55 protein-coding genes and 3 pseudogenes (2 of these 58 only partly in view) are annotated in these 55,013 nt (G+C 70.9%); 25 read left to right on the forward strand and 33 right to left on the reverse strand.

Going from position 1 to position 55,013, the window contains the following annotated elements; translation table 11 throughout:
• The 3 genes from IE145_RS20765 to IE145_RS20775 form a co-directional block, all read right to left on the reverse strand.
• Nucleotides 1–460: the 5' portion of a spermidine synthase gene (locus IE145_RS20765; RefSeq protein ID WP_189526962.1), read on the reverse strand. 386 nt of this gene lie to the left of the window's left edge; only the first 460 of its 846 coding nucleotides appear in the window; it begins with the start codon at nucleotides 458–460; its stop codon lies beyond the left edge, outside the window.
• A gap of 63 nt (nucleotides 461–523) precedes the next feature.
• On the reverse strand, nucleotides 524–1,699 hold the full coding sequence (gene tuf, locus IE145_RS20770; protein ID WP_189526963.1) for an elongation factor Tu: 1,176 nt from the start codon (nucleotides 1,697–1,699) through the stop codon (nucleotides 524–526).
• Between the two features lie 340 nt (nucleotides 1,700–2,039).
• Nucleotides 2,040–2,780 carry a DNA alkylation repair protein gene (locus tag IE145_RS20775; RefSeq protein WP_189526964.1) on the reverse strand — a complete coding sequence of 247 codons (741 nt, stop codon included), beginning with the start codon at nucleotides 2,778–2,780 and terminating at the stop codon, nucleotides 2,040–2,042.
• A gap of 22 nt (nucleotides 2,781–2,802) precedes the next feature.
• Here IE145_RS20775 and IE145_RS20780 point away from each other — a divergent pair, with 22 nt between their 5' ends.
• The 3 genes from IE145_RS20780 to IE145_RS20790 all read left to right on the forward strand — a co-directional run bounded on the left by IE145_RS20780 (nucleotide 2,803) and on the right by IE145_RS20790 (nucleotide 5,635).
• Entirely contained in the window at nucleotides 2,803–3,525 is a 723-nt protein-coding gene (locus tag IE145_RS20780) for a TVP38/TMEM64 family protein (protein WP_189526965.1), read from the forward strand.
• 167 nt (nucleotides 3,526–3,692) lie between these two features.
• Entirely contained in the window at nucleotides 3,693–4,568 is an 876-nt protein-coding gene (locus IE145_RS20785) for an undecaprenyl-diphosphate phosphatase (protein WP_189526966.1), read from the forward strand.
• Nucleotides 4,569–5,017: 449 nt separating this feature from the next.
• On the forward strand, nucleotides 5,018–5,635 hold the full coding sequence (locus IE145_RS20790; RefSeq protein WP_189526967.1) for a GntR family transcriptional regulator: 618 nt from the start codon (nucleotides 5,018–5,020) through the stop codon (nucleotides 5,633–5,635).
• Between the two features lie 210 nt (nucleotides 5,636–5,845).
• On the opposite strand, the gene IE145_RS20795 is transcribed toward IE145_RS20790, so the two are convergent.
• Both IE145_RS20795 and IE145_RS20800 read right to left on the reverse strand, forming a co-directional pair.
• Complete coding sequence (locus IE145_RS20795) at nucleotides 5,846–6,043, reverse strand: hypothetical protein (RefSeq protein WP_189526968.1); 198 nt, start codon at nucleotides 6,041–6,043, stop codon at nucleotides 5,846–5,848.
• A complete protein-coding gene (locus IE145_RS20800; RefSeq protein ID WP_229825707.1) occupies nucleotides 6,040–6,420 on the reverse strand; it encodes a hypothetical protein in 381 nt (126 codons plus the stop codon). Before IE145_RS20800 ends, IE145_RS20795 begins: the two co-directional genes overlap by 4 nt.
• A 186-nt stretch (nucleotides 6,421–6,606) precedes the next feature.
• On the opposite strand from IE145_RS20800, the gene IE145_RS20805 reads away from it, so the two are divergent.
• Complete coding sequence (locus IE145_RS20805) at nucleotides 6,607–7,830, forward strand: helix-turn-helix domain-containing protein (protein WP_189526969.1); 1,224 nt, start codon at nucleotides 6,607–6,609, stop codon at nucleotides 7,828–7,830.
• On the opposite strand, the pseudogene IE145_RS20810 reads toward IE145_RS20805, so the two are convergent.
• Nucleotides 7,811–8,448, reverse strand: a pseudogene (locus IE145_RS20810) (HAD family hydrolase). The gene IE145_RS20805 and the pseudogene IE145_RS20810 overlap by 20 nt on opposite strands.
• Nucleotides 8,449–9,060: 612 nt before the next feature.
• On the opposite strand from IE145_RS20810, the gene IE145_RS20815 reads away from it, so the two are divergent.
• Nucleotides 9,061–9,246: a hypothetical protein gene (locus IE145_RS20815; RefSeq protein ID WP_189527046.1), complete on the forward strand. Its 186-nt coding sequence runs from the start codon at nucleotides 9,061–9,063 to the stop codon at nucleotides 9,244–9,246.
• A gap of 301 nt (nucleotides 9,247–9,547) precedes the next feature.
• On the opposite strand, the gene IE145_RS20820 is transcribed toward IE145_RS20815, so the two are convergent.
• From IE145_RS20820 to IE145_RS20830, 3 genes are read right to left on the reverse strand one after another with little or no spacing between them, the layout of a single operon-like run.
• A complete protein-coding gene (locus IE145_RS20820; RefSeq protein WP_189526970.1) occupies nucleotides 9,548–9,889 on the reverse strand; it encodes a hypothetical protein in 342 nt (113 codons plus the stop codon).
• Entirely contained in the window at nucleotides 9,886–10,113 is a 228-nt protein-coding gene (locus tag IE145_RS20825) for a hypothetical protein (RefSeq protein ID WP_189526971.1), read from the reverse strand. The genes IE145_RS20820 and IE145_RS20825 overlap by 4 nt, the downstream gene beginning before the upstream one ends.
• Before the next feature lie 2 nt (nucleotides 10,114–10,115).
• Nucleotides 10,116–10,472 carry a type II toxin-antitoxin system Phd/YefM family antitoxin gene (locus IE145_RS20830; RefSeq protein WP_189526972.1) on the reverse strand — a complete coding sequence of 119 codons (357 nt, stop codon included), beginning with the start codon at nucleotides 10,470–10,472 and terminating at the stop codon, nucleotides 10,116–10,118.
• 99 nt (nucleotides 10,473–10,571) lie between these two features.
• Between IE145_RS20830 and IE145_RS33445 the strand changes: the two are divergent.
• Together IE145_RS33445 and IE145_RS20840 are read left to right on the forward strand one after the other, a co-directional pair.
• Nucleotides 10,572–11,441: pseudogene (locus IE145_RS33445) on the forward strand (ATP-dependent DNA ligase).
• A gap of 221 nt (nucleotides 11,442–11,662) precedes the next feature.
• Nucleotides 11,663–12,100 (forward strand): hypothetical protein, encoded by a 438-nt coding sequence (locus IE145_RS20840; RefSeq protein WP_189526973.1) that lies wholly within the window; start codon nucleotides 11,663–11,665, stop codon nucleotides 12,098–12,100.
• A 33-nt stretch (nucleotides 12,101–12,133) separates the two neighbouring features.
• Here IE145_RS20840 and IE145_RS20845 read toward each other — a convergent pair whose 3' ends face one another.
• From IE145_RS20845 to IE145_RS20865, 5 genes are all read right to left on the reverse strand, one after another.
• Nucleotides 12,134–12,472: a hypothetical protein gene (locus IE145_RS20845; protein WP_189526974.1), complete on the reverse strand. Its 339-nt coding sequence runs from the start codon at nucleotides 12,470–12,472 to the stop codon at nucleotides 12,134–12,136.
• 107 nt (nucleotides 12,473–12,579) lie between these two features.
• Complete coding sequence (locus IE145_RS20850) at nucleotides 12,580–13,245, reverse strand: hypothetical protein (protein WP_189526975.1); 666 nt, start codon at nucleotides 13,243–13,245, stop codon at nucleotides 12,580–12,582.
• A complete protein-coding gene (locus IE145_RS20855; protein WP_189526976.1) occupies nucleotides 13,242–14,405 on the reverse strand; it encodes a tyrosine-type recombinase/integrase in 1,164 nt (387 codons plus the stop codon). Before IE145_RS20855 ends, IE145_RS20850 begins: the two co-directional genes overlap by 4 nt.
• Nucleotides 14,402–14,953 (reverse strand): hypothetical protein, encoded by a 552-nt coding sequence (locus IE145_RS20860; RefSeq protein ID WP_189526977.1) that lies wholly within the window; start codon nucleotides 14,951–14,953, stop codon nucleotides 14,402–14,404. Before IE145_RS20860 ends, IE145_RS20855 begins: the two co-directional genes overlap by 4 nt.
• A 334-nt stretch (nucleotides 14,954–15,287) precedes the next feature.
• Nucleotides 15,288–16,013, reverse strand: coding sequence for a hypothetical protein (locus tag IE145_RS20865; RefSeq protein WP_189526978.1), 726 nt, complete (start codon nucleotides 16,011–16,013; stop codon nucleotides 15,288–15,290).
• 162 nt (nucleotides 16,014–16,175) lie between these two features.
• Here IE145_RS20865 and IE145_RS20870 point away from each other — a divergent pair, with 162 nt between their 5' ends.
• Both IE145_RS20870 and IE145_RS20875 read left to right on the forward strand, forming a co-directional pair.
• Nucleotides 16,176–16,946: a hypothetical protein gene (locus tag IE145_RS20870; RefSeq protein ID WP_189527047.1), complete on the forward strand. Its 771-nt coding sequence runs from the start codon at nucleotides 16,176–16,178 to the stop codon at nucleotides 16,944–16,946.
• On the forward strand, nucleotides 16,946–17,560 hold the full coding sequence (locus IE145_RS20875) for a hypothetical protein (protein ID WP_189526979.1): 615 nt from the start codon (nucleotides 16,946–16,948) through the stop codon (nucleotides 17,558–17,560). The genes IE145_RS20870 and IE145_RS20875 overlap by 1 nt, the downstream gene beginning before the upstream one ends.
• Before the next feature lie 18 nt (nucleotides 17,561–17,578).
• Here IE145_RS20875 and IE145_RS20880 read toward each other — a convergent pair whose 3' ends face one another.
• The 6 genes from IE145_RS20880 to IE145_RS20905 all read right to left on the reverse strand — a co-directional run bounded on the left by IE145_RS20880 (nucleotide 17,579) and on the right by IE145_RS20905 (nucleotide 21,832).
• Entirely contained in the window at nucleotides 17,579–19,597 is a 2,019-nt protein-coding gene (locus IE145_RS20880; protein ID WP_229825711.1) for a glycerophosphodiester phosphodiesterase, read from the reverse strand.
• Between the two features lie 92 nt (nucleotides 19,598–19,689).
• Nucleotides 19,690–19,989, reverse strand: coding sequence for a putative phage holin (locus IE145_RS20885; protein ID WP_189526981.1), 300 nt, complete (start codon nucleotides 19,987–19,989; stop codon nucleotides 19,690–19,692).
• On the reverse strand, nucleotides 19,989–20,189 hold the full coding sequence (locus IE145_RS20890) for a DUF7620 family protein (protein ID WP_189526982.1): 201 nt from the start codon (nucleotides 20,187–20,189) through the stop codon (nucleotides 19,989–19,991). Before IE145_RS20890 ends, IE145_RS20885 begins: the two co-directional genes overlap by 1 nt.
• Nucleotides 20,164–20,454, reverse strand: coding sequence for a hypothetical protein (locus tag IE145_RS20895; protein WP_189526983.1), 291 nt, complete (start codon nucleotides 20,452–20,454; stop codon nucleotides 20,164–20,166). The genes IE145_RS20890 and IE145_RS20895 overlap by 26 nt, the downstream gene beginning before the upstream one ends.
• Before the next feature lie 36 nt (nucleotides 20,455–20,490).
• Entirely contained in the window at nucleotides 20,491–20,862 is a 372-nt protein-coding gene (locus IE145_RS20900; RefSeq protein WP_189526984.1) for a hypothetical protein, read from the reverse strand.
• 1 nt (nucleotide 20,863) lies between these two features.
• A complete protein-coding gene (locus IE145_RS20905) occupies nucleotides 20,864–21,832 on the reverse strand; it encodes an N-acetylmuramoyl-L-alanine amidase (protein ID WP_189527048.1) in 969 nt (322 codons plus the stop codon).
• A 147-nt stretch (nucleotides 21,833–21,979) separates the two neighbouring features.
• Here IE145_RS20905 and IE145_RS20910 point away from each other — a divergent pair.
• Nucleotides 21,980–22,111: pseudogene (locus IE145_RS20910) on the forward strand (UDP pyrophosphate phosphatase); the annotation flags it as partial.
• 118 nt (nucleotides 22,112–22,229) lie between these two features.
• Here the strand turns inward: IE145_RS20910 and IE145_RS20915 are convergent.
• Nucleotides 22,230–22,796: an AAA family ATPase gene (locus tag IE145_RS20915; RefSeq protein WP_189526986.1), complete on the reverse strand. Its 567-nt coding sequence runs from the start codon at nucleotides 22,794–22,796 to the stop codon at nucleotides 22,230–22,232.
• A 24-nt stretch (nucleotides 22,797–22,820) separates the two neighbouring features.
• Nucleotides 22,821–27,110 carry a bifunctional nitrate reductase/sulfite reductase flavoprotein subunit alpha gene (locus IE145_RS20920; protein WP_189526987.1) on the reverse strand — a complete coding sequence of 1,430 codons (4,290 nt, stop codon included), beginning with the start codon at nucleotides 27,108–27,110 and terminating at the stop codon, nucleotides 22,821–22,823.
• Nucleotides 27,111–27,496: 386 nt separating this feature from the next.
• Here IE145_RS20920 and IE145_RS20925 point away from each other — a divergent pair, with 386 nt between their 5' ends.
• The 4 genes from IE145_RS20925 to IE145_RS20940 are packed head-to-tail and all read left to right on the forward strand — an operon-like array spanning nucleotide 27,497 to nucleotide 31,905.
• Complete coding sequence (locus tag IE145_RS20925) at nucleotides 27,497–28,237, forward strand: class I SAM-dependent methyltransferase (RefSeq protein ID WP_189526988.1); 741 nt, start codon at nucleotides 27,497–27,499, stop codon at nucleotides 28,235–28,237.
• Nucleotides 28,234–29,424 (forward strand): pyridoxal-phosphate dependent enzyme, encoded by a 1,191-nt coding sequence (locus tag IE145_RS20930; protein ID WP_373296614.1) that lies wholly within the window; start codon nucleotides 28,234–28,236, stop codon nucleotides 29,422–29,424. The genes IE145_RS20925 and IE145_RS20930 overlap by 4 nt, the downstream gene beginning before the upstream one ends.
• Complete coding sequence (locus IE145_RS20935) at nucleotides 29,421–30,644, forward strand: ATP-grasp domain-containing protein (RefSeq protein ID WP_189526989.1); 1,224 nt, start codon at nucleotides 29,421–29,423, stop codon at nucleotides 30,642–30,644. The genes IE145_RS20930 and IE145_RS20935 overlap by 4 nt, the downstream gene beginning before the upstream one ends.
• 10 nt (nucleotides 30,645–30,654) lie before the next feature.
• Complete coding sequence (locus IE145_RS20940) at nucleotides 30,655–31,905, forward strand: MFS transporter (protein WP_189526990.1); 1,251 nt, start codon at nucleotides 30,655–30,657, stop codon at nucleotides 31,903–31,905.
• Between the two features lie 175 nt (nucleotides 31,906–32,080).
• On the opposite strand, the gene IE145_RS20945 is transcribed toward IE145_RS20940, so the two are convergent.
• Nucleotides 32,081–32,698, reverse strand: a complete 618-nt coding sequence (locus IE145_RS20945) for a sigma-70 family RNA polymerase sigma factor (RefSeq protein ID WP_189526991.1) — start codon at nucleotides 32,696–32,698, stop codon at nucleotides 32,081–32,083.
• Nucleotides 32,699–33,071: 373 nt separating this feature from the next.
• Nucleotides 33,072–33,746 carry a hypothetical protein gene (locus tag IE145_RS20950; RefSeq protein ID WP_189526992.1) on the reverse strand — a complete coding sequence of 225 codons (675 nt, stop codon included), beginning with the start codon at nucleotides 33,744–33,746 and terminating at the stop codon, nucleotides 33,072–33,074.
• Nucleotides 33,747–33,974: 228 nt separating this feature from the next.
• Between IE145_RS20950 and IE145_RS20955 the strand changes: the two genes are divergently transcribed.
• The 4 genes from IE145_RS20955 (at nucleotide 33,975) to lnt (ending at nucleotide 38,480) form a co-directional block, all read left to right on the forward strand.
• Nucleotides 33,975–34,988, forward strand: a complete 1,014-nt coding sequence (locus IE145_RS20955; protein WP_189526993.1) for a ferric reductase-like transmembrane domain-containing protein — start codon at nucleotides 33,975–33,977, stop codon at nucleotides 34,986–34,988.
• Nucleotides 34,989–35,062: 74 nt separating this feature from the next.
• Nucleotides 35,063–35,932 (forward strand): universal stress protein, encoded by an 870-nt coding sequence (locus IE145_RS20960; protein WP_189526994.1) that lies wholly within the window; start codon nucleotides 35,063–35,065, stop codon nucleotides 35,930–35,932.
• Nucleotides 35,933–36,026: 94 nt separating this feature from the next.
• Nucleotides 36,027–36,524: a nuclear transport factor 2 family protein gene (locus IE145_RS20965; RefSeq protein WP_189526995.1), complete on the forward strand. Its 498-nt coding sequence runs from the start codon at nucleotides 36,027–36,029 to the stop codon at nucleotides 36,522–36,524.
• Between the two features lie 174 nt (nucleotides 36,525–36,698).
• Entirely contained in the window at nucleotides 36,699–38,480 is a 1,782-nt protein-coding gene (lnt, locus tag IE145_RS20970; protein ID WP_189526996.1) for an apolipoprotein N-acyltransferase, read from the forward strand.
• Here lnt and IE145_RS20975 read toward each other — a convergent pair.
• Nucleotides 38,404–39,309 carry a Gfo/Idh/MocA family protein gene (locus tag IE145_RS20975; RefSeq protein WP_189526997.1) on the reverse strand — a complete coding sequence of 302 codons (906 nt, stop codon included), beginning with the start codon at nucleotides 39,307–39,309 and terminating at the stop codon, nucleotides 38,404–38,406. The genes lnt and IE145_RS20975 overlap by 77 nt on opposite strands.
• A gap of 135 nt (nucleotides 39,310–39,444) precedes the next feature.
• On the opposite strand from IE145_RS20975, the gene IE145_RS20980 reads away from it, so the two are divergent.
• Nucleotides 39,445–39,966 carry a DinB family protein gene (locus IE145_RS20980; protein ID WP_189526998.1) on the forward strand — a complete coding sequence of 174 codons (522 nt, stop codon included), beginning with the start codon at nucleotides 39,445–39,447 and terminating at the stop codon, nucleotides 39,964–39,966.
• Nucleotides 39,967–40,130: 164 nt separating this feature from the next.
• On the forward strand, nucleotides 40,131–40,613 hold the full coding sequence (locus tag IE145_RS20985; RefSeq protein ID WP_189526999.1) for a hypothetical protein: 483 nt from the start codon (nucleotides 40,131–40,133) through the stop codon (nucleotides 40,611–40,613).
• Nucleotides 40,614–40,651: 38 nt separating this feature from the next.
• Here the strand turns inward: IE145_RS20985 and IE145_RS20990 are convergent, their stop codons facing one another.
• The 7 genes from IE145_RS20990 to IE145_RS21020 form a co-directional block, all read right to left on the reverse strand.
• The gene (locus IE145_RS20990) at nucleotides 40,652–41,131 is read right to left on the reverse strand and encodes a hypothetical protein (protein ID WP_189527000.1); all 480 of its coding nucleotides are present in this window, start codon (nucleotides 41,129–41,131) and stop codon (nucleotides 40,652–40,654) included.
• 114 nt (nucleotides 41,132–41,245) lie between these two features.
• The gene (locus IE145_RS20995) at nucleotides 41,246–41,929 is read right to left on the reverse strand and encodes a uracil-DNA glycosylase (RefSeq protein WP_189527001.1); all 684 of its coding nucleotides are present in this window, start codon (nucleotides 41,927–41,929) and stop codon (nucleotides 41,246–41,248) included.
• Between the two features lie 104 nt (nucleotides 41,930–42,033).
• Nucleotides 42,034–43,614: an ABC transporter substrate-binding protein gene (locus IE145_RS21000; protein ID WP_189527002.1), complete on the reverse strand. Its 1,581-nt coding sequence runs from the start codon at nucleotides 43,612–43,614 to the stop codon at nucleotides 42,034–42,036.
• Nucleotides 43,615–43,732: 118 nt separating this feature from the next.
• Nucleotides 43,733–44,488, reverse strand: coding sequence for an SDR family oxidoreductase (locus IE145_RS21005; protein WP_065489216.1), 756 nt, complete (start codon nucleotides 44,486–44,488; stop codon nucleotides 43,733–43,735).
• A 20-nt stretch (nucleotides 44,489–44,508) separates the two neighbouring features.
• Nucleotides 44,509–45,270: a 3-oxoacyl-ACP reductase FabG gene (gene fabG / locus IE145_RS21010; RefSeq protein WP_006122981.1), complete on the reverse strand. Its 762-nt coding sequence runs from the start codon at nucleotides 45,268–45,270 to the stop codon at nucleotides 44,509–44,511.
• 239 nt (nucleotides 45,271–45,509) lie between these two features.
• Nucleotides 45,510–45,893: a DUF3037 domain-containing protein gene (locus IE145_RS21015; RefSeq protein ID WP_189527003.1), complete on the reverse strand. Its 384-nt coding sequence runs from the start codon at nucleotides 45,891–45,893 to the stop codon at nucleotides 45,510–45,512.
• Nucleotides 45,890–46,771 carry a HipA family kinase gene (locus IE145_RS21020; RefSeq protein ID WP_189527004.1) on the reverse strand — a complete coding sequence of 294 codons (882 nt, stop codon included), beginning with the start codon at nucleotides 46,769–46,771 and terminating at the stop codon, nucleotides 45,890–45,892. Before IE145_RS21020 ends, IE145_RS21015 begins: the two co-directional genes overlap by 4 nt.
• Before the next feature lie 703 nt (nucleotides 46,772–47,474).
• Here IE145_RS21020 and IE145_RS21025 point away from each other — a divergent pair.
• From IE145_RS21025 to IE145_RS21045, 5 genes are all read left to right on the forward strand, one after another.
• A complete protein-coding gene (locus IE145_RS21025) occupies nucleotides 47,475–49,244 on the forward strand; it encodes an ATP-binding cassette domain-containing protein (RefSeq protein ID WP_229825722.1) in 1,770 nt (589 codons plus the stop codon).
• A gap of 369 nt (nucleotides 49,245–49,613) precedes the next feature.
• Nucleotides 49,614–49,940 carry an NUDIX domain-containing protein gene (locus IE145_RS21030; protein WP_229825723.1) on the forward strand — a complete coding sequence of 109 codons (327 nt, stop codon included), beginning with the start codon at nucleotides 49,614–49,616 and terminating at the stop codon, nucleotides 49,938–49,940.
• 4 nt (nucleotides 49,941–49,944) lie between these two features.
• Nucleotides 49,945–51,429: an NUDIX domain-containing protein gene (locus IE145_RS21035; RefSeq protein WP_189527006.1), complete on the forward strand. Its 1,485-nt coding sequence runs from the start codon at nucleotides 49,945–49,947 to the stop codon at nucleotides 51,427–51,429.
• A 110-nt stretch (nucleotides 51,430–51,539) separates the two neighbouring features.
• The gene (locus IE145_RS21040; RefSeq protein ID WP_229825724.1) at nucleotides 51,540–52,736 is read left to right on the forward strand and encodes a M15 family metallopeptidase; all 1,197 of its coding nucleotides are present in this window, start codon (nucleotides 51,540–51,542) and stop codon (nucleotides 52,734–52,736) included.
• Nucleotides 52,737–52,946: 210 nt separating this feature from the next.
• A complete protein-coding gene (locus tag IE145_RS21045; RefSeq protein ID WP_189527008.1) occupies nucleotides 52,947–54,290 on the forward strand; it encodes a class II 3-deoxy-7-phosphoheptulonate synthase in 1,344 nt (447 codons plus the stop codon).
• Here IE145_RS21045 and IE145_RS33450 read toward each other — a convergent pair.
• Nucleotides 54,236–55,013, reverse strand: partial view of a response regulator transcription factor gene (locus IE145_RS33450; protein WP_229825712.1) — the 3' portion only. Its footprint extends 20 nt past the window's final position; only the last 778 of its 798 coding nucleotides appear in the window; its start codon lies beyond the right edge, outside the window — the gene reads right to left on this strand; the stop codon is at nucleotides 54,236–54,238. The genes IE145_RS21045 and IE145_RS33450 overlap by 55 nt on opposite strands.

Raw genomic sequence — 55,013 nt, forward strand, 5'->3', positions numbered from 1 at the left:
CCGGCACCCGGGAGCCGCCGAAGACGTCCGCGATCAGCAGATCGGCGGAGGCCGGGGCCGCTTCCTCCAGCCGCGCCCGGGCGTCGGCCGCGTGCAGGGTGATGCCGCTCCCGTCGGGCAGCGGCAGATGCTCCCGGACCAGCCCCAGCAGCCCTCGGTCCGCGTCGACCACGTCCTGCCGTGAGCCGGGGCGGGTCGCGGCCACGTAGCGGGGCAGGGTCAGCGCACCACCGCCCAGATGGAGGACGTCCAGGGGCGCACCCGGCTCCGCCGCGCCGTCCACGACGTGGGCGAGCCGCCTGACGTACTCGAACTCCAGGTAGGACGGGTCGTCGAGGTCGACGTAGGACTGGGGTGCGTCGTCGACCGTGAGCAGCCAGGCCCGGTCGCGGTCCACGTCGGGCAGCAGCCGGGCGGTGCCGCAGTCGACCTCGCGGATGACGGGTATCGGCTCGTTCACCTCTCCATTGTCGCCGCCGTCGCCCGCCGCCCCGAACCGAGGGGTGGCGGGCAACGGGCGGTCTCAGAGCAGCTCGGTGACCGTTCCCGCGCCGACCGTGCGGCCGCCCTCGCGGATCGCGAAGCCGAGACCCGGCTCCAGCGGCACGTCACGGCCCAGCTCCACGGTCATGGTGACCGTGTCGCCGGGGCGCGCGACCGCCGCCTCGCCGAGGTCGACGTCGCCGACGACGTCCGCCGTACGGATGTAGAACTGCGGCCGGTAGCCGGTGGCGACCGGGGTGGTCCGGCCGCCCTCCTTCGCCGACAGCACGTACACCTGCGCGGTGAACCGGCGGCTCGGCGTGAGGCTGCCGGGCGCGGCCACGACATGGCCGCGGCGGACCCGGTCGCGCTCCACCCCGCGCAGCAGCAGCGCGACGTTGTCCCCGGCCTCGGCGGACTCCATCGGCTTGCCGAAGGTCTCCAGACCGGTGACGACCGTCTCGACGTCCGCGCCCAGCACCTGGACCCGGTCGCCGACACGGACGGTGCCGCGCTCGACCGCGCCGGTGACGACGGTGCCCCGGCCGGTGATGGTCAGGACGTTCTCGACGGACAGCAGGAACGGCGCGTCGGTGTAGCGCACCGGCATCGGTACGTACGTGTCGACGGCGTCCAGCAGCCCTTCGATCGCCGCCGTCCACCGCGGGTCGCCCTCCAGCGCCCTGAGCCCGGAGACCCGGACCACGGGGACGGTGTCACCGCCGTACCCGTGCGCGGAGAGCAGTTCGCGGACCTCCAGCTCGACCAGGTCGGTCAGCTCGGGGTCGCCCGCGTCGGCCTTGTTGAGGGCGACGACGATGTGGTCGACGCCCACTTGACGGGCCAGCAGGACGTGCTCGGCGGTCTGCGGCATGATCCCGTCGAGCGCCGAGACGACGAGGATCGCCCCGTCGAGCTGCGCCGCGCCCGTGACCATGTTCTTGATGTAGTCGGCGTGTCCGGGCATGTCGACGTGCGCGTAGTGGCGGGTGTCGGTCTCGTACTCGACGTGCGCGATGTTGATGGTGATGCCGCGCTGGGCCTCCTCGGGGGCCCGGTCGATCCGGTCGAAGGACACGTAGGAGGTGGAGCTTCCGCCGCGCTCGCTGAGGACCTTGGTGATGGCGGCGGTGAGGGTGGTCTTGCCGTGGTCGACGTGGCCCATCGTGCCGATGTTGAGGTGCGGCTTGGTGCGCACGTAAGCCGTCTTGGACATGGCTCGTTCCTTCTGAAGCACTCGAAGCTGAGAAAAGATGAAGACCCCAGGGCCCCGCCGACCCTCCCCTTGCGGGGTCCGCCGGACTGTCGGGGGAGGGTCAGCTTCGGGCGCCGCCGATGGGCGCTGCGGCGACGGCGTGAGCCGATGCGACTGCTGCCGCGGCAACGGCTGCCGCGGCCGGGGCGAGTGCCTCGGCGACCGCGTCGTTCACGGCAGCCTTCGGCGCGTCCGCGACTGCGGACGGCGCTGCGGGGAAGGCGTACCGGAACATGCCCCTGATCATGGCCGGGCGCGGCGGCCGCGTCGAATGGTTTTCCCCCGCCCTGTCCGCCGCGGCTCAGAGGTTCTTGAGGGCCTCGCGCACGGAGAGCGGGGACAGCCGGGTCCGCGCGCCGTCGACGAAGTCGCGTACGGCGGCGGGGTCGGTCTTGGCGTACTCGCGCAGGGCCCAGCCGATCGCCTTGCGGATGAAGAAGTCCGGGTGGTCCGCGCGGCGCAGGCAGTAGCCGAACAGCCGGTCGGCGTCGGTGGCTTCCTGGTAGCGCAACTGGTGGAGGAGGGCGGTCCTGGCGGCCCAGAGGCTGGGGTCGTCGATCCACCGGTCCATCTCCCGGGCGAGCGCCGGGTCGGCGGCGACCAGCGGGCCCGCGACATGCGCGGCGAGCAGGTCGACCGTGTCCCACCAGGGGACGGTGGTCACCAGGTGGTGCAGGACGGGCAGGAAGCCGGAGGTGCAGCGGCCCGCGTGGCGGCGCAGATGGTCGACGGCGAAGTAGTGGTACTCGCGCTCGGGCAGCCGCCAGCAGCGCAGCGCGATCGCGGTGCAGTCCCGCTCGTCCGGCCGCCCGGTGCCCGCCAGCACGGTCCGTGACAGGGCCCGGCGCTCGGGGGCGGGGATCCCGAGGAAGGGTGCGACGTGCTTCATGTACGCGGCGGCGGCCTCGGCCCGTACGGGGTCGGCGGCGGGGGCGTAGGCGGCGACGAGCCGCTCCAGGACGGTGTCGGCGAGGGCGCTGACCGGCGGAACGGGGGCGTCGGCGGCGTGGTTCACGCGACGCACATTACGGCGATCACACATCCTTTTCGGTTACTCTCCCCGAATGTTCGACCCCGTCCCCGCCGCCCGGCCCGCCTCCGGTCCGGCCCTGCGCCTCTCCCGGGCGCTGTTGTCGCCGTGGTCCCGTCTCTCGTTGCTTGTCGTCGTCCTGCTCGGGGCCGCGACGACGATGCTGCTGTTCGAACCGCAGCGGCTGCTGGCGTCGGGCTGGCCGCCCGAGCTGACCGGGGGCGCGGCGGCGATGGTCTTCGGCCTGGCGTACGGGGCGCTGACGGTGGCGTTCGTGCCGCGGCCGCTGCTGAACATCGCCGCGGGCGCGCTGTTCGGCGCGCAGACGGGTCTGGCAGCGGCGCTGGCGGGCACGGTGCTGGGTGCGGGCGTGTCGTTCATGCTCGGCCGGGTGCTGGGGCAGGACGCGTTGCGGACCCTGCTGCGCGGGAGGCTGCTCACCGCGGCGGACGGGGTGCTGAGCCGGCACGGCTTCCGGTCGGTGCTGGCGCTGCGGCTCTTCCCCGGGGTGCCGTTCGCCGCCGCCAACTACTGCGCGGCGACCTCCCGGATGGGCGCTCCGCCGTTCCTCCTGGCGACCGGTCTCGGGTCGATCCCGAACACGGCGGCGTACGTGATAGCCGGCAGCGAGGCCGCGTCGCCGACCTCGCCGGTGTTCCTGGCCGCCATGGGCTTCATCGTGCTGTCCGGTCTCGGCGGGGCGCTGGTGGCCTGGCGCAGACGCCACCGGCTGGGCCGCGACACGCCGGAGGGCTGACCCTCCTGCGGCACGTGGATGACCGGCACAGTCGGCCTGACGTTCACTTTCGGGCGATACGCTGCCCGCGACCTCGAAGTCCTTGACCGCACTCCGCACTTTGCACGCTGCCGACGGGCCCAGCCCCGTGGCCGATGCACGATCACCTCCGGGATGGCCTAAGCCCCATGAGCTGGTTCGAATCATTCGTCCTGGGACTTGTTCAGGGACTCACCGAGTTCCTGCCGATCTCCTCCAGCGCGCATCTGCGGCTAACGGCCGCGTTCGCCGGCTGGCACGACCCGGGGGCGGCGTTCACCGCGATCACCCAGATCGGCACCGAGACGGCGGTGCTCATCTACTTCCGCAAGGACATCGCGCGCATCCTGTCGGCCTGGTTCCGCTCCCTGACGGACCGTGCGATGCGCAGCGACCACGACGCCCAGATGGGCTGGCTGGTCATCGTGGGCTCGATCCCCATCGGTGTGCTGGGCCTCACGCTCAAGGACCAGATCGAGGGCCCCTTCCGCGACCTGCGGCTCATCGCGACGACGCTGATCGGCATGGGCATCGTGCTCGGCGTCGCGGACCGGCTGGCCGCGCGCGACGAGACGGGTGGCCGGCACCGGGTGGTCAAGGAGCGCAAGACGCTCAAGGACCTGGGCGTCAAGGACGGCCTGATCTACGGCTTCTGCCAGGCGATGGCACTGATCCCCGGCGTCTCCCGCTCGGGCGCGACGATCAGCGGCGGCCTGCTGATGGGCTACACCCGCGAGTCGGCCGCCCGCTACTCGTTCCTGCTGGCGATCCCCGCGGTGCTGGCCTCCGGCGCGTACGAGCTGAAGGACGTGGGCGAGGGGCATGTCTCGTGGGGCCCGACGATCTTCGCGACCGTGGTGGCGTTCTTCGTCGGATACGCCGTCATCGCCTGGTTCATGCGCTTCATCACCACCAAGAGCTTCATGCCCTTCGTGATCTACCGGATCCTGCTCGGCATCCTCATCTTCGCGCTGGTCAGCGCTGGTGTATTGAGTCCTCATGCCGGTGAATCCGGTAGCCATTAAGGGCCGCGAACGGCGGTTTCTTCTACTCTTGATCTAGAAGATTCGAGAGAAGAATAGAGGCGTTTCGAGGCTGATCGACGGGGTCGTCTCCCAGTCGATCACCTGGGCAGCACAAGGCCGAGGCGAGGTCGCCACCTGGAGGGGTGGAGCGCGGCCTCGCCTCGGCCGCCTTACCCAACGAGCGGAACCGGAAGTTGGATGACCGGGGCTCACTGGAGAGGGAGGGAAGGCCCTCCCTCCCGCCGCTAAAGGGGTGCGCGACAGGAGGGAGACTTCCCTGACGGTGCGCGCCCCATCAGGGTCACGCCCGCCAAGCGATAGATCCAGCGAATGTCCTTGCGGGGCGACAGGTCGAGCAGCGTCGCGCGCAACCTGATATATCAGGTTCACCGACTGCTTCGTAGGTTCGAACTTCACTCGATGATCATTGATCGACGTAAGAGGTTCGGATGGCAGAAGCGGCGTACCGGCGTATCGCCGCCGACATCCGCCGCCGCATCCGGGATGGCGACTGGACTATCGGCCAGCCGCTGCCTTCGCGCCGCGAGATGGCCAACCGGTACCACGTGCACGAGCAGACGATCCGCCTCGCCTACGACCTGCTCCGCAGGAGTGGTGTTCTCGACGGAGAGAAGGGGCGTCACGTCACGGTGGCGCATCCTCCTGCTGTGCGCACTCTCACGAACGCCGACCTGCCGTGGCCGTACAGCGCCGAGACCACCGACACCCGGCCGCGGCCCGCGACCGAAGAGCTCGCCGCCCGCCTCGGCGTTCGACCTGGGGCGATGTTGCAGCACGAGACGGTGGAGTGCCTCGACCCCGGGGGCCATTCGGCGATGATCGTGTCCTCTTGGTGGCGCGGAACGCGCAGCCCTCACGCCAGCCACGTGGTGGAGGTGGGCACAGCACCGCTGACTGTCAACCAGGCGCATTCCCTGGGCTTGCTGGTGGGCATGGTGGCGTTTCGTCTGGTGCGGACTCGCCTCGATGAGGACGGCGCTCCGGTGGAGACTGCTGATCTCGTCCTCCCCATCGATCGGTGGTTGATCCGTCTGCGCGGCCAGTGACAGGCTGCGCCTACTGACTCTGGGGTCAGTCAGTCCATCGAGCCTTGCTCACTTTTGACTGAAAAACTAGTGCCATGCGGCAACTGATGCTCTGACCATGCGTCAGGGTCACCGCGCGTATAACTACAGGCCAGGGAGCAGGCAGCCCTTACTGGAAGACACCCCGGTCGGCGTGTGACCGTCCAGTACCGGTGACCGAAACCGGGCTGTTCATGGCCCGGTGCAGCAGGGGCCGGCCCACACCTCGGTGTCCAGGACGTGCGCCCCGTCCCGTTCCTGGATCACCCCGGCCGACACAGCGCCGTGGTCGAGGAGCTTCTTGCACCACACGCACGCCCGGCCCGCGGCCTGCTCCCACGTCAGCTCGGCCAGGGTCGGCAGCTGGCGTTCGACTGCTGTGCCGTTCACCGTCCGACCGCAGCGGACGCCGCGTCTTCCAGGGCGGCCCGGAGCGCGGCGGTGTCGGTAAGGAACCCGTCGTCGCCGGGGCAGATCCGCCAGTGCGGGCCAGGCCCCTGGGTCCGTCTCGGCGGTGGGAACACCACGTGGGCTCCGGCCCCGAGGATGCGGGCGCCGGGCACCTCCTCGGGTTTCCACTCGGCGGCGGTCCCGGGGGCGATGAAGAAGTACATGCAGCCCTCGTGCGGGTCCTGGAGGGCGGCTCCGGCCCGGCTGCCGAGGATGGCGGCGGCGTCGCTGCCGACACTGCGGGGGACACGGACGGCGTCCCAGGTGTCGCCGGCGGGCTCTAACCGACAGTTCTTGATCTTGGTCGTGGATGGCACTGGGTTCTCCCTGTGGCTGAGGTGATCGTCCACCAAGGTTGGGTCTGTGCCCGCGTGTTTTCGAGGGCTTTCAGAGGACTCTTGGCGTCACAGATGAGGACTTTCATGCGCCCATTGGGAGTACGACTGGCCACCCGTAGGGCCCGGTGTGAAACTGGGCGGCACTTGCCACGATGGAGGACCAGCGTGCCGCCGAAGCCCAGCAACACTCGACTCAAGTCCGCCCGTCTTGCCGCGGGTTACCACTCTCAGCAAGCCCTCGCCGAAGCCCTCGGCGTCGGTGTCCGTCAGGTTCGCCGGTGGGAGTCCGAAGCGCCGCCGTGGCCGCACCCCGACCTTCAGCAGGCTCTCACACGGGTCCTCGGCCAGGACCTCGAAGCCCTGGGTTTCACTCCGCCCGCAGGGCACGACCCGGTGCGGCGCACCCTCATCGCCGGAACCGCCGCCGCGGTAGGCCTGGCCGCTGTGCCGTCGCAGGCGTCCGCGACCATCCAGCCCGCGTCGGTGGCCGCCGACTATGAGGCGGTGACTCGGTCGCACCGGCGCCTGTACTGGTCGGTGGCGCCGGCCACCCTGCACCCTGCTGCGGTTGCGCACGCCACCCTCGGGTGTGCGCTCCTCCCAGAGTCCGCCGGTCGCACCCGCCAAGCAGTGGCCGCTGCCCTTGCGGAGACGTGGCTGCTCGCCGGGCGCATCGAGTTCTTCGACCTCCGCGAAGCCGACCGGGCCGGCACCGCATGGCACCGGGCGCTCCAAGCTGCGGGCGAGGCGGATGATGCACTGCTCGGTGCGGCGATCCTCGCCCACACCGCGTTCATCCCTGCCTGGGCCGGCCGCCGGGACAACGCGGTGGAACGGATGACCGCAGCGCGCACCTACGCCCGCCGCGGCCCCGCCTCAGCCGAGTTGCTCGCATGGTTGGACGCGGTCGAGGCCGAGTGCGAAACCCGGTGCGGGAACACGAAGACGGCCCTGCACCTCATCGGGCACGGCGAGGACGTACTGGCCGCGGGTGGTGAGCATGAGTCGCCGGCGTGGCTGGACTGGTTCAGCCCGGTCCGCCTGGCCGCGTTCAAGGGGAACACTCAGCTGAAGGCCGGGCACCTCCCCCAGGCCCGCGCCACGCTCCAGGGTGTCCTCGACGCTCTGCCCGCGGTGGAGGAAAAGCAGCGGTCCGTGATGCTCGGCGACCTCGCCGCGGTCGAGGTGGCCGCGGGGAACCCGGAGGCGGCCTGCCGGTACGCGTGCGAGGCCCTCGATCAGCTGGAGGTCACCTGGTACGCGACGGGGATGGACCGGGTGCGGGACGTGCGGCGGGCGTTGGCCCCGCACCAGCATCAGCAGTGTGTGCGGGACCTCGATGAGCGTCTGTACGGGTGGTCGACGACCGTCAGTGCTCTCGCTCGTTGAACCTGGCGATGAGCGGGGACAGTTCGAGGAGGCTCTCCACCCGGAAGGTGGGGAGCTTCTCCGCTTCTTCTGTGTGCCACTGGATGGTGGCCCACGGCCCGCGATGGATGAGCGCGGTGTGCATGCCTGCGGCGGCGCCGGGCCGGAGGTCGTTGTCGACGCGGTCGCCGACGTAGAGGATCTCGTCGGGTTCGGCGGGGACGACGGCGGCGACGCGGTGGAAGAACTCGGGGTCTGGCTTGGAGGCGCCCCAATCGTCGGAGGTGCCGATGAGGTCGACGTCGGTGGCGAACAGGTCGCGGAGGATCCCGCCGGCGCGCACCGTCTGGTTGCCTGCGATGCCGAGCCAGAGTCCGTCGGCGCGGAGGGCCTTCAGGGAGTCCCGGACGTCGGGGTAGAGGTCGGTTTCGTCGAAGTGCTCGGGCTGTCCGGCTGCGGCGCGGGCGTCGCGTTCGGCGTAGAGGTCGAAGCCGGGTAGTCCTTGCCCTGCGCGATGGTGGCACCGAACTGGGCGGCGAACGTATGCCTCGGGACGCCGAGCCAGTCGGCCCAGGTGCCGTATTCCCGGGTTTCGTCTACGAGGCATTCTCCGACGTCGAACACGACTGCACGAATCATGTGGGCATCCTACGAGCTGCGGGCAGGGCTGATTGTCCCACCCGAGCCGTAGACTGCGGGCATGCCCACTTCTCCCGCCCAGCCGCCGCATGCCCGGTCGCTGAGTGCTGTGAACGAGGAGATTCGGGGCCTGTTGGAGGCGGGGGGTTTGGTGTCGCCGGAGGGGCGCCGCCGGTATGAGGAGCTTCTGGTGGAGTGGGCTGCGGCGGTGCGCGGCGACGTGACTGAGGCGGCTTGATCGCGTTCGCGGTACTGCGGAAGTGATGCGCTGACCTGCCCGCTTCCCTCGCCTTGCAGATGACCGCAAACCGACAAGCATTTTCACCTTCGAGGGTCCTCGAAAGTGATGCCGGAACGCACGAACGCCCGCCCCCACGTGGAGGGCGGGCGTAAGGCTGGACGTTGCCGGGGCTGGTCCCGTTCGGTGGACGTCCCCCTGTTGGGGCACCTTGCGGGTCCGGCTTCCGGCAGACGCGGCCCGCCCGGCTATGAGCCGACAGGTTCTCGGGTGCCACGGTTTCCCAGAAGCAGACGAGCAGGCCGTGACCAGCATGGCAGACGGCTCATTGTCGGTGCCGCCGTTTAGGCTTCCGGGCGTGGATAGACCGAGTGATGATGATTCAGGCGTACCGCGATGTCGAGGCGGCGAAGGCGGAAGCGCTGAGTAAGCCGTACACCCGTGATGGCTGGGCGCCGCGGTTGGAGGCGGCGGAAACCTTCCAGCGGAAGGCTGGGGGTGGGGCGGTCGAGCAGGCCGTGAAGCGCATCGTGCTTCACCCCGAACTCGATAAGCAGTAGCCCTGGACGCAGCCCCGCCCCCGCCCTGGGAGCAGTCAGGCGGGGGCGGTGAGCAATCCCCTGTTTCGCGGGCCCAAAAGCCCTGAAGGTTGATGTGACAAGCCTACGACCGGGCACTGACAATCCGTGCTCGATCAGCCCCGGCGTGGCGAAGCGACCTTGTTGCGGACTTGCGCAAAATGGTGCCCCCGTCGACGGGGGCAATGCCAGTGTGACAGGGCAGGCGCGGGCAGGGTGGGCGATACGCTGACACGGCGACGCCCCGGCCAGGATCAGTGGCCGGGGCGTCGCGCTGTGCGGACTACCCGCGATCCGAGTCGTACCCCCACCGGGCGCGGCCGTCCTTGCCCATGAAGCACTCCGCAGGGCGGCCACCACCGGCGACACCGAGAGAACCGACCGGCGAGCAGGCGTACCCGAACTGGACACCCTCCTGATTGTTGCCTTCCGCCGGGGATTCCTCGGCGGGAGTCACGGGCTCGCCAGTCGTCTCCAGCGGAGCGGGCCTGGGTGTCGGCTCATCCGAACTCTCGCCGCCGTCATCCATCACGAGGACGACGAAGACCACCACGAGGCCAAGCCCCACGAACAGCCCTACGGCCACCTTGACGAGCCACAGCAGCAGGGCGAGGAGAGTCCTCACTGCTCGGGCGCAAGTCGGTAGGTGGCGCTGTCGGGGTCGACCTTCACGATGAAGCCTGCCTTCGTTAGATCGCGCAGCGCCTGACGGGCCCGCTTCTCCTGCGCCCGCAGGTCTCCGTCACCAAGCCCAGCGTCACGCAGAGCGGTCACGGAACGGCGGGTATCCCACGTGCCACCAAGGGCACGGATGGCCTTCTCCAGGGCTTGGGCTGCCTGTGAGGGCATGGTCAGCTCTCCTTGGCATGCTCGTCGGCGAGTACGTTGACGGCGGGTGCCTCGTCGGGGCGAATGTCCCACTGGACGTTCACAACGTCCCAGAAGTTCTCGTTGCCGTCTGCGGTTTCCACGAGGATGGACTCCCCGACGCGAGGGACGCTGGGGAAGGTGTAGCTGACGGCTTCCTGGTCGCCGAGGTACAGCCAGACCTGGACTCCGGCGAGAGGCTTAATGGCTGCGACGGGGCCGATAGCGGCAACGGAACGTCCGTGTCGGGTGAGTTTGATGACTTGGCCAGTGGAGCGTGCGTGGTCGGCGATGTCGCCCAGCTGGGCTCGCGCGGCTTCGATGCCGTAGGACTTCTCCATGAGCAAACCTTAAGCCTCTTAAGGTTTAAGGGCAAGCGCATGATGCCGCCTGGGCTAGCCCGCCGCGCGGCCACCACCGCCCCGGCGCAGGATCGGACCGTGGAGTACCCCATCCCACCAGCCCTCGCCCAAACCGCCCCCACCATCCCCCACGGGCCGGACTGGTGGTACGAGCCCAAATTCGACGGGCACCGCACCATTCTCCGGCGCACCGACGACACCGTGATCCTCTACGCCCGATCCGGCAGGGTCGTCACCAGCCACTGGATGGACCTCGCCGTCGCCGGGATGGCCCTGCCGCCCGGCACCACGCTCGACGGAGAAGCCGTCATCTGACGCGACGGCAAAGTCGACTTCGCCGCAGCCCAATCACGGGCCGCATCCAACATCACCCGGGCACGAGCACTCGCCGCACAACACCCCGCGTCCTACGCCGTGTGGGACATCCTCGAACACCCCGAACGCGGGCAGGTCACCTCACTCCCCTACACGGAGCGACGACAGCTCCTCGTCGACCTCATCGGCGACCTCGGGCCACCCATCCAAGCCGTGCCCACCACCGACGACCGAGACGTCGCCATCGCCTGGTACGACGGGCTCCAGGAACAAGGGATCGAGGGCATCGTGGCCAAGAAGGGGACGGCCCCGTACCCGCTCGGCCACCGAAACTGGACCAAGGTCCGGCACGGTGACACCGAAGACGCGCTCGTCGTCGGCTACCTCGGACCCCGGCGCCGGCCCCACCGGCTCGCACTCGCCATCGGCGACGAAGGCGGACCCATCCGGCTGTCCGCACGACTCGACCCCGTACTCGCCGGCAGGATCGGCGAAGCGCTCACCGCGGCCGAGACGGTCGGGGAACGGCGGGCCGAAGGGGAGGCATACACCCGGGTCGAGGCCGGCCTCGTCGTCGAAGTCCTCGCCGGCTCCGGCAGGCACGGGACACTCACCGTCACCCGCATGCGGTAGCAGGGCAGCCGCTTGGCCTCCCGTGGGGAGCCGGGAGGAGCGGCAGGCCCCGCCCGCGACGGGGGGACGCGGGCAGAGCCTGAGGATGGAAACCTCGCCCTGGCAGGAGGGGTCTCACACAGGCAACGATGCACCCGTTTCGGCCACAGGGGTAGAGGTGTGACCGGAAACGGTTGATCAGGTCTACGGCCGACTAGGTCCTGCGCGGCTAGCGTCTCCCCATGGAAAACACGTGGGCAAACCGTGACCTTCCCGTTCTGAACGCAATGGTCCAGTACCTCGACGATGCCGCGGGCGCCTCAATGCCTGAGCTCCGGGACATCGCGCAGATCACCGAGCTGGAAGTCATCGAAGTCGGCAAGGCTGCGCTGGCACTGGAGAGCGACGGCCTGATCGAGCTCGGCAAGACGGGAGGCGGCCAGGGAGGCTGGTACGTACAGCGGGTGGCTGGCAAAGCGCGCCGCCTAGTCGGCCAGTGGCCCAACGCTGAGCAGTTCGTCGACGAGGTGGCCCAGCGCCTCCAGGCCGCAGCCGATGAGGAACCCGACGCCGAGCGCCGTGGCCGGCTCCGTGAGCTTGCAAGCTCGGCGGGAGACGTGGCCAGGGGCGTCTTCGTTGATGTCACCGCGTCAGTGATCTCACGGCAAATGGGGGCCTAGTGGGTGCTCGCCCTTGCCGGGCGAGCACCAGCGCTAACGAAGGCCTCGACGGTGCGCTTCTCGACGTACCCAGGCAGCATGACTTCCTGCTGCGGCCGCTCGTTCCCGCCCCTCCCCGACCAAGTGGCCCGGGATCGGGCGCGGATCGCCGTTCGGTTCCAGCAGGAGGTCCGCCTTCCAGGTGAGCGGCAGGATGTCGGCGCCGAAGTAGCAGTCATTCCAGCCGATGCTGTGCCCGGACGGCGGGCAGGATCGGTCGGCGTGCGCTGTGGCGATGAGGTGGTGGGCTTCCTCGCCGCCGAGGTCCGTTTCATGCGGCTCGTCGAGATAGCGCGAGATGAACTTGGCGGCGTTGACGCGGCCTATGGGCATGAGTCCTCCAAGACTCACTGCGGTCATGCCTCGACCGCTGTAGGCCCCGCGCCCGCTTCGACGGTAGCGGATGGATTGCGGCTTGTCCGGGCTGCCCTCCCCCGGCCTCACAGCCCGAGGGAGAAAGGTTCGATCCCTGCTGGCAGTGGCCGAGTTCCCGCGGCTTTCCCGATGCGGGCCAAATCGAGCAGCAGACAGATTTCGTCGTCCTCGTAGGCCCACCGCGCGACTGCACCTTCCACTGCTAGGTGCATGAGTGTCCGGCTTGGCAGCGTGTAGCCGACTTCTAGCGGTACGCGCCACGGTCGGACCTCGAAGGGTGCATGCAAGGAACCGTGGATGCCCTGCTGGTGGAGCGTGCGGACGCCGAGCGCACGCCAAAAGTTGACGGGCTGATCCCACCAAAGTGTGCCGTCGCTGTCTGCCCCGTTCTGCGACATGTCCAGGTTGACGTGGAATGGGGCGTCGAGGTTCCGTAGCCGTGCCGCGTTTCCGTGTCGATCTGCGTCCGGGCCGGGCGTATCCCCAATCGGGATACGCCGGCGGACGAGGCGGCCGTAAGTCAGGCCGTCGAGAACGTCCATGAGGGCGGCGATCTGGTGCGCCGGCCAGTAGGCGGGGTCTCGCTGCGTCTGTCCTACCCATCCGATGAGCTGGCGGTTGTATACGCCTTCGTGTATTGAGGCGGACATCTTGGCCAGCATCGATGCGCTCTCGGGGTCTGCTCGGCGCTCTTCAAGCAGTACCTGCGCAGCATCCTCGTGAACGGTCACTTCTCCTCCAGGCGGAAGCGGTCGGTGATGCCCGCGAAGAGCGCCTCGGCTGCGTCGACGTGCTTGGCGTTGCGCTGGCCCTTGTTGCGGCGTTTCCAGTAGCCGACGGTGGTGGCGGGGTTGTCATGGTCGGCGAAGGCTTGGACTTCGGCGAGGTCGACATGGTCGTCGAGCATGTGGGTGATGCGGCTGGCACGGAGTACGTGCGGGGTGAGCTTCCGGCAGACCTTGCAGCGCGAGAAGGCGTGGCCCGGCTGGTCGACGGTCGGGCAGGTGAGGACGCGAGCCTTGCGACCGAGGCGGGTGAGGAGTCGGGCAATGTCGTGCCGGTCGAGGCGCTGGCCGGCCGCGTCGAGTAGGAGGGCATTCTCTGTGCCGTCTGCGGTTTCCGTGCGGCCTGCGGTGTGGGCGTCGAGGAGTTCGGCGACGGTGACAGGAAGCGGGAGGATGCGTTCCTTGTGTTCCTTGCGGGTGACGTCGAGATAAGAGCGACGTCCTCGTTCAATCCGGTCGGTGACGTCGGCGGCGCACATCTCGGAGACGCGGCCGGCGAGGGTGTAGAGGAGGAGAACGATGAGCGCGTCGAACTCGCTCTCTGCCGCCCGGACGACTGCCTGCACCTCGTCGACTTCCAGCACGGGGGTGCTGCGGGAAGTGTTGCCCTTGTCGACCTTGGGGCGGTCGTCTTGGGTGACGGGGTTCTTGGGGAGGTCGATCTTCTCGGCAGCGTAGGTGTGTAGTGAGGAGAGCGCGTTGAGGTAGCGGCTGATGGTGGTGGGCGGGGTGCCGCGCCCTTCCATGCGGAGCCGCCAGGCGCGGATGTGGTCGGCGGTGAAGCAGCCGACGGCGAACCGGTCGTGCCCCAACTCCTGGGCGTAGCCGCCCCAGATGCGGCGGATGTCGTCGACGTAGTTACGCTTGGTCTGGAGACTGCCGCGCCTCGTAGAGGACAGCCAGTCCAAGACCATGACGAAGGTGTCGGTTGTGACGGCTTCGGCGAGGAGTTCGGCGCGGGGCCGGTAGATGCGCTTCTGTCCCTGCCGGTCGACCTGGACCATGCCGAGGTCGTCGACGAGCTTGCGGCGGACTTCCTCGAAGAGGTCCGAGCCGGGCAGCGCGATCAACTGCCCGGATCGCTGAGCGATGGACTGCTCGGTCACGCGGCATCCTCTCGGAGTGACGCCGCCCATGTGGCGAGCGTGTCGAAGTCGTTGGGGAGCAGCCCGAGGCGCGGGTCGATGTGGTGGAGCAGCGCGGGCCCTTGGTGGTGGGTGGTGACGTACTCGCGGTCGAGGTCGGTGATGTCGTCGTCGATCCACGCGAAGGGCCGCCCGGCGGCGTACTCGACGATCGTGGCGGTCTTCCAGAAGACGCGGGGCTCGGACTTCCAGTACGGGCTGGCCGCGGGCTTCTCCTCGGGCCAGGTGATGACGGGGAGTTCGGGGAGGCCGAGGTGGGGGCCGATCCAGTCGTTGGCCTCGTGAGCCCAGGTGGTGGCCCAGACGAGGGTGTACGGCAGGGCGGTGAGCTGAGCCCCGTGGTCGTGGTTGAGCCAGACCCGCAACGGCTTCTGGTACGGCTGCTCCCAGCCCGTCGGGCGCATCCGGTGCGTGGTGTAGCCGTCAGGGCGACGGGAGGGCTTCGCCATCCACGGATTCAGTGGTCCGTCGACGTCGATCAAGAGCAGCGGAAGCGTGTTCTTGTCCATGCCTCAGGGTACCGAATTGCTAGCCCATAAGGGAAAGTTATGCGCTAGTCCAGCTCGGATAGCCAGCGAAGATCGGGATGCGGCTGACGGTGGCACACCTCGCCCGTACAGTGCCGCCATGGACCCGCAGGAAACGACCCGCTTGCAAGAGGCGTGGAAAGCCAAGGGCTCTCCACCGTGCGACCACCCGCACACAGTGAAGGAGCGACTCAACGGCATGCGGACCGGCGACAAGGTCTGCACTACATGCGGCGCAGAGATCTGGGCCGGCGGAACGAGTCGATAGAGCACTGCGCCCCGCCCTCGGATGAGAGCGGGGCGCAGATGCACGGGGCTACTGGGGTTCGCTCCCGACCACCGCGAGGTCAGACAGCTTCCGGAGCAGCAGGTTGGTCTGCTGCTCCATGAGGCCAGCACGCTCGCGGCTGAGATCGTCGAAGTGGCCGTGCGCTGCGGAGTTTCGGAGGCCACCACACATGTCGACGTCCTTCACGTCCTGCGCTGTGAACAGGCCCGTCGAACGGAGAAGTTGGGTGTAGGAGTTGAGCGAGGGGCGTTGCCGCTCAGGGAGGGAGAGGCTTCGCGCCTCGACCGTGGCCCGCAGGGCCGTTTCGAGAGCGGCGCCGCACAGGACGATCGCTGCGGCGGGATGTGCGCCACGGTCTTCATTGAGTTGGCGTACCTGCTCCATGACGTCGGTGCTTACCGCGCCGACCTTCTCCCGGGCTTGCGACCCGGCGATGTCGGTAATTCCGGCCTCGACCTGGTCAGCCCAGGCCCTGAGCAGTTCGCCAATGTAGTAGGCGCCGGTGGCCGTCGACTTGTTGCCACCATGCGAGTCCCACGTCTGAGTTGCGCGATCGAACCATGTGCTCTCGGGGCCCGCATACTCCCTCAAGAACTCCAGGGCCGCTACAGCCCTACCGTGCACCAGCCCTTCGTCAGGGCCGTGCGCATCCCAGTACCCGCCTCCATACTCCCCCTCGGTCCAAGCCATCCCAGCCTGGATCTCCTGAGCCTTCTCCCGGGCGTATTCGAGCACTCTCTGTCGACCGGCCATCACTCTCCCTCTTTCGGCTTGCTCGGTCCCGAGGAGACCGTAACGCCCCGCACCTCTCCCCCGCTGTTTGGTCACAACTCCGTCACCACCGGAACATCCGGCTCCCCGGGGTGTGGTCGGGTGGTTACGGTCGGCGTCCACGAACCGCACGTAGGGGGACACATGTCGTACCAGCACCCTGGTTGGGGGCAGCAGCCGTTCACACCCGAGCCGCCGAAGAGCCGTGGTCCGGGCTGGGCGAAGAAGCGGGTGGCGATCCCCGCCGGGGCAGGCCTGTTCGTCGTCGGCATCATGCTCGGTGCCGCAGGTAGTGGTGGCACGGAGAAGGCGGCCACCAGCAAGCCGGCCCCGACCGTCACGAAGACGGTGACCGCCAAGCCCGTCGAGCCGGCGGAGGACAAGGCTGACGCTAAGCCGACGAAGGCCGAGAAGGCTGAGGAGTCGAAGAAGGACGACAGTGAGGTGAAGGTCCCTAACTTCGTCGGGATGGGTCTTCAGTTCGCGCAGGATGCCGCCCAGGAGAAGGGCTTCTACTCGCTGCGGTCCCACGACAGCACCGGGCGGGACCGTATGCAGGCGTTCGACCGGAACTGGAAGGTGTGCTCCCAGAACATCAAGGCCGGGAAGACAGCATCGACCGACACCACCTTGGACTTTGGTGCGGTGAAGCTGGAGGAGACGTGCCCGGCCAGCGACAAGAAGGCGCCCGAGGCGGCCGACGGGAAGATGCCGAACTTGGTTGGGGAGTCCGTGAAGGCTGCCCGGGGGGCCTTGGCCTCCGGCATGTCGATCACGGTGACCGATGCGGCTGAGGACCGGATGGTGCTGCTGGAGTCGAACTGGAAGGTGTGCACCCAGAAGCCTGCCGCCGGTGCCGCGTTGAACGGGCAGCCGGTCGAGTTCACCGCGGTGAAGTTCGAGGAGAGCTGCTGATGCGCGCACGGATCGCTGCTGCGGCAGCCCTTCTTCTTGCCTGCTCGCTCACGGCCTGCGGTGGCACCGGCGAGCCGGCCGCGCCGAAGTCCACTGTGAAGGCGTCGGCGCCGGAGCATGAGGTGGACTGCTCGGATACGCCTCTGAACCAGTCGGACTGGATGGAGCACTGCAACACCGAGACTCCTGCCGAGTCGGAGGCGCCGGCCACGAACCTGGCGTTCGGAAAGCCGTTCGCGTGGCCGGACGGCCTGGAGGTCACGGTCGTGGACGCGAAGGTGTTCTCGGACTGGGACGAGTTCGAGGAGCCCGACCCTAAGGCGCACGACTTCCGGGTGCGGGTGAAGCTCGACAACAAGAGCGGGCAGGCCATCGACCTGGACCAGTTGTCGGTGTCGGTGGATGGTGCGACGAACGGTGGCGCTGCCGACCTGACGATCTTCTCGAAGAACAGTGCCCCGCTCGAAGGGCGCCTGGCGAAGGGAGTGTCGGCGGTGAAGACCAGCGACCACTCGTTGGAGAAGCGGTACGGCAAGGACATCGTGGTGACGGTGCAGCGCACCACCGATGACGATGTCCTCGCCTTCCCCGAGTTCACCGGCACGATCGAGTAGCCCTGCGGCGGGGGCTCGTCACAGCTGGGTGATGACGAGGTTCCGCCAGTGCGGCCGTACCGCGGTGTCGGTGATGCTGCCGTTGCTGAGTCCGAAGTACCCGCCGCGGTGTGTGGTATCTGCGATGGGCCCGGTGGTCCAGGCAACGTTCCCGAGCCGGCGGGCCTCGATCGTCGTGGGTGTGACGTCGACCTGGATGGTCGTGGACTGGCCGGCTACTACGGTGTCGGTTGCGATGTCTCCGGCGCCGATGGCTACGCCGCCGGTTTGGGTGGTGAGGTGCCGGTAGAGGCGTAGCACTCCGTTTTGGCGGAGGATGAGATGGTAGCCGGGGGTGGCGTTGAGGGTGGAGAACTCGTAGACGTCGTCCGACGACTTGCCGAGGTAGAGGCCACCGTGGACTGCGAGGTCTCCGCTGAGCTGGTCGTACTTCATGTCGATCTGGATGCGGTACCCGTCGGCGCCGGGGACGATGGGGCAGTACCGGCCGAGGCCGTAGGTGCCGCGTGATCGGTTGATGGAGACCCAGCCGTCGGTGTCGGAGAATTTGAGGGCGGTGGCTTCGTTGTAGTCCGACATGGGTGTGCCGCCGGATTCCTTGACCTGCTGGTCCCACCTGGAGGCGGTGGCCTGGGCGGTGGTGCTGCGGACGTATACGGGGTCGGACGACATGAGGCCGGCGATGCCGTCGGCTTCGAGGGCGGCGCGCTGGGAGCGGCGGTACACGGGCCAGGAGAAGACGGGTTTGCCGCGGGCGACGATCTGCTGGCGGCGGGTGGACGACATGGAGGTGGACACCCCCCAGTAGTCGACCTGGGCGTCCTTGCCGTTGAGGACTGCGTCGGATGAGCCGTCGTCGACGTAGCACCAGGTGCGGTACCCCTGCTGTTTGGGCCAGGTGAAGCTGGTGCCGACGTGGGCTTTCCAGATCACGCTGGCTGGCGCGTGCGGGTATGAGGTGGACAGGAGGTTCTGGAGGGGGACGACGGCGTCGTTGCCCTTGGGTTCGAGGAAGAGGACGACGCGGCCGAGGTATTTGTCGAGCATCTTCCGGAGCGGCACCATCGGCTGGTCGGTCCACCCTTGGCCGTGCAAGACCCGCCCGTTCGTCAGGACCCGGTTCGCGACCCCGGTCGACGGATACGTGTTGAGCGCCCCCGTGCTGTACGTGGTCCGGTCGAGGGTGAGGTCGTGGAGGCACCACAGCTGGCCTTCGGAGTCGACGTTGACGGACAGCTCCATGGCCTGGATGCCGTGGGCGATGGCGTAGTCGTAGGAGGCTTCGGTGTGCTCCGGGCACACCATGCCAGCACCGCGGTGCCCGAAGATTTTCGTGCCGGGCTGGGCCATGAAGCTGTCGACGGTGAGGATGGCCTTGGGGAGGTACAGGCTGGCGGCAGCCGATGCTGCCGCGGTCACGGCGGCGTTCTGCGCGTTGCCCGCTTTCGTTTCTGCATCCTGTGCTGCCGTGGCGATCGCGGCGTCTCGTGCAGTGGCAGCCTTGGCGGCAGCGTCGGACGATGCCGCGTCGACAGCCGCGGTATACGCGGCATCTGCTGCGCCGGCCGGGTCGTAGGCGGCGTCCGCGCGAGCGACTTCGGCGGCCAGGCCTTGGGTGACGGCTTCGTCGGTGTAGTCGTTGGCCACGGTGATGTCTCCGGGCGGGCCGATGAGGCTGGCGAGGAAGTCGGCTTCGGTGCCGTCGTTGCCTGCGCGGCGCCATGCGTCGTAGGCGGACTCCCCTGGTACGGCGAGGTATTGGGTGAGGTCGGGGGTGAGTTGCTGAACAGCCCCGAGGTCGACCTCTTCGGCGTCGGCGTCCACGGCGAAGTAGAAGTGGCGGGGCTGTTGGCCGTTGATCTGCTCGATGCCGAGCCACGCCCACACCGCAGGGTTGGCGCCGTCGATGTTGGTGGGGAGGAGGCGCACCTGTTCGCCGTTGCCGTCATCGAGCTGCCCATCAACGAACCGGTACGTGCCACCGCCGGTGAACACGCCCTCCTGCCCGGGGATACGGATCGCGGGCACGGTCGGCATCAGCTGAAGGGTGCCCTCCCCCGGGCCCCCGCCGGCCGGGGACGTGATGCTGTAGCGGACAGGGACGGACGGGACGCCCTCGGAAAACGGCATCAGTGCTCCTGGTGGCGTTGGGCGCGGATGACCATGACGGTCCGCTGGATGAACAGGGCGGCGATCGCGAGGACGACGAGAGTCCGTACTAGGCGCAGGGGCCAGAAGTCGGGCCATGTGGTGATGGCGACGGTGTAAGCACTGAGTGCGGTGACGGCGGCTCCGAAGGCCATGAGGTGGCGGCCGGTTGTGGTGCGCCACCAGGGGGCGAGGAGGTGGCAGGTGGTCATGAATGTCAGTCCGGCGCTGGCGGTGATGGCGGAGGTGATGACGTTCATGAGCCGGTCCCAGGTGCCCATCACTGGCCGCCTCCTTCCATGACTGCTCTGATCTTTGCCTCGAAGTGGTTCTCGTGCCGGAGTGCCCGGAGGCGGGCGCTGAGCTGGCTCGCCTCCGGGCGCTGGCGTTCGAGGTCGTTGTTGGCCTTTTCGGCCCGCGCGATGGCCTTTTTGGCGTCTGTCGGCTTGGCCCTCTTACGGCGCCACAGTTTGATCACCATCGGCTGTCACCTCCCCACGCGGCAGGGAGCCGAGGAGGTGCACGCCGGTGCGGGAAAGTTCGATGAGTTCACTGTTCTGGCGCATGGCCTCGACGCGGGCCTTTTCACTTTCGCCGTGTGCGGTGCGCCAGTCGTTGCGGTCCTCTTTGAGGTCGTCGTAGGTGCGTCTCGGTACGAGGCGGCCGGTGAGGACCATGAGGACGACGACCACGAGGAGGGCGGCGGCCCCGAGGTCGGCGGGCTTGAATCCGAACAGTTCAGCCATCCGCTGCCTCCCGGGGTGTGTTGTGCATGACCTGGGTTAGGCCTGCTGCTTGACGGGGCTGGTCTGCTCGACGCGGGTGGTCGGGACGGGGGCTTCGACGGCGGGTCGTTCGATGACGATGAGGACGGCGGACACGAACGCCATCCATCCGGCCTGCTGTTCGGTGGTCATGTCGAGGCCGAAGCCGACGAAGAGTGCGAGCCCGGCGGAGGCGGCCTGGAGGAGTGCGGCGTAGAGGGCGCCGTTCTTGAGGACGATGGCGGAGGCGACGGCGACGGCGCAGGCGAGGAAGGTGTCGATGAGGGTCTGCTGTGTCTCGGACACCTGGATGCCGTAGCCGGCGAGGAGCTTGAGGAGGACGGCGGTCGCGCCGAGGATGGTGACGGGCTCACGGCCGAAGATGCGCATGTCAGGACTCCATTTCGAGGCGTACACGGACGCCTTCCAGTCGGGTTTCGATCACCTGGATGAGGGCGTCCACGTCGACGGCGTCATCCCGGGCGGCGAGTGCTTCGGCCATGGTGCGGATGGTGGCGTTGGTGGCGTCGAGGGTGCCCTGGACCGCACGGAGCCGGGCGTGGATGTCGCGGATGTAGGAGTCCGGCGTCCAGTGGGTGTTGCCAGGTGCGGCCGTGGACGGGGCCTTGAGGATGCCGTCGGTGGTCCAGAACTTCCTGACGTCGTCGGTGCTGACCGGCATGGCGGGGTTCTCCTGCTTCGGTGGGTTGGTGGGTGCAGGGGCCGGAGCGGTGCCTGGCTTTGCCGCGAGTTGGGCGCGCACGTCGGCCCGGAACTGGTTCATCGAGAAGCTGCCGCCGCCTTCGATGGGGCCGCGGGGGTCGATCTTCCCGGGCTGCCATTCCTTGTGGCCGATGACTGAGCGCTCGGACCAGCCGTGGGCCCGGCACAGGGCGGCAGCCCACAGCACTGCGGCCTGGTACTGGCCCTTGGTGTAGGTGTCCTTGTTGTCGCCGAGGCTGACGATCTCCAGCCCGTAGAAGTGCCGGTTCCCGTCGGTGTCCGCCTCGTTCGCCGACGGCAGGGCGGCCTCGTTGATGACGGCACGCAGAACGTCCCCGTCGCCGGATCCGGCGTGGTTCGCACGGCCGGCCGACACGAGGGCCACGACACCGTCGTTGCGGCCGACACCATGGCAGAGCGGGCCGGGGAGGGCGGAGTGGCCGTTGTAGCAGAGTTCGACGGAGGAGTCGTCGCCGGAGCTGACGGAGTGGTGGATCATCACGCCGTGTGTGGGCCCCCAGGGGCCTTTGTGGTTCCGGTTGTTGGTTCGCCAGTTCCGGTGTTCGACGACGTGAAGCGAGCTGGCAGGTGTCGAGGGGACGTACAGCAACGTCACGCCGACGATGGAGCGTGCCATCATGGGTTCATTGCAGTCCCGGTGGGAGAGGTTCGTGCTGGCCCAGGGGACGAGTTGGGAGCCTGTTTCTCCCAAACCTCTCCCAGTTGATCTTGCCGGGTGGATGAAGTTGCAGGTAGCTGCGGCGGAGAAGTCCGACTGACGAACTGGTTCATGCGCTTCATCACCACCAAGAGCTTCATGCCCTTCGTGATCTACCGGATCCTGCTCGGCATCCTCATCTTCGCGCTGGTCTGGTCCGGCGCACTGAGCCCGCACGCGGGCGAGTCGGCGGGCTGAGCCGGCGGGTGTGCGCCCCGCCCGGGAGCAGCCGGGCGGGGCGATCCAGCAGCGCAGCAGCCAGCAGCGCGGATAGATGGTTCCACCGTACGGCGGAGGTCTGACAAGGCCCGTGGGGTCAGGGCCCCGCGGGCGTCAGGCCCGTGGCGGACAGGACCGCGTCGACCGTTTCCGCCACCGTCAGGTTCGCGCTGTCGATCCAGATCTTCTCGTCGGCCAGTTCGTCGCGCATCGGCGTCTCCAGGAACGACCAGTCGGTCGTGAGCGTCTTGTCCCGGGCGAGGTTGCGCTCTTGGGCCTTCGCCGCGCCGGGGGCCAGGATGACGCAGTGCAGCGGTCCGCCGGTGAGCGTGGCGCGGTAGAAGTCCAGGTGGGCTCGGCGTACGACGACGTCGTCGATGACCGGGAGGAAGCCCGCGGCGGCGAAACTGTACGCCAGCAGGCAGGCGTTGCGGGCCCGGAGGAAGATCTGGCGGTCCGCCTCCTCGTCCCCCTCGGCCGAGGGCCACCGGCCGCCGGAGACGATGAGTTCCTGGAGGGCGTCCACCTCGATGTGGGTGGAGGCGGCGAACCGGGCGGCCAGCGCGGCGGCCACCGTGCTCTTGCCGCTCCCGGGGATGCCGGTCAGCAGGACCGCGCCCGCCGCCCGTGGCTTCGTGTCCACCGGTACGTCCGCCCAGGCCATTCCCGTACTCCCTCGGTCGGTCCGTCAGTACACGTCCCGTACGTATCTGCGGTCCGAGGCTAGCTGTTTGACCTGGGCGGCCGCGGTGTCGGGGTCGAGTCCCCCGTGGGCGACGGCGATGTCACGCAGCGCCCGGTCGACGTCCTTGGCCATACGGGAGGCGTCGCCGCAGACGTAGAGGTGGGCGCCGTCGCGGAGCCAGGACCAGAGCTGGGCCCCGTGCTCGCGCATCCGGTCCTGGACGTAGACCTTGGCCCGCTGGTCGCGGGAGAAGGCGGTGTCCAGCCGGGTGAGGGTGCCCGAGCGGCTCATCGCGTCGAGTTCCTCCCGGTAGTAGAAGTCCGTGGCGCGGTGCTGCTCGCCGAAGAACAGCCAGTTGGCGCCGGAGTGGCCGAGCGCACGGCGCTCCTCCAGGAAGCCCAGGAACGGAGCGACTCCCGTACCGGGACCGACCATGATCATCGGGGTGGCCGGGTCGGCGGGCGGGCGGAAGCGGTCGTTGCGCTGGACGAACACCGGGACGGGGCTGTCCGGTTCGGCGTCCGCGAGGAACGTGGAGGCGACGCCCTTCCGCATCCGGCCGAGGGCGCTCTCGTACCGGATCACGGAGACCGTGAGACGCATCCGGTGCGGGTCTGCCAACGGACTGCTGGCTATGGAGTACAGCCGGGGGCGCAGCGGTCCCAGCACCTCGGCCCAGGTGGCGGCCGTGGCCCGTACCGGGTGCTCGGCCAGCACGTCGACGGCCTGCCGCCCCCACGTCCACCGGTCCCGCTCGCCCTTGTTGTCGGGGCGCAGCAGCTTCTTCAGGGTCCGGTCCCCCGTGTGGTCGGCGACCAGGCGCAGCAGGTCCGGGGTGATGCGGGTGATGTCGAGGTGGCGGTGCAGGGCCGTCCCCAGCGCGACCGTCCCGTGCCCGTCGATGTCCACCTCTGCCGCCGGGTCGAGTCCGGTGACGCCGAGCCATTCGGCCACCAGGTCGGGGCAGTTGAGCGGCTGTACGCCGAGGGCGTCCCCGGCCGTGTACGTCAGCGGGGTGTCGGCGTGCCGCGTGTCGATCGTGAAGGCGCGGACCTCCTTCGTCGCCCCGGGCAGGCTCAGCAGGCGGTTCCCGGTGAGGAGGCCGGTCACGGGCGCGGCCCTGGAGGGGCGGGCGGGCTGCTTCCCGTCCGATGGCGCCGGTGCCACCGCGGCTCTCGGTGCCGGCGCGGCTTCCGGGGCCGTCGTTCCCTCCGGTGCCGTCGCCTCCAGCGCCGCCCTGACCTCCTTGAGCCACTGGCCGAAGGGCTGCTCGTACTCCGGTTCGCAGTCGGTACGCGGGACCAGCCGCTCCGCGCCCAGTTCGCCGAAGCGTTCGTCCAGGCGGCGGCCGTGGCCGCAGAAGTCGTCGTACGTGGAGTCGCCGAGCGCGAGTACGGCGTAGCGGACGCCTTCCAGGCGCGGGGTCTCGGGGGCGTTCAGCGACTCCCAGAAGCCGGACCCGTTGTCGGGGGCGTCGCCGTCGCCGAAGGTGCTGGTGACGACGAGGAGGTCGGCCGGGCTCGGCAGTGCGTCGGGCGTGCTGTCGTCCATGCCGAGGAGCGTGGTGCGGTATCCCTCGGCGGCCAGCGTCCGGGCGGCCGTCGCGGCGGCCTCCTCCGCGTTGCCGGTCTGCGAGGCCCACAGCACGACGACCGGGCGGCCGCCCTGGTCCTCCGGGACGGTCGCCGGTGGTGCGGGTGCGGCCCCTGCTCCCGGCGGTTCCGGGAGCCGGGAGTAGGCCCCGGCCAGCATGCCGTTGACCCACAGGGCGTGTTCCGGGGCGAAGGGTGCTCCCGCCGGGAGCACCGGGGTGCCCGCGGGGCGGGCGCCGAGGCCCGCCAGGAATCCGGCCAGATAGCGGCGCTCCGGGTCCGTCAGGACCGGCGGGGCGGCGGCCTCCGGCAGACCCAGGGCACCCGCCAGCCCCGTCGGGTCCGCGAGCCCCGCCCGCTCACCCGACGCCGTGGGCCCCGCGAGTCCTGTCCGGTCCGCGAGCTCCATCGGGCCCGCCCCGCCCCCGGTCCCCGCCGGGCCGGGGGCGCCCGTGCGCTCGGCCCGGCCCGCCGTGGCGGGGGCCAGGCGCACCGCCGGGGCCGCGACCTTCGCCAGCCGGACCGCGCACACCTTCAGCTCCGGCTGGAACGAGATCGGGTCGACCGCGTCGTTCGTCACCGCGTTCACGCCGAGGTACTCGCCGAACAGGTCGTTCCAGTGGAACGGCGCGAAGCACTCCCCCGCCGCGACCCGGTCCGTGATCCGGGCCGGGAGCACCGCGCGGCCGCGCCGCGAGGCGACCTCGACGCCGTCGCCCTCGGCCAGCCCCAGGGCGGCCGCGTCGTCGGGGTGGACCTCCACGAAGGGTGCGGGGTCCAGCCGGTTCAGTTTGGTGATCTTCGCCGTCTTGGTGAGGGTGTGCCACTGGTGCTGGAGCCGCCCGGTGTTGAGGACGAACGGGAAGTCCTCGTCCGGCATTTCGGCGGGCGGCAGGTGCGGGCGGGCGTGGAAGACGGCCCGGCCGCCGGGCAGCGGGAAGGCGAGCCTGGGCACGCTGCCGTCGGGCCGGACGGTCAGCTCCTGGCTGACACCGTCGTTGAGGTAGCGCACGGGGTTGCGGGCGGGCCCGTCGGCGTCCGCGCTCGGCCACTGCACGGGCGTCTCGCGCAGTCGCTCGTACGTCACACCGCGCAGGTCGTAGCCGGTGTGCGGGTTCCAGGCCCGGGTGATCTCGGCGAAGATCTCCTCGGCGCTCGTGTAGCCGAAGGCGTCCTCGTACCCCAGGGCGCAGGCCACCTCCGCGATGATCCGCCAGTCCGGCCACGCCTCCCCGGGCGGGTCGGCGGCCCGGCGGGAGAGGGTGAGGGTGCGCTCCGAGTTGATCATCACGCCCTCGGACTCGGCCCAGAGGGCGGCGGGCAGGACGATATCGGCGTACGCGTTGGTCTCGGTGTCGGCGAACACGTCCTGGGTGACGACGAACTCGGCGGCCTCCAGCCCCTCGATCACGGTCCGGCGGTTGGCGACCGAGGCGACCGGGTTGGTGCAGATGATCCAGCAGGCCTTGATCTCCCCCTCCGCCATGCGGCGGAACATGTCGACGGTGCCGCTGCCCGAGCCGTCCGCGCGCAGGGTGCCGGCGGGGACGCCCCACAGCTCCTCGGTGAAGGCACGGTCCTCGTCGGACAGGACCGATCGCTGGCCGGGCAGCCCGGGGCCCATGTAGCCCATCTCGCGGCCGCCCATGGCGTTGGGCTGGCCGGTGAGCGAGAACGGTCCGCTGCCGGGGCGGCAGATCGCGCCGGTCGCCAGGTGCAGGTTGATCAGCGCGTTGGTGTTCCAGGTGCCGTGGGTGGACTGGTTGAGCCCCATCGTCCAGCAGCTCATCCACTCACCCGCCTCGCCGATCCAGCGGGCCGCCTGCCGGATGTCGTCCTCCGGGATGCCGGTGATCTCCGCGACCGCGGCGGGCGGGTAGTCGCGGAGGAAGGCGGGCATCTGCTCCCAGCCCTCGGTGTGCTCGGCGATGAACGCGGGGTCGGTGTGCCCGTTCTCGACGAGGAGGTGCAGCAGGCCGTTGAGGAGGGCCAGGTCGGTACCGGGCCGGATCCGCAGGTACAGGTCCGCCTTGGCGGCGGTGGCGTTGCGCCGGGGGTCGACGACGATCAGCTTCGCGCCCGCCTTGACGCGTTCCATCATGCGCAGGAAGAGGATCGGGTGGCAGTCGGCCATGTTGGCGCCGGTGACGAGGAAGACGTCCGCGTGGGCGAAGTCCTCGTACGAGCCGGGCGGCCCGTCCGCGCCGAGGGACAGCTTGTAGCCGCTGCCCGCGCTCGCCATGCAGAGCCGGGAGTTCGACTCGATGGTGTTGGTGCGCAGGAAGCCCTTCGCCAGCTTGTTGGCGAGGTACTGCGCCTCCAGCGTCATCTGGCCGGAGACGTAGAGGGCCACCGCGTCCGGGCCGTGGGTGTCCAGCACGGACCGCAGCCGGCGCGCCGTCTGTGCGATGGCCGCGTCCCGGCCGAGCGGGGCGGGCTGCTCGCTGCGGTCGGCACGGGCCAGGGCGGTGGTCAGCCGGCCGGGGGCGGCGAGGAGGTCCGCCCCGGTCGCGCCCTTGGTGCAGAGCCGTCCGGCGTTCGACGGGTGCTCCTTGTCACCGGACGCCTTCACGACGGTGCGGCGGCCGTCGGGGCCGGCGGCGATGTCGAGGACGATCCCGCAGCCGACACCGCAGTACGAGCAGACCGTACGCACCCGGTCGGTGGCGGGGGCGTCCGGCGGCGGGGTCGGCACGGTCATGTGCGGGGCCCTTCGGGGGCGGGCGTTCCCTGAGGGACGCGGGGGCGGGCGGCGGTCGCTCGCCAATCTAGGAAAGGCCCGTTACCCAGGGATGACACCGGGCGAACAACGCCGGTTACGTCGCCTGCACACCGGCCGGGAGCCGCCGGTGAGGGTTCCCGGCAGCGGGGCCCGGCGCCGTCCGTGCTCAGGGGGGGGAAGGCCCGGGCGGGACATCGGCCGGTCACCCGGGAACTTCCCGGCCGGGGCGGCCGACTACTGGAGAGACACCGGGTGCGGGTGGCCCTCCCGGTGACGGAAGCGGCGGCCGGGGCGACGGGACGGCCGCCGGGCTGACCGCCGCAGTACACCCACGGGGCCCCGGGCCCGGGAGGAGACCGCGAGGCATGCACTGGTACGAGGACGACGCGCTCTGGTCCGATTTCGCCGCGACGATGTTCCCGCCGGCGCGGGCCGAGACCGCCGCCGCTCTGGTCGCGTCCTCCCCGCTGCTGGACTTCCCGCCGGGCACGAGAGTCCTGGACCTGTGCTGCGGACCCGGCCTCTTCGTGGTGCCGCTGGCGGGCCGCGGGTACGAGGTGACGGGCGTCGACCTGTCCCCGTCGATGCTGGAGAGGGCCCGTACGGCCTGCGACGCGGCGGGCGCCGCGGTCCGGCTGGAGCGCGCCGACATGCTCACGTACCGGGAGCCGGGCGCCTTCGACGTGATCCTGAACGTGTTCACGTCATTCGGCTACTTCGACGAGGCCGAGGACAACCTCCAGGTGCTGCGCAACGCGTACGAGAGCCTCGCGCCGGGCGGGCAGCTCCTGGTGGACGTGATGGGCAAGGAGGTGCTGGCGGGCTGGATCGGGCGGCCGAAGGCGGTCGACCTGCCCGACGGCGCCTACGTCGTCCAGCGTGACACCGTCCTCGACAGCTGGCGGCGGCTGCGCACGGACTGGACCCTGGTGCGCGGCGCGACGGCCCGCACCGCCTCCATCACCTCCTGGCTCTATTCGGCGGCCGAGCTGCACGCCCTCTTCGAGAGCGCGGGCTTCACCGACGTGGAGTGCTTCGGCGGGTTCGACGCGTCCGGCTACGACCAGCGCTCGGACCGGCTCATCGTGCGCGGGCGGCGCACGTGAGGGCGCGGGGGGACGCCGCTCCGCGCACCGCCACCCCGCCCGTGGCGGGGGCGGAGGACCGTCCGCGCACGCCCACCACACCCGCTGCCACCGTGCACGGCCACATCACCGACGCCGTGAAGGCCCCGGACCTGATCCGGCTGACCGACGATGTCGTCCTCGCCCGCTTCGAGACGATGAAGGTGTACGCGGCGCTCGGCGCGGTCCGCTCGCTGCTGCGCCGGGGCCGGGTGGCGCCCGGGCAGACCCTGGTCGACAGCTCCAGCGGCATCTACGCGCTGGCCCTCGCCATGGCCTGCCACCGCTACGGGCTGCGCTGCCACATCGTCGCCTCCACCACCGTGGACGCCACCATGCGGGCCCAGCTGGAGATCCTCGGCGCGACGGTCGACGCGATGCCGCCCTCGCAGAGCCTGCGCCTGGACCAGGAGCTGCGGGTGCGCCATGTGCGCCGGCTGCTGGCCGAGCGGCCCGACTTCCACTGGATGCGGCAGTACCACGACCAGATCCACCACGAGGGCTACCGGGAGTTCGCGGAACTGCTGACCGGGGCGCTGCCGGAAGGCCCCCTGACCGTGGTCGGAGCGGTGGGCACGGGTGCGTCGACCGGCGGGCTGGCGCGGGCGCTGCGGGAGTCGGGGCGGCCGGTGCGGCTGGTGGGCATCCAGCCGTTCGGCAGTGTGACCTTCGGGAGCGAGCGGTTCGAGGACCCGGAGGCGATCATCGCGGGCATCGGCAGCTCGATCCCGTTCGGGAACGTCCGGCACGAGCTCTACGACACGGTCCACTGGCTGGACTTCCGCCATGCGATGGCCGGCACGGTCGGACTGCTGCGGGAGCACGCGGTGTTCGCGGGTCTCTCCACCGGAGCGGCACACCTCACGGCCTCCTGGGAGGCGGCCCGCGATCCCGGGCGGCTGCATCTGGTGCTGGGGGCGGACACCGGACACCGGTACGCGGAGCGGGTGTTCGCCCGGCACGCCGAGGCCCTGGACCCGGCCGGGCTGCGGCCCCGGATCATCGATGCGCCGGACGACCTGCGGCCGCCGTGGTCGGTGCTGGAGTGGGCCGGACGCGCCGCTCCGGAGGCGGCCAGGACCACTGAAGGCGCCAGGACCGCGGGGGGCGATGTCCCCTCCCCGTCCACGTCCCCCGCCCCCGTACCGAGCGTGGAGCTGCTGCCATGACGATCGCCGCACTGGAGTCGCTGTCCTTCGGCCTGGGGCGGATGGCCGAGGCCGCCGCGGAGGCGGGGCACCGGCTGTGCCTGCTGACCGGTGACCGCGCGGTCTACCGGCACGAGTTGGCGGTGCTGCCGCCTGACACACTGGACGTCGTCGACGTCGACACAGGGGACCAGGACGCCGTCCGCCGGGCGCTGGCCGCCGTGCCCGGCCTGGCCGGGCTGATCAACACGACGGACACCTGGAGCCTGCCGGCCGCCGAGCTCGCCCGTGAACTCGGGCTTCCGGGGCCGGATCCGGAGTCCGTGACGCTGCTGCGCGACAAGCGCCGGGTCCGGGAGACGCTCCACGCGCACGGGCTGAGCCGCAGTACGGCCATAGCTGTCCCGCCGGGTCCCGAGGGCGCCGGGGAGGTGCTGCGGGCAGTGGGGCTGCCCGCGGTCCTGAAGGACTCGGCGGGCACCTCGTCCCGCCATGTGTGGATCGCGCACGACGAGGAGGCCCTGCACCGGGCACTGGCGGAGGCGGCCGAACAGCGCCTGACGGGTGCGCTGTTGGCCGAGGCGTTCCTCGCCGGTCCGCTGTACAGCGCGGAGACCCTCAGCTGGGACGGGACCACCCGGCTGCTCGGGGTGCTGAGCCGCCAGGCGTCCCGGGCCGCGGTGGTACGCGAGGAGGCGGCGGCGTTTCCGGTGGCGCTGCCGGAGGCCGAACGGGCCGGGATCGAGGCGTGGGCGGGCCGGGTCCTGGCAGCGGCCGGGCATGAACGGGGCTTCGCCCATGTGGAGTTCATCCTGACGGCCGACGGGCCCGAACTGGTCGAGATCAACCGGAGGATCGGCGGCGCGCTGGTCGGCGAGGTGCTGTGCCGCACGCTGCGGACCAACGTCTACACGGCGATGACGGACGAGGCGCTGGGCCACCGCCCGGCGTTGCTGGACGCCCCGCTCGACGCCGAAGGCCCGGCGTACGGCTTCGTGCTGGTGTACGCGGATCGGCCCGGGGTGCTGAAGGGGTGGATCGGGCTCGACGAACTCGCCGCGTTCCCCGGGTCGGTGGAGTGGTTCCCGGTACGCGAGCCCGGTGAGAGCGTGATGCACGTCGGCGACCAGCGGGGCTGTACGGGCATGGTGCTGGCCGAGGGGCTGACGGCCGAGCTGGCCCAGCACCGGGCGTGGAGCGCGGCCGTCCGGGTCCGCCCGGTCGTGGCCGCTGCGCCGTGATGCCGGAGTGGTGAGGCCGCTGCGCGCGGAGGCGTCCCCCGGTTCCCGCGCACGGCTTCCGTTCACGGGACCCCAACGGGTCCTGCTGGCGGGTTCGTTCCTCATCACGCTCGGCAGCTTCGCCGTACTGCCCTATGTGTCGGTGCTGCTGCACCAGCGGCTGGGCATCGCCCTCGGCACCGTCGGTCTCGTGCTGGCGGTGGCCTCGCTGATCCAGTTCGCCGGGGGTGTCGTCGCGGGTCCGGTGGTGGCGCGGCTCGGGCTGCGGCGCGCGATGCTGCTGGCGCTGGCGCTGCGTACGGCGGGGTTCGCCGCGTTCGTCCCCGGGCTGAGGAGCCCGGTGCTCGCCGTCGGGGCGCTGCTGCTGGTGTCGGCGGGCGCGGCACTGTATCTCCCGGCGAACAAGGCGTACTTGGTGGAGGGCGTGGCCGAGGCGGGCCGCCCTCGGCTGCTGTCGGCGAGCAGCTCGGCGTTCAACGCGGGGATGGCGTTGGGCCCGCCCGCCGCCGCACCCCTCGTCATGGGGTCGCCCGGGGTGCTGTTCTCCTGTGTCACCGGGCTGTTCGCGCTGATCGGGGCCGGGCACGCGCTGCTGCCGCACGTCGGGGCGGACCGGCAGTCGGGCGGTGCCGGATCCGCCGCCGCGGAGGCACGGGACACCGGTGAACGGGCCTCCGGGTTCTCGCCGTTCCTGGTGACCGTACTGAGCGTGTACGCGTTCATGTTCTTCCAGCACTATCTGGCGCTGTACGCGGTGCCCCGGACGTCGGCCGCCTTCTACGGGGCTGTCCTGACGGGGTACGCGGTCCTCCTCGTCGTCGCCCAGCCGCTGCTGGCGGAGCGGATCGGCTCGATGAGCTATCCGGCCGCGCTGCGGTGGGGGTTCGGGGCGATGGCGGCGGGGACGGCCGCGATCGGGGTCGGCGGGCACGCGGGGATCGCGGTGGGCGGGGCGCTGCTGTGTCTCGGGGAGATCGTGCTCTTCCTGAAGAACGACCTGGAGGCGCTGGCCCGTTCGCCCTCCGCCCCGGCGAGCGTCTTCGGACGGCAGCGGCTGGCGGCGGGCATCGGGGCGTTCGCGAGCGGGGTGGTGGGCGGTCAGCTGTACGGAGCGGCGGAGGCGGCGGGCTCGGCGCGGGCGTTCTGGGCGGTGGTCTGCCTCCAGTGCGTGCTGCTGCCGTCGGCGTTGCTGCTCCGCCGGCGTGCCGTCCGGGGCCGTACCGCCCGGGGCCGTGCGGGGCCCCGGGCGGAGGGCGCCTGAACCGGGCCAAGTCCTGTCGTCGGACTGCCGTCGTCGCCCGTAGGGCGGCCGCGCGGCGTCCGGTGCGTGCGATCGCAGGGCGCCGGAGTGGTCGTGCAGCGGAGCTACCAGGGCATTTCGGCAACGCCGCGAGCGTGCGTGCCGGGCGTCGCACGGCAGACGGCAGTGTGACGGCCTAGCCCTCCCGGACGGGCGCGGCCGGGCCGGCGGGTTCCGCGCGCCAGTGGCCGGCGAGTTCGCGGCGGGCGCGCGCCACGCGGGAGCGGATCGTGCCGATGGGGCAGCCGGCGACCGCCGCGGCCTCCTCGTAGGACGCGCCCAGGAGTTGGGTGAGGACGAACGCCCGGCGGCGGTCCGGCTCCAGGCGGCGCAGGGCGTCCAGCACCGCCGCGGACTCCTCGAAGCCGGGCAGATGGCGGGGCTGGGCGCGCTCCGCCGCGGTCTGCCAGTCCGCGGTGTCGGCGGTCCGGGGGCGTACGGCGGCCGCCCGGTGCCGGTCGACGACGACGCGCCGCGCGATCGACATCAGCCAGGTCCGGGCGCAGGACCGCCCCGCGAACCGGGCCAGTCCGCTCATCGCCCGCAGGTAGGTCTCCTGCGCCAGGTCGTCGGCGCCCGGGGCGTCCGAGCTGAGGTAGGCGACGAACCGGCGGACGTCCTCGTAGGTCGCCCGGACGAACCGGTCGGCGGCCTCCCGGTCCCCGCCGCCCGCGGCCAGCGCCCAGTCCGTGATCTGCCCGTCGTTCTGCCGGGCGGCCGGGACCCGGGGGCGGAGCGGCGGGGCGGCGGACACCCGGAGCACCGGGGGCCGGGTGGCGGTCGGCCGGGCGGGCGGTTCGGCGGGCGGTTCGGCGGCCGGTGATGCGGCGGGGGGCCGTGATGCGGCGGGGGCCGGCCGTGCGGCGGCCAGGGGGACCGCGGCGGGTGGCACGGCTGGTTGCGCGGCGGGTCGCACAGCGGTCGGCATTGCGGTAGCGGGAAGTGTCACAGCAGTCCTTCGCGTCCTTGCGGAGCCGCGGCAGCGGTCGCCCGGCTCCGGTGACCGGTTCCGTTCCGGACGCGCCGCCGGGGGCGGGCCCGGGAAACCGGTATGCCTGTCACGGGTGTGCACGAAGGCGCACACCCGTATCGCCTCCGGCGCACAGAGACCGGAGGGCGGATGGAGGTCAGGGGAAGCGGACTGAGGGCGGCGGCCCGCGCCGGGAGAGCGTGTGCAGGGCGAGCAGGTCCTGGGGGCGGCGGCCGGCCCGGCGTCGGGTGCGCCGCCGGACGGGCGGCACCGGGGCGGACGGCGTCGCGGACCACAGGCGCCGGGCCGTCCGCAGCGGGGCGCGGACGAACAGCACCAGGCAGCGGCCCAGCCGGGCGAGGGCGACCTCGCCGCGCCACAGCCACCAGCCGCAGACCAGCCCGGCCAGCGCGTGGGCGACGGCCATGCCGAGGGTGAACACCGTGCCGTCGAAGGCGGCCAGAAGCCCCATCAGGTCCGACGAGCCGCCGATCGGGGCCTCGTGCGCGGAGTGGTCCATCGCACCCGGCGCGTGGTGCCCACCGCCCGCGTGGTGCCGGCCGGCGCCGGCCGGCAGCCAGGATCCGGCACCGGAGAAGAAGGCGTGCAGCCCCAACTGGCCCAGGACATGGGCGGCGACGGTCGCCGGAGCGCTCCGCTCCCGTGCGGCGAGCCACCATCCCGCCCCGCACACCGGCAGCAGCGCCGCGGTCTGGACGAGCAGGGGCAGGGGCGCGCCGGACATCAGCGCGTGGCCGAGCCCGGACACGGCGACGCACACGACCGCGAACAGCGCGGTGCGCCCGAGTCGGAGTGCGGTTCCGGCTCCCATGGCCGCCATGGTGCCAGCCGAACCCGCCCCGGCGAGAAGAGCACCAGATGCCGAAACAACGGGAGTTCGCCTCGTTTGCCCCCTCCACACCATCGCGTGATCCATGTCACACGGCAGGGCCGGGAACTTTCCCCTCCCGGCGCCCGACTGCTCCAACAACGCGTGTGCGTACGCCTCGTGGCCCGGGGTCACCGCATCCGCCCCCACCCCCCGCTCCGAAGAGGCCGCATGACGAATCCGCCCCCCGCCCCCGAACCGGCAGCGGCCGCCGAGACACCCGGAAGCGCCGCACCCGGCGACCGCCAGGTCCCCGGACCCCGGCGGCCGGGAGAGCCGAGACGTCCCACGCTCCGCTCCGACCTCCGGGCCTCGTGGCCCGACGGGCTGGTGGCGCTCGTCCTCACGGCGGCGGTCTTCGTCCTGCTCTACCTGCGCATCCGCGCCAAGACCTCCTCCACGGTCACCGTGATGCCGTTCATGGCCGACGCGGGCGGCTTCTGGATGTACTTCCTCAGCCAGGCGTTCGGCTGGTCCGCCCTGCTCTGGGCCTGGGGCACCGTCATCCTCGGGCTGCTGCTGTCCGGGCCGCGCCCCTCCCGCCTGCCGCTGTCGGGCCCCCGGCTGGAGCGCCTGCACCGCACCACGAGCCTCAACACCATCGCCCTGATCGCGGCCCACGCCCTGCTCTTCGCGGCCGAACTGGTCCGGCACGACACGGCCGCCTGGAACTCCGCCGTCGCCACCGCCTTCGTGGAGGCCTTCGTCCCCGGCGGCTACGACTCCGGGACCGGGCGGATCGCGATCCCCGTCGGCCAGGCGGCGCTCTACCTCGCGATCCCGCTCGGCCTGCTCTTCTACGTACGCCACCGCATCGGCCCCAGGACCTGGCGGGTCCTGCACCGCTGCGTGATCGTCGTGTACGTCCTGAGCGTCTGGCACACCCTGCTGTACGGGACCAACGTCTGGTACGACGGCTGGTTCCGCACCACCGTCTGGCTGCTCCAGCTCCCGGTCGCCGCCCTGCTGCTCCTGCGGCTGCTGCGGCCCGCCCGCCGCTCCGAGAAGCTGCCCGGCAGGCCCGGGGCGAGTACCGGGGCCCGTACGGGGTGGGTGCTGCGGCTGGGCGGCCGGCTCGCGGTGGCGGCGGTCCTGGTGGCCCTGGTCGCCGTCGTGGCCAGTGGCAGGGACGGCGGGCGCGGCGTGCCCCCGGCGGACACCTCCTCCACCCACAACCACGACTGACCCGGATGACACGACCGAGCGGCCGTCCGCCACCGCGTACGGGCGCCGTCGCCCGGCGACGTACGCTCGGAGTCATGACCACCAACGATCTTCCCGTGATCGCCGCAGTCGACGGCTCCACGCACAGCCGGCAGGCGCTGGACTGGGCCACCCGCGAAGCCGTGCGGCGCGGGCTGCCGCTGCTGATCGTCCACGTCCGCCCGCTCACCCGGCAGGTCGACGAGGAGACCGGGCGGCGCGAGGCCGAGGCGCTGTTGGCCGATTCCGTACGCCGGAGCACGCTCATCGCCCCGGAGCTGCGGCCGTCGACCCTGGCCCCGCTGGACTTCCCGTCGGCGGCCCTGGTCTCGCTCGGCCGGGACGCCTCGCTGATCGTGGTCGGATCGCGCGGACTCGGCGGCTTCCGCTCGCTGATGATCGGTTCCAACAGCCTCGCCACCGCGTCGATGGCGAGCTGCCCCGTCGTCGTGGTGCAGGACGACCGCCCCGAGGGGACCGACGACGGGGGCGCGGACGCGGACGCCTTCACCGACATCGTGGCGGGGGTGGCCGCCGACGAGAGCAGTGAGGCGGTTCTGGAGTTCGCCTTCGCCACCGCGGCCTCCCGGCCGGGCGCCCGGCTGCGGATCGTCCACGGCTGGACGATGTTCTCCTCGATGCTCGCGGGCGGCCCCGTCCTGGACCGGCAGGAGGCGGCGGGGTCCGCCGCACGGACGCTCGCCGAGCTGACCTCGGGGTGGCACGAGAAGTACCCGCAGGTGGAGATCGTCCGGGAGCCGGTCAACGGTTCCGCATCGCGCACCCTGGTGACCGCGTCCGCGACGGCGGCCCTGACGGTGATCGGCCGGCGCAAGGGCGGCGAGTCGCTCGGGCTCGGCCTGTCCCCGGTGGCGCAGACGGCGGTCACGCACGCGCTGGGACCGGTCGCCGTCGTCCCGTGCTGAGGCCGGTTCCCCCGGCGTGCGCCGGGGGACCGCCCGCGCACCATGTCGGCGCGGGCCTCTTGGCCCGGCGGGCCGCTTGACCGAGACTTGACCGATGACACAGCGTGTGGCGCTCGCGACCGTGCTGGACCGGCTTGCCATCGATGCGGTGGTCACCGGGTATGCGGTGGCCGTCGATGACGGGGCCTGGGCGGACTACGGGGCCCTGTTCGCCCCGGGCGGCCGTGCGGACTACCGGGGCGCGGGCGGTGTGGAGGGCCCGGCCGCGGAGGTCGCCCGGTGGCTGGAGGAGACGATGCACCTCTTCCCCGTACGCCAGCATCTGATCGTCAACCGCCGGATCGACCTGGAGGACCTGGGCGGCTACCCGGGCGACCGGGCCGAGGTGCGGGCCGACTACCTCAATCCGATGTGCCTGGCGCGGCAGGCGGCGAGCGGGGCGGACGGGAGCCCTTCCGGGCAGTCGGGCACCGCCACGCCCGACTTCGTGACCGGGGGCCGCTACACCTTCGCGCTGGACCGTGCCGAGGCGGGCTGGCTGATCCGCACGGTCACCGCCCACGAGAAGTGGCGCCGGACCCCGGGCCCGTAGAGCCTGTCGCCGGACTGCCACCTTCCTGGCGACGCCCGGACCTGGAGCCGTCCGCCGTGCCCCGCTCGGCGCGTGTCCTGTGTCCGGCGGGGATCACCTCCCCCACACTGGGTATCCAGGGGTCGACGCGGCGGGGGCGATCGCCCGCCCGCGCAGGACCGAGGAGGGCACGGCATGCGAATCCGGGGCGGGCGTCTCCCGGTCGGCCGGAACGCGGCCGACCCCTCCGGAAGCGGCGGCTCCGGCACGCCCGGCGGCAGCGCCTCCGGCGATGGCGCGCCCGGAGGAGGCACGCCCAGTGGCGGCACGCCCGGAAGCGGCGGCTCCGGCGGCGGCACGCCCGGTGCCGGGTCCCCTGCGGGCGGCCCGGACTCCGCCGGTGCCGGGCGGCTCGCGTCCCCCTGGTTCCGGGCCGCCGCGCTTCTGCTCGCCGGGGCGCTGCCCGCGCTCACCTTCCCCGCGCCCGGGCTCTGGTGGTTCGCCTATGGGGCGCTGGTCCCCTGGCTGTTGCTCATCCGCACGGCACGCTCGCCGCGCCGGGCGGCGCTGGACGGGTGGATCGGCGGCATCGGGTTCGTCATCGCCGTGCACCACTGGCTGATGCCGAGCCTCCACGTCTTCATCGTGCTGCTGGCCGCCCTGCTCGGGCTGCTCTGGGCGCCCTGGGGCCTGCTGGTGTCCCGGCTGCTCGGCGGCTCACCCTCCGCCCGGCGGGCCGTGGCCGCCGTGGTCGTCGTTCCCTCCGGATGGCTGCTGATCGAGCTGGTCCGGTCCTGGGAGGGGCTCGGCGGGCCCTGGGGGCTCCTCGGGGCGAGCCAGTGGGAGGTCTCCCCGGCCCTGCGGGTCGCTTCGGTGGGCGGGGTGTGGCTGGTGAGCCTGCTGGTACTGGCGGTGAACACCGGGGTGGCGCTGCTGATCGCCGCTCCCGCCGCCCGTACGGCCGCCGGGGCCGTGCTCCTGGTGTGCGCCCTGTCCGTCACCGCGATGTGGGCCTGGGCGCCCCGGCCCACGCACGCGGGCACGGTCAGGATCGCCGTCGTGCAGCCGGGCGTGGTGGAGGGGCCCGGGAGCGTCGCGCGCCGCCTCGACCGGGGCGAGGAACTGACCCGCTCACTGGCGGGCCGGGGCGTGGACCTCGTGGTGTGGGGCGAGAGCAGCATCGGGGCGGGGGCGTGGGAGGACCCGGAGACCGCGCGGCGGCTGACGGAGCTGTCCCGTCTGGTCGGCGCGGATCTGCTGGTCAATGTGGACGCCCGGCAGACGGACGGCTCGGGGCGGTCGGGGATCTTCAAATCGGCGGTGCTCGTCGGTCCCGACGGGCCGACCGGGGACCGCTACGACAAGATGCGTCTCGTCCCGTTCGGCGAGTACGTCCCGGCCCGCTCCCTGCTGGGGTGGGCGACCTCCGTGGGCAGGGCGGCGGGCGAGGACCGGCTGCGCGGCGACCGCCAGGTGGTGATGACCCTGCCGGACGGGGCGCGGGGGCTGCGGATCGGCCCGCTGGTCTGCTTCGAGACGGCGTTCCCCGACATGAGCCGCAGGCTGGTGCGCGACGGTGCGCAGGTGCTCGTCGCGCAGTCCGCCACCTCGACGTTCCAGGACAGCTGGGCCCCGGCCCAGCACGCGTCGCTGGGGGCCCTGCGGGCCGCCGAGAACGGCCGCCCGGTGGTCCACGCCACGCTCACCGGCATCAGTGCGGCGTACGGACCCCGTGGCGAGCGGGTGGGTCACCCGCTCGCCACGGACGCGAGCGCGGCGGAGGTCTTCGAGCTGCCGCTGGCCCGCGGGCAGACGCTCTACGGCCGGTTCGGCGACTGGCCGCTGTACGGGGCGTTCGCCGCGCTCGCCGCGCTGTGTGCCGCCGAGGGGCTGCGGGCGCTCAGGCGGCCTGTGCCAGGGCCTCCCGGACCACCCGCTCGCACAGCTCATGGGTCGCCAGGGCGTCCCGGGCGCTGAGCGTCTCACCCCGGCGTACGGCGTCGAGGAAGGCGTGCACGCAGGCCTCGATGCCGCGCTGCCGGGCCACCGGGACCCAGTCGCCGCGCCGCCGCACCGAGGGCTGGCCCTTGTGGTCGACGATGTCCGCGAGGTTGAGGACCTGGCGCTTGGTGTCCTGGCCGGAGACTTCGAGGATCTCCTCGGTCGAGCCGTTCAGCCGGTTCATCATGCCGATCGCGGTGAATCCGTCGCCGCACAGCTGGAGGACCACATGGTGCATCAGGCCGTCCACGATCCGGGCCCGCACGGTGGTGTGGTCCACCGGGCGCGGGGCCAGAAAGCGCAGGGTGTCGACGACGTGGATGAAGTCGTCAAGGATCATCGTCCGGGGGTCCTCGGGCAGGCCGACGCGGTTCTTCTGCATGAGGATCAGCTCGCGCGGGTGCTCCGCGCACTGCGCGTAACCGGGGGCGAAACGGCGGTTGAAGCCGACGGCGAGGCTGACACCGCGTTCCTCCGCGAGGTTCACCAGCCGCTCGGACTCGGCGTACTCGTAGGCGATCGGCTTGTCGACATAGGTGGCGACGCCGGCGTCGAGGAGGCGCTCCACGATCTGCGGGTGCACGGCCGTGGGGGCATGGACGAACGCCGCGTCCAGCCCGGCGTCGAGCAGCGAGTCGAGGGTCTCGTGACGGCCCTCGGCCGGTACGCGGTGGGCGTCGCCGACCGCGTGGAGGGTGGCGGGGGTACGGGTCTGCAGGTGCGGTTCGACACCCGGTACGGCGGTGAGCACCGGCAGGTACGCCTTCTGCGCGATGTCGCCGAGTCCGATGCAACCGATCTTCACGAGGGTCTCCCTGTCGCCGTGCCGGGCCGCTGTGCGCGGCTGTTCGCGCCCCGGCAGCATACGTCGCCGCCGCCTGGCGCCCTGCTGCCGGTCCGTTCGCATAACCCCTGGCCAGGCCCATGATCATCGGTCACCATGACCCTCATGACTTCTGCCGAGCGCGCCGAACCCGCCATCGACTCCGCCGAACGCCCCATGCTGGAGGGCTGGCTGGACTACCACCGCGAGACGCTGATCGCGAAGTGCGCGGGCCTCACGGACGCGCAGTTGCGCGAGGCGTCCGTGCCGCCCTCCGCGTTGACCCTGCTCGGCCTCGTACAGCATCTCGCCGAGGTGGAGCGCTACTGGTTCCGCGCGATCCTGGCGGGCGAGGAACTCCCGGACCTCTACTCCACCGAGGAGGACCCGGACGCGGACTTCACGGTGTCGGAGACCACCACCTGGGCCGAGACGGAGGCCGTCTGGCGGGCGGAGACGGCGGCGGCGCGCGAGAGCGCCGCCGCGTTCGGCCTGGACGACTTCTCCAAGGGCCTCGGTTCGTCGGGCAAGCCGTTCAATCTGCGCTGGATATACACGCACATGATCGAGGAGTACGCCCGCCACAACGGCCACGCCGACCTGGTGCGCGAGCGCGTGGACGGCGCCACCGGGGTCTGACCGCCCGGAGCCGCCGACGCGCCCGGCGAGCGCTGCCGGGCGCCGCCGGGCGCCGGTGGCCCGGGTGGGCGCGGGGCGGGGCGCCGTGCTGACCGGGTCACTCGTGCGGGCCATTCCCTGCCCACCGGGCCCCCGGCGCGGGTCCGCGCAGCAGAGTTGGCCGGGTGCAGAGAACCAGAATCACCGCGAAACTCCTGGTGGGGTTAGCGGTCACCGCCGTCTCCGGATGCGTCTCGGTGGCGCCCGGGACCGTTCCTTCCGCTCCTCACCCCGGCCCGGGGGCCACCGGGCCGGCGCAGGACGTGGCTCCGCAGATCGTGCAGCCTCCCGGCCGTGAGGGGCTGGAGGCCGTGCCGGATCCGAGCAGGCCGCCTCCTGACCGGCCGTCCTCCCCCGCGCCCCCGGCCGCCGACTCCGCGGCGGCCCCGGGCGGCAGACCGGCGGGGGCCGCCCGACCGCCCGAGCGCGCGGATCCGCCGCAGCGGCGGGCGCCCGGCCGGACCCCGGGGATCCCGTCCGTCACCGTGCCCGCCGTGCCCCGCGTTCCCGACGGCGGTGCGGACGTCTGTGCGCTCGGCCGGGGGTACGGCGGCTGGCCCGCCGGCAGCCCGCAGGCCCGCATCTGCTCGGAGACCTACGGCCGCTGACGCTCCTGACCCCCGGGGCCCCGCCGGGTCCCCGGGGGTCACTGCTCCCGGGGGCCCAGGCGGAGCTCCAGTCGGTCGATGGCCGCGCGGACCCCGTCTCCGTACCCGTCGTCCGGCAGCGATTCGGCGGCGACGCGGGCCCGCTGGAGGTGGATGCGGGCGGAGTCGGGGCGCTGGAGCTTGAGGTAGTCCGCCGCGAGGTTGAGGTGCAGCGAGGGGTAGAACGCCCGGACGGCCGGCAGGTCCGGGCGCTCCGCCGACCGCCCACCGCCCGCCCCCTCGGCGGCCGTCAGGGCCCGCAGGTCCCAGGCCAGCTCGTCGCCGGGGTCGTCCTGGGTGTCGGCCATGTAGTGCGCGAGGGTGCAGCGGTGCAGGGCGTCGCCGTCCGCTCCGAGCTCCGACCAGAGCGCACCGAAGCGGTTGCGGGCCTCCTCCCGGTCACCTCCGTGGAGCAGCATGATCGCCTGGCCGATCCTGGTCATGACGGCGTCCTCGGACGTCTCCTGCTGCTCCACCACTGCTGTCTCCTCGTCGCCCGTCCAACCGGTCGCCCCTGTCCGTCCGACGCTAGCGGCAGGCCTGCGCAGAACCGGTCAGACACGGGCGCGGCGGGTGCCCCGCCGGGGAACCCGTCAGCCGAGGTCGGGGATCCGCCAGTCGATCGGCTGGTGCCCCTGGGCGGCCACGGCCTCGTTGATCTGCGTGAAGGGGCGGGAGCCGAAGAACTTCTTGGCGGACAGCGGCGAGGGGTGCGCGCCCTTCACCACGATGTGGCGCTCCTCGTCGATCAGGGGCAGCTTCTTCTGCGCGTAGTTGCCCCAGAGCACGAAGACCGCCGGGTCGGGCCGGTCGGCGACGGCGCGGATCACGGCATCGGTGATCTTCTCCCAGCCCTTGTTCTTGTGGGAGTTGGCCTCGCCGCCCCGGACGGTGAGCACGGCGTTGAGAAGGAGCACGCCCTGCTCGGCCCAGGGCATGAGATAGCCGTTGTCCGGGATGGGCAGGCCCAGCTCCTGCTGCATCTCCTTGTAGATGTTGCGCAGGGACGGCGGCGTCTTCACGCCGGGCCGCACGGAGAAGCAGAGCCCGTGCCCCTGGCCCTCGCCGTGATACGGGTCCTGGCCGAGGACGAGGACCTTCACCTGGTCGTAAGGCGTGGCCTCCAGCGCGGCGAAGACCTGCTCGCGGGGCGGATACACGGGCCCCTTGGCCCGCTCCTCCTCGACGAAGTCCGCCAGCTCCTTGACGTACGGCTTCTGCAGTTCTTCGCCGAGGACGCCGCGCCAGGACTCGGGCAGCAGGTCGATATCGGTCACGTCCACAACCTCCGGTGAGCAACAGGTTCTTGATCCCAGAACCTACCGGTCACCACTGACAACGGGCCCCCGAGGAGGCCCGTCGTCCCTTCACCGCCGGTCTGCTACCAGCTGGCCTTGCGGTACAGCTCCCACAGCTGCATGACGGTCTGCGGGTCGAGCGCCCGCTCGCCGCCGCCGATGTCCTCGCCCGCGGCGATGTACAGCTTGCCCTGCCACAGCGGCAGCAGGCGGACGTCATTGACGAGGATCTCCTGGGCCCGCTCGAACTGCTTGCTGACCGCGCCCCGGTCGCTCTCCTGCCGTGAAGCGGGGATCAGCTGCTGGGTGATCTCCTTGTTGATGTACGGGCTGCCGGTGACGGGCTCCTGGCCCACGAACGGGGCGACGAAGTTGTCGGGGTCCGGGAAGTCGGGGAACCAGCCGCGGCCGAAGACCGGGTACTTGCCCTTGTTGAAGCCTTCCTGGAACTTCTGCCAGGGCTCGCCCCGCAGCGTGATCTTGAACAGTCCGGAGGCCTCCAGCTGCCGCTTGAGCTCCTGGAACTCGGGCTCCGTGGCGGAGCCGTAGCGGTCGGTGGTGTACCAGAAGGTCATCTTCACCGGTTCGGTGATACCGGCCTCGGAGAGGATGTTCTTCGCCTTGCTCACGTCCGGGTCGCCGAAGGTGTCGAAGAAGCTCGTGGTGTGTCCGGCGATGCCCTTGGGGATCATGGAGTAGAGGGGCTCGGCGGTGCCCCGGTAGACCTTGGCGACCAGCGCGTCGCGGTCCACGACGTGGGCGATGGCCTTGCGGACGGCGGGGTTCGCGGCGGCCGGGTCCCTCGGGTTGAAGACCAGGAAGCGGATGTCCGCGCCCGTGCTCTCGACGATCTGGAGGCCGGCGTTGTCGTCCTTGTTGTCCTCCAGGCTGACGACCTCCTCGGCGGTCAGACCGCGGTAGGTGGCGTCGATCTCGTCGGCCTTGAGCGCGCTCACCATGTCCGCGGACTTCTCGAAGTAGCGGATGGTGACCGCGTCGTTCTTCCGCTTGGCGAAGCCTTTGTAGTCCGGGTTCTTCTTCAGCTCGGCGGTCTTCCGGCCCTCGTAGGACTCCAGGAGGTACGGGCCGGAGCCGGTGACCTTGCCGTCGTCGCGGATCTTGTCCTTGCGGTAGTCGCCGGGGGCGACGAGCGACATGGCGGGCGTGGCCAGGATGAACGGGAACGTGGCGTCGGACTTGTTCAGGTGGAAGACGACCGTGTCCTCGCCCTTGGTCTCGACCCGGTCCAGCGAGCCGAGCATCCCGGCCGGCCCGCCCTTGAAGTGGATGTCCACGATGCGGTCGATGGAGTACTTCACGGCCTCGGCGTCGAGCTTCTCGCCGTTGGAGAACTTCAGGTTCTTCTTGAGCGTGCACCGGTACGCCATGCTCGTGGCGTCGGTGAACTTGCAGGATTCCGCCGCGTCCGGCTCCGGGCTCGTGCTGCCGGTGGGGAAGCTCACCAGGGTCTGGTAAACGTTCCGCATCAATTCCCAGGACCCGTCCCAGGCCGCCGCCGGATCGAGCGTGGACGGGGAGCTGGTCGTCCCGACGGTTATCTTCTGGTCCACTTCCGATCCGCTGTCGGAAAGGAGACCGCAGCCGGCCAGCAGAGAAAGGGAAGCTAGGGCTGCAGCAGCCTGCAGACTGGCCCGGTAGAACACGTGCACGCTCCTCGATCAGCCATGGGTCGGCAGACCATACCGCAGCGCCCCGCCAGGTCAATCCGCTGGCCCGGCGGGGCACTTGACTCAATCAGGGCCAAACCGGGCCAGGCTACTCTCAGCCAACGCCCGCGTTGAGGAAAATTCCTCCGTCGACCACGAGGGTCTGTCCGGTGATCCAGTCGGACTGCGCGGAGGTCAGGAAGGCCGCCGCGCCTCCGATGTCCTCGGGCACACCGAGCCGGCCCAGCGGATAGGCGGCGGCCGCCTCCGCTTCGCGGCCCTCGTAGAGCGCCTCGGCGAACTTCGTCTTGACCACGGCCGGGGCGATCGCGTTGACCCGGACGACCGGGGCGAACTCGTGCGCCAGCTGGGCGGTCAGGTTGATCATGGCCGCCTTCGACATGCCGTACGCGCCGATGAACGGCGAGGGGGCGACGCCGGCGACGGAGGCGATGTTGACGATCGCCCCGCCGTTCTCCTTCTGCCAGGCCTTCCAGGTCTGCTGGGCGAAGCCGAGCGCCGAGATCACATTGGTCTCGTAGACCTTGCGGGCCACATTGAGGTCGAGCTCGGCCATCGGGCCGAAGACCGGGTTGGTCCCCGCGTTGTTCACCAGGTAGTCGACCCGGCCGAACGCCTCCATGGTCCGCTCGACCGCCGCCGCCTGGTGGGCCTCGTCGTGCGCCTTGCCGGGGATCGCGATGACCCGGTCGGCGCCGAGCCGCTCCACGGCCTCCTTGAGGGCGTCCTCGCCCCGCCCGGTGATGGCGACCCGGTCCCCGCGGGCGACGAGCGCCTCGGCGATCCCGTAGCCGATGCCCCGGCTGGCGCCCGTGACGAGGGCGACCTTTCCGCTGTCCTGCACCGTCATGTTGTCCGCTGCCCTTCGGATCAGTTGAGGGGTCCGCCGGCCACGTACATGACCTGGCCGGAGACGAAGCCCGCGTCGTCGCCCGCGAAGAAGGCGATGGCGTTGGCGACGTCCTCGGGACGGCCGACGCGCTGGACGGGGATCTGGGTGGCGGCCGCCGCCTGGAACTCCTCGAAGCCCATGCCGACACGCTCGGCGGTCTGCGCGGTCATCTCGGTGACGATGAAGCCGGGCGCGACGGCGTTGGCGGTGACGCCGAACTTGCCGAGTTCCTTGGCGAGCGTCTTGGTGAGGCCCTGGAGGCCCGCCTTGACCGCGGAGTAGTTGGCCTGGCCCCGGTTGCCGAGGGCAGAGGAGGAGGAGAGCGAGACGATCCGGCCGAACTTGGCCTCGACCATGTGGGCCTGGACGGCCTTGGCCATCAGGAACGCGCCCTTGAGGTGCACGTTCATCACAATGTCCCAGTCGGACTCGCTCATCTTGAACAGCAGGTTGTCGCGGAGCACGCCGGCGTTGTTCACGAGGATCGTCGGCGCGCCCAGCTCGGCGGCGACCCGCGCGACGGCGGCCTCCACCTGACCGGCGTCCGACACGTCGCAGCCGACGGCCAGCGCGGTGCCCCCGGCGGCGGTGATCTTCTCGACCGTGTCCTTGCAGGCCGCCTCGTCGAGATCGAGTACGGCGACGGCGCGGCCTTCGGCCGCGAGGCGTACGGCGGTGGCGGCGCCGATGCCCCGCGCCGCTCCCGTCACGATGGCGACGCGCTGCTCGGTGGTGGACATGCTTGGTTCTCCTCGCCCTTGGATAGCGGCCCAGCGGACATCGGGGCGCTTCCCTGCCAGTCCCTGACACTCCCTGGCAGCAAGACCCTCGATTGCTGAGCAACCGCTTAGTACCTTCAGCAGACGTGACGCTAGAAGCCCTGGCACCCGGTGTCAACGGCGCACGCCCCGGCGGGCCGTACGTCACACCGGGCGGGAGCGTCCGCCGCTGTGCCGTCGTGGTCCCACCGGGGCGCGGATCAGCGCACGAGGAGGTCGAGCAGCCGTTCCACCTCACCGGCCGGGTCGGTGGTCAGCCCGCTGTGCACGGCCCCGGGCTGGACGACCGTGGAGCGCGGGGCGATGAGCCAGCGGAACCGCCGCCCGGCGTCGTCGCCCGCCGCCTGACCGGCCTCCGCACCGCCGCCGCAGACCCCTTCGACGGCGCGCAGGGCGGCCCGCACCCCGGCGACGTCGGCGTCCGGGTCCAGCGCCTTCAGCTTCGCCTCGTCGAGGTACGTCCGGGCGGCCACGAACGAGTGGGCCCGGCAGTAGACGAGCACACCGGCGTTGAAGCACTCCCCCCGCTCGACCCGGGGCACGACGCGCAGGAGCGCGTACTCGAAGACATCGCGCCGCGTCATCGGCCGCCCTCCTCGCCGGTACGGGCGGCCACAGCGGCGCGGTCGTCGTCCGCGGCCCGCTTCCGCCGGGGTGGCAGCCGGTCGGTGAGCCAGCCCGGGGCCTGGGAGGGCCGGGTGGCGGTGGGCGCGTCCAGCGTGATCCGCTCGTGGATGGTCGCGGCCCGCGCGAGCAGCGGGGCGACATAGGCCCGGCGCACCTCGTCGGCGGAGCCGAAGCCGGGCTCGTCGGCCAGCCAGACGTCCGGTACGTCGGCGGCGACCTCGGTGAGCAGTTCCTCGGTGACCAGCGGGGCGAGCTCGGCGGCCGCGGCCGCGATGTCGGGCCCGAAGGGGGCCAGGACGTGGTCCGAGGCGTTGTACGGCTTGGCGGCGGATGCCTGTGCGCCCGGCCAGTTGTGGTGCCAGATCATGGTCGCGCCGTGGTCGATGAGCCAGAGGTCGCCGTGCCAGACGAGCAGGTTGGGGTTGCGCCAGGAGCGGTCCACGTTGTTGATCAGCGCGTCGAACCAGACGATACGCCCGGCCTCGGCCGCCCCGACCTCGTAGGCGAGCGGATCGAACCCGAACGAGCCCGGCAGATAGTCCATGCCGAGATTCAGGCCGCCGCTCGCCCTGAGCAGCTCCTGCACCTCCTGGTCCGGCTCGGCCAGACCGATGACCGGATCCAGCTCGATGGTCACCAGCTCCGGCACCCGCAGCCCGAGCCGGCGGCCCAGCTCGCCGCAGATGACCTCGGCGACAAGCGTCTTGCGGCCCTGTCCGGCCCCGGTGAACTTCATGACGTACGTGCCGAGGTCGTCGGCCTCGACGATCCCGGGGAGCGAGCCACCCTCCCGCAAGGGCGTGACATAGCGGGTCGCTACGACTTCTTCCAGCATTTTCCCAGGCTACCTATCTCTTCAGCCTTGCAATCCGCGGAAGGCTTCTCCGGAGCGTAGAGGCAGGGATCACGACTCACCAGCACTGGGGAGAATCCGGGGAGTTTCGGCCGGCAAGCCGATCCCCGCGCTCCCCGGGCAGACCGTCGATGGTGCCGCGCCCCTTGCTGCCGGCCTCCGGCATGAAGTGAGCATAGTAACCGAGGGTGATCGCAGGCGAGGGATGTCCGAGCCACCGAGCCAGGGTCACGACGGCCTCTCCGGCTTCCCACATCGATCGAGGCGCAGGTGTGCCGAAGCACGACGGCCGGCCTCGTGCGGCAGGGTGCGCGCCCGACCGCTCCTGCCGAGGTCTCGGCACGGCGGCGAGTGCTCCTCCGACCAAGGTCGCTATGACCGACAGCATTTCGGCCATCCGGGATTCATCCCGCATCCGTGCGGGGCACGGGTCGGTGCATCGCGCACTCGCCATGCCTCCCGCGGCTATGCGGAATCCAGCTCGTCTCAAACACGTGCGTTCGACATTTCCGTGCTGTCGTTGAACTCCCGACAGCGTCCAACCGACGATGCAGGGGGACCAGCAGCCGTGGCCGATGCTCACAAAAGTCAGACGTTCACCCCTCCTCCCCCACCGCCACCGGCGGAGATCACCTACAGCGGCCAGTACTCCGTGAACCCGCTCGCCACGGCGTCGTTCCGACGGATGTGCGCGCAGATCCCGGCCGTGCTGGGGAGGATCGCCCGGCTCTCGTGGCGGACCGACCGCGGGGCCGTACGGCTCCTGATCGGGTGCCAGGTGCTGACCGGCCTCTCGGCGGCGGTCCTGCTGACCGCGACCGCCCGGGCCATGGGCCCCATTCTCGGTCCCGAACCCTTCGCCGACGGGCTGCGCACAGCTCTGCCGGCGCTCCTCGTGGTGGCGTTGGCAGCCGCCCTGGGCCGTACCGCGAGCGCGGTGGCCACCTACGCGGAACGGCGGATCACTCCCCTGCTCACCTCGCAGATGGACGTCGCACTGGTCGAGGCGGTCTGCAGGGTCGAGGCCGCGGCGTACGCGCGGGACGGATTCTCCGACCGGCAGGAGGCGGCGGAGATGGGAGTGACCCGCACCCACGTCATGGTCACCGACGCCCAGCGCTTCATGTCCGCGCTGATCCGCATGGTCACCGCCGCCGGCGTCCTGTCGGTGCTGCACGTGATGCTGCTGCCCTTGCTCCTGCTCGCCGTTCTCCCCGCGGGCATCGGCGCCCTGCTGAACGCCCGGGTCGACTACGAGATCCACTACGCCAACATCAGCGACCGCAACGTACGGGGCATGATGCGCTGGTGGGCGACCACGTCACGGTACGGCGACGAAGTCCGCGCCAACTCGATGACCGACTACCTCGTCCACTGGTACCGGGCCCTGTCCGAGCGGTGCGACCGACGGACCCTGGCCGCCGCCCCGCGGACCCTGCGCATCGCCCTGCTCTGCTCACTGGCCGGCGGTGTCTTCCTCCTCGCGACCTGGGGCGCCCTCGCGTGGCTCACGGCCCTCGGCCGGATCGAGCCCGCCATCACTGCCACGGCCTTCATCGCCGTTCAGACCACGCTCGCCGCCCTCTCCAACCTCGTGATCAACGGGGCCGCCGTCTTCCACACCAGCCTCTACCTGGGCGACATGCAGAACTTCCTCGACGACGCCGCCGCCCGCGCGCCGAAGCGGGGCCACCGCCAACTCGCCGCCCCGGTCGACGAGATCAAGCTCGACGAGGTCGTCTACCAGTACCCCGAGAAGGACAAGCCGGCCGTCGACGGCGTCTCCCTCACCCTCAAGCGCGGCCAGATCCTCGCGATCGTCGGAGCGAACGGCTCGGGCAAATCCACCCTGACCCGGCTGCTCACCGGGATCTACCTCCCCGACAAGGGCGTCGTGACATGGAACGGCACCGACCTCGCCGATGCCGATCCCCGTGCCGTCTGGCAGCGCACCGGCCTGGTGCCGCAGATCTTCGCCCAGTGGCCGCTGCGGGTCCGCGAGAACGTCACCCTCGGCCAGCCCCGCGCCCACGACGACGGCCCGGTGTGGGAGGCCATCGACGCGGTCGGGCTGCGCGAAGCCATCGACGACCTCCCCTCGGGCCTCGACACCCTCCTCGCCCGGGACATCTTCGGCGGCTCGGAACTCTCCGGCGGGCAGTGGCAGCGCGTTGCCGCCTCCAGAGCCCTCTATCGCAAGCCCGAACTGCTGATCCTGGACGAGCCGACCTCGCAGATGGACCCGCGAGGTGAGCATCAGATCTTCGAGCAGATCAAGGCCGTCGCCGCCGACCGCATCACCATCGTGGTCACCCACCGCCTGGAGAACACCAAGGTCGCCGACCACATCGTCGTGATGGAGCACGGCCGGATCACCGAACAGGGCCGGTACGAAGACCTCGTCCACGGCGGCGGGACGTTTGCGGAGCTTCTGGAACTCTCTCAGGACCGCTGATCGCCTCGCCCCTCGCGTCGTACGGCGGGAGGAGCCCACACCAAGGAGGATCCGTGCTGCCCCTCGCCGCCTCCGACGACGGCCGCACCACCCGTCACCGGCGCCGGCCCGCGGTACGCCGACGTGGTCGCACCGGAGCACGGAGCCAGGGGTGGGCTCCAGTTCCGCCGGCCCTGGTGGGAGCTGCGACGCCGGAATCGCCTCATGACTGGTGCCCGCCCCTCGCCGTGCATCTCCCGGCGAACCCTCCGAAAGGCAGTGCCCGTGGCCTCTCCGACCGGTGGCTGCTTCCCGGCGGGGTCGTGGAACTCGGCGAACACCCGCACGACGCCTGTCGACGCGAGATCGCTTCCTCGGGGCGCCCTGCCGATGCTGCCTGGCGGCACCGTGGAGAAGACGGACGTCACACCGGAGGCCACCCTCCACCGCGAAGCCGCCGAGGAAGCCCGACTCCCCCTGACCGAAGTCCGCCCCTTCGCACGCATGCTCGCCCCCCCCTGCCCAGGCAGCCGCCCTGCGGGAATGGGGCCCGCCCGGAGAGCGGCAGGCCCAGCTCGCCGCGGAGACGGCGCGCGAGCGTTGGGGCCTTCCCGCCGCTCGTGCCGCCGCCATCGAGGAGATCCCCACGGAGGGGGTGCGGCTCAGCTGATCAAACACCCGCCCCGTCTCATCCCGCTTCATGCACCTCTGAGGTAACCCCATGCCGCTGTCGCACGACCACATCCGCACCACCGTCGAGACCTACCTCACGCGCCACCCTCACGAGCGTGAGCGGCTCGGCGCCTTCCTGGACGCCCTCGGACGTCCCACCGACATCGCCAGCCGCTCCACCTTCACCGGGCACGTCACCTGCGGCGCGATCGTCGTCGATTCGCTCGGCCGCGTCCTGCACGTGCTGCACCTGGCCAGCGGCAAGGTCCTCCCGCCGGGTGGACACAGCGAGCCCGCTGATGAGTCCCTGCGAGCAACGGCCCTGCGGGAACTGCACGAGGAGACAGGGATTCCGCCCCAGGCCGTCACGCCGTGGCCCGGCTACGAGACGGTGCCGCTCGACATCGACATCCACGACATCGACGCCCGCCCGGGCAAAGGCGAACCGGGCCACCAGCACTTCGACCTCCGGTTCCTCTTCCGCCTGCGTGCCGAGACCGCACCGCCGGTCGTGCTGCAGGAGGAAGAGGTCGGCGGCATCGAGTGGCGGACCGTGGACAAGGTGGTCTCCCCCTCCCTGCGCGAGAAGCTGCTCAAGGTCCCGCTGACCGTCGGACAAGAAGCGGCCAACGCCTCCGTTCTGCTCTACAACGACCGCGGCGAGTACCTGCTCCACCTGCGCGACTCCTTCCCCGGCCTGATCCGGGAGCCGGGCATGTGGTCCCTGCTGGGCGGCGGACGAGAACCCCAGGACCCCACCCTGAAACACACCGCGCGGCGTGAACTGGCCGAGGAAGCCGGCCTCGACATCGCCGACCTGACCCCGTTCGGCACCGAGTACGCCTCCGACGACGCCGGCGGAACCGTGCCCATCGCCATCTATGCCGGCCGCTGGAACGGCGATCCCGGCGAACTCCGTTTGACGGAAGGGGTGATGCTCGCCTGGTTCGCCCCGGAGGACCTCCACCGCCTCCGTATCACCGATACCACCAGCGACCTGGTGCGACGGCACTCCGCCAGCCGCCCGGCCAGCACCACGTCCCGGAGCGGGCTCCCACCGGAGAAGGAGGAATGTCCAGCTCCACCGCACGGCACGGTCCTCAACGTGATCGGCGTCCATCTCTACCTGGAAAGGCCCGATGGAGCCGTGCTGCTCGGGCTGCGCCACCCCGGCTCCACGTTCGCGCCGTCCACCTGGCACGTCCTCGCCGGCCACTGCGAGCAGGAGAACGCCATCACCTGCCTGATCAGAGAGGCACGGGAAGAAGCCGGCCTCCACATCGAGCGCCAGGACGTCGAACTCGTCCACGTCGTCCACCACATCGACAAGGCCGGGGACCGGCCCCGCATGGGTCTGTTCTTCCGCGCCCGCGCCTGGAGCGGCGAGCCGGAGCTGCGCGAGCCGGAGAAGTGCACCCAGTGGGCGTTCTGGGACCCGAACGCGCTCCCCGACGACCTCGTCCCCTACACCAGGGTGGCCATCGGGAAGATCCGGAACGGGGAGCCGTACAGCGAGACGGGCTGGCCCGCATGACCGGTACACCGGACCGCGCACACCGTCACACATCCACTACGGCTGCGGTCGGCCGTCCGGACACTCGCCTCGTGGTGATCCGCGGCAACTCTGCGTCAGGCAAGTCCAGCGTGGCCCAGGGCCTGCGAGATCACCACGGCCGCGGGATCGCGATCGTGAGCCAGGACGTGATCCGCCGGAACGTGCTCAGGGAACACGACACCGCTCGCGGTGCCAACATCGCCCTGCTGGGCAGCATCGCTCGCGAAGCCTTGAACGCCGGCTTTCACGTGGTGCTCGAAGGGATTCTGTACGCCGACCGCTACAGCCACATGATCACGTCGCTGGTTCGGGACCACCGCGGCGTCTCGGCCTGCTACTACCTCGACGTACCGCTGGAGGTGACGCTGGCCCGGCACGCCTCGAAGGCGGACGCCGCGTACCTGGAACAGGTCACGGACGCCCACCTCACCTCCTGGTACCGGGAGCTCGACTTGTTGCCGGGTGGGCTGGAGACCGTGATCCGGGCCGACAGCACCCTGCGGGAGTCCGTCGCCCGGATCGTGCGCGACACCGATCCGTTTGCTGCCGCCCCTGCCAGGCAGGCCCGGCGCAGGCCGTCACAGGGAGACGCGATGAACCCGGTACTGATGTCCGATCCGCGCGTAGCGGCGATTCCGGTGCGCGAGTGCGGGGAGCCGCTCGTCGACGTGCGTGATCACGGCTTCCGCGTCGATCCCCGCGAGCAGGATCCGCTGGGCGCGTACGCCCACGTCCGCGAGGGCGTCCTGGCACGGCTGCAGCACGCCCGTTCGCTCCTGCCCGCAGGCACCGATCTGCTCTTCATCGAGGGCTACCGGCCGCTGGCTCTCCAGGAGCGCTACTTCACCGCGTACCGGGACGAGCCGGCCGTCGCTCACCCGGACTGGGAGGCTGAGCAACTGCACCACGCCGCCGGCCGGTTCGTGTCGCCGCCGGAGATCGCGCCCCACTCCGCGGGCGCGGCCGTGGACGTGACCCTCGTCGACCAGGACGGCCACGAACTCGACCTCGGCACCCGCGTCAACGCCTCCCCCGAGGAGAGCGACGGGGCCTGCTTCACGCACGCCCCGAACCTCGGCGACCAGGCGCGCTACCACCGCACCCTCCTGCTCAACGCCATGGACGGCGCGGGCTTTACGAACTACGGGACCGAGTTCTGGCACTTCTCGGCAGCAGACCGGTACGACGCTCTGATGCGGCGGGAGCCATACGCGCGCTACGGACCGATCGAACTGCCCCAGCTGTGCTGTCCCGGGACGTTGGTGACACGCGTGCTGGATTCTTGATACGGGTGGGGGCGTCCGGCTCGGCGGCGAGACGAGAAGTGCCCCGCCCCGCCGGGACGGGACGGAACCCCTCCCCCATAAGCGCAGGGAAAACTCGTCCGTGCGCCGATGCGGGTACCACGCGGCCGCTGCTTGGATCAGCCTGTCAACCGCGATCCTGTTGGTTCCGAGGAAGGAAGTGGCGGTAGTCGTCTACCGCACATTCCGAACATGACAAAAAATGAACCCGTCCGCGATTCCTGGCGTGCCAAACCCGCCGCCCAGCAGCCTTCTTGGCCGGATTCCGAGGCCCTGACCTCCGTTCTCACCGATCTGTCGACCGCGGTCCCGCTGGTCTTCGCGGGCGAGTGCGACCAGTTGCGTACGCGCATGGCGGCCGTCGCGAGGGGGGAGGCATTTCTCCTCCAGGGCGGCGACTGCGCGGAGAGTTTCGCCGCCGTCTCGGCCGACAACATCCGTAACACGCTCAAGACGATTCTCCAGATGGCCGTGGTGCTGACCTATGCGGGATCGGTGCCCGTGGTCAAGGTCGGCCGCATGGGCGGCCAGTATTCCAAGCCGCGGTCCCAGGACACCGAGACCCGGAACGGGGTGACCCTTCCGGTCTACCGCGGCGATTCGGTCAACGGCCCGGATTTCACGGCCGCTTCCCGCACGCCCGACCCCGAGCGGCTGCGGCGCATGTACAACGCGTCCGCCGCCACGCTGAACCTCGTGCGCGCCTTCACCGCCGGCGGATACGCGGCACTGGACCAGGTCCACGCCTGGAATCAGGACTTCGTGGCGCTGTCCGCCAGCGGCGAGCGCTATGAGCGGCTGGCCCGGGAGATCGACCGGGCCCTGGCCTTCATGAAGGCGTGCGGGGCGCATCCCGACGCCCTGGACGACGTCGAGTTCTACTCCAGCCACGAGGCCCTGATCCTCGACTACGAGGCAGCCCTGACCCGGGTGGACTCGCGCGGCGGTGACCTCTACGACACCTCCGCCCATATGCTCTGGATCGGCGAGCGCACCCGTCAACTCGACGGAGCGCACGTCGCGTTCGCCTCGACGGTACGCAACCCCATCGCGGTGAAGCTCGGCCCCGGCGTGTCGGCGGACGAGGTCCTCGCGCTGATCGACAAGCTCGATCCGGACCGCGAGCCGGGCCGGCTCAGCTTCATCACCAGGATGGGCGCGGAGAAGGTCCGCGACGCGCTGCCCCCTCTCGTGGAGAAGGTCAGCGCGAGCGGTGCCCAGGTCGCCTGGATCTGCGACCCGATGCACGGCAACACCTTCAAGACCGCCGGCGGATACAAGACGCGCAGCCTCGACGCGATGCTCGACGAGGTCAGAGGCTTCTTCGAGACCCATCGCTCGCTGGGCACCCACCCGGGCGGCATCCATGTGGAGTTGACCGGCAGCGACGTGACCGAGTGCGTGGGCGGTGGCGACGAGGTGCACGTCGACCAGCTCCCCCTGCGCTACGAGACGGTCTGCGACCCCCGGCTCAATCGCCGTCAGTCGCTGGATCTGGCCTTCCTCGTGGCGGAGATGTACCGGGGAGAGCAGTGAGACCGGCCCGGGACGCGGGCTGACCCCGAGGGTGGCTCCGCGTCCCGGGCCATGAACTCCCGTACGGCCAGGACGGCCTGGACCCGGTTGCGGGCACCGAGCTTGGTCAGGGCGTTGGACACATGGCTCTTCACCGTGGTCGGCGAGATCCGCAGCTGGTCGGCCACCTCGGACGTGGTCCGGCTCTCGGCGAGCAGCCACAGGACCTGGCGCTCCCGCGGGGACAGCGATTCGACCAGCCGGGTCATGGGCGGTTCGCCGGGCCGCTCCCGCGTCGCCGACGCGTCCCATCCCGCCTCGCGTCGCATCACGCGCCGGTGGATCTGCGGCGAGATCACCGAGAGTCCGGCGCTCACGGCCCGGACCGCTCCCACCAGGTTCGGCATCGCGGCCTCCTTCAGCAGGCACCCCGTGACGCCTGCGGCCAGCGCGGAGTCCAGCAGCCGGCCGGACCAGCTGCTGCTGACGAGCAGGACGCGTTTGCCGTGACGCGCGGTCAGTTCGGCGACGAACGCCGGGATGTCCTGGCCGGGGCCGATGGAGACGATGACGGCCTCGGCGTGTGCGGCCATGTCGACCGCGTCGTCGTCCTCCGGGTCGTCCGCGGAGACGACCTCCATCTGGTCGTCACGTTCGAGGATCGCGGTCAGGACGTGGCGCGATATCGGATCCTGTTCGATCAGCAGGACCCTCACCCTGAGTCCTGTGCTGCGTTCACGCTCG

This window comes from Streptomyces sindenensis, from assembly GCF_014649035.1.
Taxonomy (GTDB): Bacteria; Actinomycetota; Actinomycetes; order Streptomycetales; family Streptomycetaceae; genus Streptomyces; species Streptomyces sindenensis.

Bases quoted from the DNA above. Each gene is read 5' to 3' on its own strand.
- tuf (WP_189526963.1), bottom strand. From the start codon at position 1,699: ATGTCCAAGACGGCTTACGTGCGCACCAAGCCGCACCTCAACATCGGC.
- IE145_RS20775 (WP_189526964.1), bottom strand. From the start codon at position 2,780: ATGTGTGATCGCCGTAATGTGCGTCGCGTGAACCACGCCGCCGACGCC.
- IE145_RS20780 (WP_189526965.1), top strand. From the start codon at position 2,803: ATGTTCGACCCCGTCCCCGCCGCCCGGCCCGCCTCCGGTCCGGCCCTG.
- IE145_RS20785 (WP_189526966.1), top strand. From the start codon at position 3,693: ATGAGCTGGTTCGAATCATTCGTCCTGGGACTTGTTCAGGGACTCACC.
- IE145_RS20790 (WP_189526967.1), top strand. From the start codon at position 5,018: ATGGCAGAAGCGGCGTACCGGCGTATCGCCGCCGACATCCGCCGCCGC.
- IE145_RS20815 (WP_189527046.1), top strand. From the start codon at position 9,061: ATGATGATTCAGGCGTACCGCGATGTCGAGGCGGCGAAGGCGGAAGCG.
- IE145_RS20825 (WP_189526971.1), bottom strand. From the start codon at position 10,113: ATGCCCTCACAGGCAGCCCAAGCCCTGGAGAAGGCCATCCGTGCCCTT.
- IE145_RS20830 (WP_189526972.1), bottom strand. From the start codon at position 10,472: ATGGAGAAGTCCTACGGCATCGAAGCCGCGCGAGCCCAGCTGGGCGAC.
- IE145_RS20840 (WP_189526973.1), top strand. From the start codon at position 11,663: ATGGAAAACACGTGGGCAAACCGTGACCTTCCCGTTCTGAACGCAATG.
- IE145_RS20845 (WP_189526974.1), bottom strand. From the start codon at position 12,472: ATGCCCATAGGCCGCGTCAACGCCGCCAAGTTCATCTCGCGCTATCTC.
- IE145_RS20860 (WP_189526977.1), bottom strand. From the start codon at position 14,953: ATGGACAAGAACACGCTTCCGCTGCTCTTGATCGACGTCGACGGACCA.
- IE145_RS20865 (WP_189526978.1), bottom strand. From the start codon at position 16,013: ATGGCCGGTCGACAGAGAGTGCTCGAATACGCCCGGGAGAAGGCTCAG.
- IE145_RS20870 (WP_189527047.1), top strand. From the start codon at position 16,176: ATGTCGTACCAGCACCCTGGTTGGGGGCAGCAGCCGTTCACACCCGAG.
- IE145_RS20875 (WP_189526979.1), top strand. From the start codon at position 16,946: ATGCGCGCACGGATCGCTGCTGCGGCAGCCCTTCTTCTTGCCTGCTCG.
- IE145_RS20880 (WP_229825711.1), bottom strand. From the start codon at position 19,597: ATGCCGACCGTGCCCGCGATCCGTATCCCCGGGCAGGAGGGCGTGTTC.
- IE145_RS20885 (WP_189526981.1), bottom strand. From the start codon at position 19,989: ATGGGCACCTGGGACCGGCTCATGAACGTCATCACCTCCGCCATCACC.
- IE145_RS20890 (WP_189526982.1), bottom strand. From the start codon at position 20,189: ATGGTGATCAAACTGTGGCGCCGTAAGAGGGCCAAGCCGACAGACGCC.
- IE145_RS20895 (WP_189526983.1), bottom strand. From the start codon at position 20,454: ATGGCTGAACTGTTCGGATTCAAGCCCGCCGACCTCGGGGCCGCCGCC.
- IE145_RS20900 (WP_189526984.1), bottom strand. From the start codon at position 20,862: ATGCGCATCTTCGGCCGTGAGCCCGTCACCATCCTCGGCGCGACCGCC.
- IE145_RS20905 (WP_189527048.1), bottom strand. From the start codon at position 21,832: ATGGCACGCTCCATCGTCGGCGTGACGTTGCTGTACGTCCCCTCGACA.
- IE145_RS20915 (WP_189526986.1), bottom strand. From the start codon at position 22,796: ATGGCCTGGGCGGACGTACCGGTGGACACGAAGCCACGGGCGGCGGGC.
- IE145_RS20920 (WP_189526987.1), bottom strand. From the start codon at position 27,110: ATGACCGTGCCGACCCCGCCGCCGGACGCCCCCGCCACCGACCGGGTG.
- IE145_RS20925 (WP_189526988.1), top strand. From the start codon at position 27,497: ATGCACTGGTACGAGGACGACGCGCTCTGGTCCGATTTCGCCGCGACG.
- IE145_RS20935 (WP_189526989.1), top strand. From the start codon at position 29,421: ATGACGATCGCCGCACTGGAGTCGCTGTCCTTCGGCCTGGGGCGGATG.
- IE145_RS20950 (WP_189526992.1), bottom strand. From the start codon at position 33,746: ATGGGAGCCGGAACCGCACTCCGACTCGGGCGCACCGCGCTGTTCGCG.
- IE145_RS20955 (WP_189526993.1), top strand. From the start codon at position 33,975: ATGACGAATCCGCCCCCCGCCCCCGAACCGGCAGCGGCCGCCGAGACA.
- IE145_RS20960 (WP_189526994.1), top strand. From the start codon at position 35,063: ATGACCACCAACGATCTTCCCGTGATCGCCGCAGTCGACGGCTCCACG.
- IE145_RS20965 (WP_189526995.1), top strand. From the start codon at position 36,027: ATGACACAGCGTGTGGCGCTCGCGACCGTGCTGGACCGGCTTGCCATC.
- lnt (WP_189526996.1), top strand. From the start codon at position 36,699: ATGCGAATCCGGGGCGGGCGTCTCCCGGTCGGCCGGAACGCGGCCGAC.
- IE145_RS20980 (WP_189526998.1), top strand. From the start codon at position 39,445: ATGACCCTCATGACTTCTGCCGAGCGCGCCGAACCCGCCATCGACTCC.
- IE145_RS21005 (WP_065489216.1), bottom strand. From the start codon at position 44,488: ATGACGGTGCAGGACAGCGGAAAGGTCGCCCTCGTCACGGGCGCCAGC.
- fabG (WP_006122981.1), bottom strand. From the start codon at position 45,270: ATGTCCACCACCGAGCAGCGCGTCGCCATCGTGACGGGAGCGGCGCGG.
- IE145_RS21015 (WP_189527003.1), bottom strand. From the start codon at position 45,893: ATGACGCGGCGCGATGTCTTCGAGTACGCGCTCCTGCGCGTCGTGCCC.
- IE145_RS21020 (WP_189527004.1), bottom strand. From the start codon at position 46,771: ATGCTGGAAGAAGTCGTAGCGACCCGCTATGTCACGCCCTTGCGGGAG.
- IE145_RS21025 (WP_229825722.1), top strand. From the start codon at position 47,475: ATGTGCGCGCAGATCCCGGCCGTGCTGGGGAGGATCGCCCGGCTCTCG.
- IE145_RS21030 (WP_229825723.1), top strand. From the start codon at position 49,614: ATGCTGCCTGGCGGCACCGTGGAGAAGACGGACGTCACACCGGAGGCC.
- IE145_RS21035 (WP_189527006.1), top strand. From the start codon at position 49,945: ATGCCGCTGTCGCACGACCACATCCGCACCACCGTCGAGACCTACCTC.
- IE145_RS21045 (WP_189527008.1), top strand. From the start codon at position 52,947: ATGACAAAAAATGAACCCGTCCGCGATTCCTGGCGTGCCAAACCCGCC.